We start from the raw sequence: 57,527 nt of genomic DNA, 5'->3' as shown, positions 1-57,527 counted from the left end.
GGCATCGAATTTTTCGGTCTCGGTAGTTGCCTGGTCGAGGGCATTGGTCAAACTGTGGGTTGCGTCGGCGTAGGCTTCGGCCCCAATTTGCGCCAGACCCAGCCAAAAATTAGGCTCAAACAGGTCGGGGGCGCTGGAGGCGGCCCGCCTGAATTCAGGGATTGCCGAGGCATAATCGCCGCCTTCATAATAGGCCTTGCCAATTCGCAGGCGCAACTCAACCGTCGAGCCGAGGCGAATGGCCGAGTCGAAGTCCTGGCGGGCCGCCGCCGCGTCGGCCAGAACGAGTTGAAGCTCGCCCCGGGCGACAAACGCCTCCTGCAATCTCGGGTCAAGCTCAATGGCTTTGCTAAAACTGGTGAGGGCTGTCGGCGTGTTGCCCAGTCCAAGAAAAGCCTTCCCAGACAGCACCCAGCCTTCGGCATCATCGGGCCGGTAGGCCAGATACAGGTTCATCGCTTCCTGCGCCGTCGAAAAGTCGTCAGTTGCCAGAGCCAGCCTGGCTTTCACCCGATGCAAATCCAGCGCCGTCGGGTCAACGTCCAGCCCGGTTTCCAGCGCGGCGCGGGCGTCTTCGGTTTGGCCGGTGATGAAGTATTGCTCGGCCAGCCGCCACAACACCTCAACATTGTCCGGGGCCAGGCCTTGCGCCAGTTCCAGTTCGACGAGCGCATTCTCCCGATTACCCCGGCTGATATAAAAGTCGGCGGCGGCAATGTAAGGCTCGGCCCAGGCCGGTTCGTTGGACTTGGCCTGCTCGTAATCGTTGATCGGATTGCCGCCCAGGGCAAAGTTGGCCCGACCATGCCCCAGGTGCGCCGGGGCAAAATTGGAGTTGATCCGGAGGGCCGAGGTGAAAGAACTAAATGCCCGGTTGTAGTCTTTCTTCTGCAAATAAATCTCGCCGCTGTAGTAATGCGCCACATAGTTATCCTTGTTTTCCTGAAGCGCGTCTTTGAACAACGAGAGCGCCAGGTCAAGGTCGCCTGCATCATAAGCGTTCTTGCCACGAGAGTAGGCTTCCTCGGCAAAGAACACAGGCGTGAACGGCGGGGGTGTGGGCGTGAGAGTCGCCGGCAACCCCAGGAAGAATTCAACCGGGGTGAGGTTTGCGCCAACGATGGGTGTGGCGGTGCGAATGGCCGGGGTGGCGCTGGGGATTTCGGTGGCGGTGGCCGTTAAGGTGAGAGTTGGGGTATTCGTCGGCGGCGGGGTGAGGTTGGCCAGCCGGTTGCGTTCGACAATAAAGTTGAAAGCCAGGAATCCGCCTGCCCCTAAAATGACGGCCAACAAAGTGACGATGAGTAGCGTTTCCAAACGGCGGCTGCGGCGGAAGCCAAGTCCGCCGCGCCGGGCCTGAGGTTGAGTCCTGGTTTCGGGCGTGACGCCGATCACTTCAATGTTCAGGTCAGCCCGCATCTCGGGCGGCAAAGCGCCCAGCAGGGCCAGCCCGCGCTTGGCCGTCTTGTTGTTCGGGTTGAGTTTGAGGACGGCGTTCAGGCAATAGACGCGCTCACGATCCGACTCTACGACCGAGCTCATCCACAGCCAGGCCTGCTCGTTCTTCTGGTCGTAGCGCAGGTAGCGGGTGAACTTGTCTCGCGCTTTAGCGCGTTCGCCGCGCCGGGCGGCGTCAATGCCTTCAACAAGCAATTGGTTGTCAACAACGGGGCTGGACATATCGGTCAAAGTTTAGCATGGATTGATACGAGGGACAATTCGATTGCGGGCTGTATAATCGCGGACAATGCTCAAACGATTCTTCTGGCTCACCCTCTGGCTGGCGGCTTGTGGGGCAACGCCTGCGCCCACGCTGGGCGTGCCAACAGCGATTCTGCGCCCCCTGCCCTCTTCGACCTTCACGCCGGTCTTGCCGACTCTCGCCTCATTACCCACAACCACCGTCGCCCCAACGCTCGCCCCGTGGGCGGAGCCCATGGCGGCCAGCCCGACGCCCGTCGTCTACGTTGTGCAAAGCGGCGACACGTTGATCGGCATTGCCGTTCGCTTCAACATCACCCTCGAAGCGCTGGAAGCCCTCAACCTCGGCCTCGACCCGGCCAACCTGCAACCCGGCCAAACCCTCATCATCCCGCCCGGCGGCGTGGACTCTGCCGCGCCGCTGACGGCGCCGACGCTCGCCCCGCTTTCGGTGACGGCGGACCCGTTCACCTGCCAAACCACGCCAGCGGCCAGCCTGATCTGTTTGAGCGAATTTGTGAACTCGACGAATGACTCCATTGTCAACCTGGCCGTGCAAGCGACGCTGACGAACGACGACGGGGCCGTCGGCTCTGTGGGAGTGGCTTATTCACCCCTCGACCTGATCCCGCCCGGCGCCGCCGTGCCGCTGGCCGTCGTCTTCCCGGCCCCGGCCTCTGGCCGCCAGGCCGTCGCCTCGGTGGCCCAGGCCGACTCGGGCGCAGGCCTGGCCGACCGCTTCACGCTGTTGACGGTGAACGACCTCAACGGCGTCCCGACAGAAGGCGGCTTTACCGTGAACGGGATCATCGCCAACTCTTTTCCCGCCAATGTTCACTCAATCGTCGTGATCGCCACTGTGTATAATTCGTCTGGCTCGGTGGCCGGCTATCGCAAAATCACGCTTGAGGAGCCTTTGGCCGCCAACGCCGACGCCGCTTTTTCAATCGCCTTGCCGGGCGTTGGCGATGTTGCCCGCTGGGCCGCCATCGCACAAGGCCGCACTCGATGAAAGACAATTTGGCCAAGAGACTCATTCGCGGAACTTTTGATCTGGCGTTTTGGACGCTCACGCGCCGCGCGTATTATGGCCTGGAGAACACTCCGCAACACGGGCCGTTCCTGATAGTGGTGAATCACCTGAGCATCATTGATCCGCCGTTTGTTTACACCGCCTTCCGCCTGCCCGACATGGTGGTGTTGGCGGCAGACAAATACAAGACCAACCTCTTCATGAAATGGATAGTCGAAACGATAGGCGGGGTGTGGATCAACCGCGGCTCGGGCGACCGGGGCGCAATGAAGGCGGCGCTCGACGTATTGAAGCAGGGCAAGATTCTGGGCATGGCCCCGGAAGGCACGCGCAGTTCGAGTCACGCCCTCATTGAAGGCAAGACCGGGGCGGCGTTCATCGCCGCCAAAGTGGGCGTGCAACTTTTGCCGGTGGTGATGACGGGAACCGAAAAAGTTTACGCCGGCTTCAAACGGCTCCGGCGCACCGACATCACGCTCAGAGTCGGCCCGGCCTTCACCCTGCCGCCGCTCGACCGCGAGTCGAAGACCGAAGCTCTGGAGGCGCACACCCACGAGATCATGTGCCGCCTGGCCGCGCTCCTGCCCGAAGACTATCACGGTGTTTATCGGGGCGACCCGCGCATCGCCGAGATCAGGGCCGCAACGCCGCCGTTGAAAAAGCACAAGCGCCATCCGAAACCGTAACGCGATATATTCCCAGACCCTAAAGGTCTCGAAGACCTTTAGGGTCTAACCTTTGCATGCGAGTCATCCGCGCTTCTGAGATTGGCGAGTACGTGTTTTGCCGCCGGGCCTGGTGGTTGCGGCACGTTCGCGGCTTGAGATCGGCCAACGTTCGCGAACTGGCTGGCGGCACGGCGGCTCACGCCCGGCACGGCTGGCTGGTTCAAGCCTCAGCCGCCTTGCGCGTGGCGGCCTTGATTCTCTTTCTCGCCGCCCTGCTCTTCTTCGCCGTCTCTTTCTTATTCCCATCCTGATTTAGAACACAAAGGCACAAAGCCCTAAAGCTTTTCTTCGTGTCCTGGTGTCCACGACATGCTCCCCCTCTTTCTGATTCTGCTGGCCCTGCTCTTCTGGTTTCTTTCGCAGAGAGCGCAACGCGCCAGCGGCCTGCCAACCGGGCGTGTGGTGTACACCGACACCGGAGCGTGGGGCCGGCTGGAGAAGCCGCTCTTCTCAGCCCGGTATCAACTCACTGGCAAGCCGGATTATCTGATGCGTGAGAGGTCGGGCTACGTTCCGGTTGAGGTCAAGTCGGGGCGAGCGCCCGCCGAGGGCGCACATGCCTCACACATCTATCAACTGGCCGCGTATTGCCTGCTGGTGGCCGAGGCTTACGGCCAGCGCCCCTCGCGCGGCCTAATCAAGTACGCCGACAAAACGCTGGCCATAGACTTTACGCCTCAGTTGGAATCTGACTTGCTGGAACTACTGGACGAGATTCGGGCCGACGGGGAAGCCGACGATGTGGCTCGCTCGCACAACTCGGCGGCCCGTTGCAGGGCGTGCGGATTCAGAGAAGTGTGTGATCAGGTAGTCGAGTAGTCGGGTAGTCAGGTGGTCGGATGGCTCAACCGCCTCCACTCCTCAATCGTCAACGTCTCGGCCCGGCGCGCCGGATCGATCTCGGCGGCGCGCAGTAGCTTCTCCGCCTCGGCACCATTCAACTTCAGCCCGGCAGACAGCGAGTTTTTGATCTGCTTGCGCTTCTGGCTAAACCCCGCTTTGACCACCTCGAAGAAACGATCGGCCTCCGTCCCGCGCAGAGGCGGCTGATCGAAAAGATTGATGCGGACGATGGCCGAGTCCACATCCGGCTTGGGATAGAACGCGCCCGCCGGAATGTGGCCGACGAGGTGCGGTTGGCCGTAGAACTGCACGCTCACGGCCAGCAGGCTCATGTCGGGCGGCGCGGCGCAAATGCGCCCGGCCACTTCACGCTGGACGGTGAGGACGATGACCGAGGGTTGAAACTCGGCTTCGAGCAGGCGGCGGATAATGGCTGAGGTGAGGTAATACGGGATGTTGGCAACGACTTTATAGTTACTAGTAATTAGTGATTGAAGATTGACGGTGAGGATGTCGCCGTGAAGGAGGGTGACGTTGTGAAAGCCGGCGAGGGTGTGGCGCAAGACCGGGATGAGGCGATCATCCAGTTCGACGGCGACGACGCGAGCCGCCGCTTGGGCGAGTTGCCGAGTGAGGCTCCCGGCCCCCGGCCCAATTTCCAGAACCACGTCGCCCAGCCCAACGTCGGCGGCGGCCACGATCCGGCTCAGCACAGCCTCGTCAAACAAAAAATTCTGGCCGAGACTCTTTTTGGGCTTGACTTTGAAGCGGCGAAGGGTGTCACTCAAATCCATTTCAGGGCAAAATCCATTTGATCTGGTCGGCGGGCGGCACAGGGCCAACAAAGTAGACGGTGACGTAGTCGTGCCACGAGACGTAGTTCCAGTCGTCGTAGCCCAGGTCAATCATTTTGCCTTTGACACCGCCGCCGGTGTCCTCGGCGGCGACAAAGCCGTAGCCCGACACGTAAAGTTGCGTGCCGAGCGGCATCACGTTGAGGTCAATAGCGGCCATGCCGATGGTGAGCGTCTTGCCGGAGCGGGTGCGGCCATACCAGGGCGCGGTTCGCGGCGTGCCGGCGCGCGCGGCTGAATACGAAGTAGCATACATTCGCACCGCCCGCCAGTATTGAACCGGACCGCCTGCCGTGTCGAGCGAGCGCAGGACGATTTGAGTGCCGTAGCCGATGATGCGCGGCTGGGGTTGGGCGGCCACCCATTGATCTTCAACCGTCCGCGAAACTTCGATCCCATTTTCGAAGCGCACGCGCAGGCGCGAGGCCGTCACGCCGTTCGTCCCGGCTTGCACGAGGCGCGTGTTGTCAATTTCCAGATCGGGCAAAGCCTGGAATTGGGTGGTGTAAGCGAGCGGTTGTTGTTCGGTGGCAATTTGCTCGACGACGCGAACCACTCGAATGGGTGAACCGTCGGCGGGCGGCGGGTCGGCTAAAGAGGGGGCGACGATGTCCAGCCCCACGACGGCCACCCCGGCCTCGGCCAGCACTTCGGCCACGGTCGCCCGCCGGGTGCGCGTCGTCATCGTCGCCCCGTCCACCTCAATCGTCACCGGCAGGGCGCGAGTGATGGTGACGGTGAGGCCGGGCGTGAGCGGCGAGTCAAGCGAGGGCGTCACGCCATCGGCCAAATAAGTGGCGATGTCCGCCTCGGCCAGCGCCTCGCCAACCGTGAGGGCCGAGGTGATCAGTGTTTGCTGAATGCTGTTATCGAGAATAGTGATCGGCCTGGCGCGTTGGATGACGACGGTGTGCGGCACAGCGCCTGCCGTGTTGAACGCGTCTGCATCGGGCGCGAGGCGTTTGCCGTCCACGTAAACGGAATCGTCGGGCGCGAGGGTGCGGCCTGCTTCGAGGAGAATGGCCGAGAGTTTTTTCTGGTGAGTGTGGATGGTGGTGGTCTGGCCGCTGTCTACAATTTGCACCGCCTGGGTGCGGATGAGGGTGATAGTTTGGCCTGATCCCAACGGCTCGTCCGCGCCCGGCTGGAGGATGTCTTCAGGCTGGAGGGCGATCCCGGCGGCGCTCACTGCTTCGCCGACGGTTCCGGCCCCGGTGTTGAAGGTCACGGTTGAGCCGCCGTCGTGAAGGGTGACCGTTTTCTGCGTCAGGGCAAAACCGGCCAGGCCGAGGATGACGAGGCTGACCGGGAGGATGAGAATGAGCCAGCGAGGCAGTGGGTAGCCAGACATGAAAAGCAATCAGCGGTCAGTGATCAGCCCTCAGTGGTTGGCGTGGAGAAGACGCTCGCTGATGGCTAATTGCTGACCGCTGACAGCTAACAAATAAGTCCCGCGACGATGAAACTCCAGCTCGGCAGACTGCGGCACCCCAGAATGATTCCGTACCGGTGCTCCCTCTCGGGCCTGGCGGGATTCGGGAAGTTCTGGCCGCGCAGGGCCAAGCCTTCAACGCCCCACCGTCGCGAGAAGCATTATACCAGAGCGGAGAGGGTGGGATTCGAACCCACGATGGTGTTACCCATACTCGCTTTCCAAGCGAGCGCACTAGACCAACTATGCGACCTCTCCAGGTTGGACGCGGGAGATTATATCATGCCTCACCCCCACCCCGGCCTGTCGGCCACCCCTCCCCCTCTCCTGTCGGCGTTGCTCGACAGGAGAGGGGGAGGGGCCGGGGGTGAGGCGCATTACGTTCCTCAATTGTTTCAGGGCCGTTTCAAAAACAGGGCTTGAGCAGGCCAGAACAAGCGACAGCGAGCCGAATCCTTATAAAATGGGAGTCATGAAAGGCAAAACTCACCACAAACGCGGCCAAAGTTTTACGGAACTTGCCATCTTCATGCCAATCCTGATTCTGCTGTTGGCCGGGATGGTCGAGGTTACCTTTTTATTTAACGACTACCTGCAAATGCTGGACGCTGTGCGCAATGGCTCCCGCGAGTCGAGCGACAGCGACCCATTCCCCGGCAATGTTGATTCAGCTCCGCCATCAGCTGTGTCTGGCGCTTACGACGACTACAAAGATTGCTCAACCACCCAGAACTTCTTCCGGCGGACCGGTTGCAATACCAACGACGGCTTAGGCCCGCTCAAAATGAATTTGAGCACGCCGTATAGCGGCGCTGTCGTCAACACCTGCAATGGCACGGGCCAGAGCGCGACTTTTCAGGATGACATTGTAATTTCAATTTTTTCAATTGCCAGAGTTGGCGCCTCTGGCTCAGAAACGTTGGAACTTAAACGCTACGACAACAACCAGGTGTCGGGTGGCGTCGGTCAGCTTGTTGAAGACACCAACCAAAGTGGTTGGTCACTGATGGACGATTTCATGTCTACCAGCTTCGGCGGCGTTGGCAATATGTGTTCAGCCGTGACCATTGCCCAGATTACCACCCGACTCAGCGGCACTAACATCCCGCTGGTGCCCAACACCGCCTTTGTGCTGGTGGAAGTTTTCAAGCGACATTATCAATTGTTCAACGTCCCCGGCTTCGGCGACGTCATCCCAAATCCCATTCCGGTAGTCTCTTATGCCATCTTCCCACTTGTTTCGGCGGAACCCACGCCAACGCCCTAATCGCTCCTCGGCGCAACACACGCTCGCCGAACGCGGCCAGAGCGCCGTCATTTTGGCGCTCATGTTCATCTCCCTGCTGGCCTTTGTGGGCCTGGCGACTGACGCTGGCATCATTTACATGAGCTTCGGCCAACTGCGCCGCGCCGCCGATGCGGCGGCCTTGAGCGCCGCCAGCCAGCTACGTGAAGCGCGCCCAATCAATCAAATTACTGAGGCCGCCACCCAGTACGTCCGCCTGCAAAACATTCAGGTGGGTGCCGGCGACGTGGTCGTTGAAACATGCGCTGACTCGGTGCCCACGTTTGGCGAAATCCCGGACAGCAAAACCCATGGCAAAGTGCTCCTCGACCCGTCCATTTGCACCTTCCCGGTGCGTAAGCTTGTGCGGGTGACGGTGACAACTAACGTGCAACTGGCCTTCATGCAACTCTTCGGCTGGCGCGACCCGATCCCGCTCACCACCTATGCCGTGTCCGAAGCCGCTTCGTTGGAAGTGATTCTGGTGATTGATACTTCGTATTCGATGGTATACGACTCATCGGGTTCCAACGGCGTGGACGACGACCATGACGGTTGTGTGGATGAAACCGCCGGGCAAGGCTGTGACGCCAACAACCTGAACGACAACTGGCTGAGACAAGTAGTTGACCTAGTGCCTTCTGCAGGTGATGGCGATGGCGTTGATCTGAGGCCTAATTGTAATTTGGTGACGGCGCAGGGCAACCCGACGATTGGCGATCCGATGTCGGGCGGATCGGGGCTGTACGGTTTCACTTACGGCAGTCCGGCTCAGTCCTACCTGCCAACCGAGTACATCCCCTCAGATGTAGGCACGATTGCCAGCCCGATCCATGCTTGCAGGCCGTTTGAATGGGTGCGTGACGCCGCCGTAAGGTTTGTGTCCACCTATGTCAAATTCCCCTACGACCGGGTGGGCATCGTCACCTTCGCCCAGCAGTCCACCAACCCGGCTACCAATGGCATGGGATTGATCCAGAGTGTGGGTAGCACCAACTCAACCAGCGTCACAGCCACTGTCAATGCTCTCAAGGCCATTGACGTTTCGGTGCCGCCATATTGCGAAGACCCGGATACCGATGGCAACCCCAACAACGATTGGTACAACACTTTGCCCGGCGCGCTCGGCGCTTGCTACTCAACTGACACTGGTGATGGACTAAAAATCGCCAAAGAAGACCTGGACTTGTACTCGCGGCAGAACGCTTTGCGCTTCGTTATCTTCCTTTCGGATGGCGCGGCCACCGGCTCATTGCCCACTGCCGCCCAAGCCTGGGGAGCGCCCGGCAAGTATGCCTGTCCTAACAACTTAACCAACGATCCCGATTACTTCTTTTATAGACCGTGCTCCGCTGACGGCAACTCAAGCTTGAGTACCCGGCATGCCAACACTGACATTAACTACGATGCCGACGATTATGCCCGTGATCAGGCTGATGTTTTTGTTGACCCAGACAAACCCACTATTCTCTTCACCATTGGCCTGGGGGCAGAAGTGACGCAAAACCCCGGCGTGGGCAGTGACACCAGTTGCCCGGCGGCGCAGTGCAATTCGGACAGTTTGCCGAGCGGCGAGCAACTCTTACGTTACATCGCCGATCAGGGCGACGGTAGCGTTGGTTCGGAGTGTAGCCGCGACGCCAACTGGTTGTATCAGGCCACCATTGGCACTTCCTGTGGTAATTATTTCTACGCTCAGGGCGGGGCCAATCTGGCCGCCATCTTTACTCAGATCGCCGATGAAATCTTTACCCGGATTACGGAGTAACAACCAACATGACTTCTCCTTCACCCAAACATCAACGCCATCGAACCCTTCGAGCGCAAAGCATGGTCGAGTTCGCGCTCTCCCTACCCATCCTGCTTCTTTTGATCATGGGTATCGTGGAATTTGCCCGTATGTTGCACGCCTTTCTGGCGGTGGAGAACGCCGCCCGCTTTGCTGTGCGCTACGCCACCAGCGGCCAATGGGATGATGCTTACTGCGAGGATTTTCAATCACCCCATCCGCAAGCGGATGCTGATACCGAAAAGTGCTCATCATCTGCCGAGCAGGATGCCGCCCGCCTGCCCTCCATTCGTGACGCGGCCCGGGCCGGTGGAGCCGGCATTTCCATGGGGCCAGCACCCTCCAACAAATATTCGCCAGATCGCGAAAAAATCGCTTTCTTCTACACGACTATTTGCTCTACGCGAGATGGCCCTGACGATGACAATAATGATGGAAAACCCTATGGCAAAGGTGAAATCCCTGACTTCACCCCTCTTGGCCCCGGCTTTCCGCCTGACGGCGACCTGGAAGACTGCCAACCCACCGAAGATGCAGGCGGCCCCGGCGATAAAGTCATCGTCATGGTGCGGTTCAACCATCCCCTCATCACACCCATCACCGGTCTGTTGAGTTTCTACGGCAACGCTACCGGCGCGCCGCCCGGCTTCGGCAGTCAGGTCACCCTGCGTGCCCAGCGCGAGGGCATCGTCGAACGCTTCCGCATTTCGGATGTCGCTGAGGTGGGCCAGAACTTCAGCACTAGAACCGAAACTTTTACGCCCACATCTACAGCTTCGCATACGCCCACCTTTACGCCTACCTCTACAGCCACGAAGACGTTTACGCCCACCAACACCTTCACGGCTACCAAGACCTTTACGCCTACCAACACGGCGACCTCCACTAACACCACTGCTCCGACCAACACGGCCAGTGCTACTGCCTCGCCCAGTTGCGGCATTCTCACCACCGATTCAACCGAGCCGCTCTACGGCACTGGCATCACAAGTGATGGCGGCAACAACCGGATCATCTCCCTGCTGACCAACGTCAGCCCGACCTACGACGCCATCCTCACCAGCGTCAGGCTGGACTGGAACGGCGGCTGGCACGATCAGGTGGGCACGCTGGCCGGGCAAACTCTCACCAAGTATCAATTGGGCAATAACGACATTTTGGACCTCTCGCCTGACCTAAGCCTTAGCACAGGCGCAATAAACGTCACCCATACCTTTACGGCCAGCGCCGCCGCCCGCACGATTAGCAAGAGCACCAATGCGAAATTCAAGCTACTCCTGGCACTCAACGAGTCCTACCTGCATGGCCGCGACTTCCGATTGACTATTAACTACACTGTCGGCGGTTTGAACTGTAGCATTCTGGTTCAGGGCCGCTATGGGCCAACCGTCACCGCCAATGTGCCGGCCGGCGTCGTCAACGGGCCGTTCACCATTGGGGCCAACGCCGCCGACACAGGTGAAGCGGGCTCGATCAACGAAGTGGTGTTCGACATCTACAATTCCGCCGGAATCAAAGTGCTGTCGTGGCGCGAGACCGGCGCGCCTTACTGCGTGAATGGCGACACGGGCGGGGTGTGCAAGACTCTCACTCCCGGCCTCAACTGGCCGGCCAGCAACAACAGCGGCCCCGGCGGCGGTCTGATCACCAACGACAACTACACAATTTACATCACCGCCAAAGACAACGACCCGCATAAGCAGGTAACGCGAATCATAGCCACGATCTCGCTCAACGCGCCAACACTCACGCCGTCGCCGACATTCACCCGGACGAACACGCCTCCGCCCACCAACACCCCCGGCCCGACCAACACGCCGACGATCACCCGGACGCCGACCAAGACCTTCACGCCGAGCCAGACCTTCACGCCCGCGCCGCCGACCAGCACCTCCCCGCCGTCGAACACGCCGACGAAGACTCTGGTTCCCTCGGCGACGTTCACCCGCACGAATACGGCCACGCGGACGAACACACCGACGGCGACGTTACTCTTCACGCCGACCTACACCAACTCACCGACGCCGTCGAAGACGCCCACGCCGACGAACACCAGAACACCAATCCCTCCCGGTGGCTAACCATTCTCTTCCAGCTTCAGTTCAAGACCCTTCGGGCAAAACCCGGAGGGTCTTTCTTTTTGCCAAAGCACCTTTGTCCTAACTGCGCCGCGCCCGGTTTTACTTTATAATCTGCCCATGTCTTCCGCGCCCTTCTCACAAACCTGGCAACGCTGGCTGACGGCCCTGAGCGTGGCCGGTTTGCTCTCGCTGTTGGCGCAACAAATAGACTGGCCCTTCGCCCGTCTCCTGCAGTTTGCCCTGGAAGCCATCGTCGTCGCATTGGCCCTCCAGCTTCGGGCCAAGAGCCAACCTGCCCTCCAGCCGGCTTGGGATGCGTTGGCCGTCGGCCTCTTCATCTGGCTGGTCAGCAATCTGCTCACGGCCCTGCTGGAGGCCTTCACCCGCTCCACTTCCCTTGCGCCGTCTATCATTGACTTGATCCGCCTCGTCGGCTACCCGCTCCTGGCCTTCGGTCTGTGGCGCTATCCTATGGGCGCCCGCAACCGCGCCACCCGCCTGCGCGTCCTGCTCGACCTGCTCCTGGCCGTCGGTTGTGCCGCCGCCATCATCTACGACCTCAGCCTGCGGCCCCTGTTGGCAACGGCCCAGGCGACGTTTACAGAACCAGCCATTATCATCTGGCAGGCGGTTTATCCTTTTGCCGCACTCCTGCTCACCCTGGCCGCTGTGGCCGTAATCTTACGCGCCCCGCCTGCCGGCCTGCACGCCTCCCTCATCATCGTCGCCGTCGGCCTCATCACCGCCGTCAACTTTAGCCCGGCGCTAGGGCAAATCATCATCGGCTTGGGCGCGCTCCTAGTCGGCGCGGGCGCGTGGCCCGGCCTCGACCTGCCCCGCCTCGGAAGCCGCCGCACCCGCCTCATCCAAATTGCCCAGCGCTTCCTGCCGGTGCTGGCCGTGCTCACCCTTTTTGTCGAAACCATCTCTCTACAATTCGTCACCAGCCAGGCCGACGCCACCAGCCTCTACCTGGCCATCCTCTTCAGCGCCCTGCTCGTCGTGCGGCAGGGTGTTCTGCTTGGCGAAACCGATCTCCAACAATACGCCCAACTCGTTAACAGCACCACCGACGCCGCCTTCGTTTGCAAAGAAGATGGCCGGCTCCTGCTGGCCAACCCGGTGACTTATAACCTGCTCGGACTGCAACCCGGCGACGAACTGGGCAACCGGACTCTGGCCGACCTCTTTCAACCCCTGCCACCCGCCTCGGTCGGGGAGATTCTCGTCCTGGCCCGAACCGGCAGCTGGCAGGGCGAAGGCTCGGCCAAAACGGGGAGCCGTCCCATCACGCTGGCGCTTTCCCTGAACACCCTGCGCGACGAGGCCGGGATCGTGGCCGGGCTGGTCGGAGTCGGGCGCGACGTCACCGAGCGCAAACACATGGAGTCCAAGCTTCGCAGCCTCAACGCCCAACTGCTCGAAGCCCAGGATCGCCTCATGCGCGCCAACGCCGACCTCGAGCTCAAAGTGACCGAGCGCACCGCCAACCTGGAGTCGGCCAACCGCCAGCTCGAACAACAAAACGCCGAACTGCAAACGCTCGACGAACTCAAATCCGAATTCATCTCCCTGGTCTCGCACGAACTACGCGCCCCGCTCACCAACCTCAACGGCGGCCTGGAGTTGATGCTCACCCGTGACAAAGAGATGTCGCTCAAGTCGCGCGAGGCCCTCACCCTCATGAGCCGCGAAGCGCGCCGCCTGACCAAGATCGTCGAAACCATTCTCGACATCTCAGCCTTTGAGGCCGGGCAGTTGCCCATCAAGATCGCCCCCCTTTCGCTCAACTCGCTCCTGCCTTCAGTGGTCGAGCAATTCCTCTCCAACCCCAACGTTGACCGTCTTAACCTGAACCTGCCGCCCGACCTGCCGCCCGTCCTGGGCGACGAGCGCGGGTTGCGGAGCGTTTTGTTTCAACTTATTGACAATGCCTTCAAATATGCACCCGAAAGTCCTGTTGAAATTTCGGCCCACTGCAACGACACTATGATCCAAATCCGGGTCAGCGATCATGGCCCCGGCATCCCGAGCGACCAGCAGGGCAAAGTGTTCGGCAAGTTCCATCGCGCCCAGCAAAGCGATTCGCAAAAAGTGTATGGCTACGGCCTCGGGCTTCACACCTCCCGCCGCTTCATGGACGCCATGGAAGGGAGCATTGCTTTGGAAAACACTCCCGGCGGCGGGGCTACATTCTGCGTTAGCTTACGGAGAGCAAACCTGTGACCACTGTTCTTGTGATTGATGACGATAGCACCCTGCTGAAATTTTTGGGCGAGTACCTGCGCGACACCAGCCTCACGGTCTTCACCACCGACAAAAGCGAAACGGCGTTGCGGATTCTCTACGACGAGCGGCCCAATATTGTCGTCCTGGACGTGATGATGCCCGGCATGGACGGCTTTGTGCTGGCCTCGCGCATCCGCGAAATCTCGTCGGTGCCGATGATCATGCTCACCGGCAAAACGTCCGAGTCCGACAAACTGCGCGGCTTCCGCATCGGCGTGGACGACTACGTGACCAAGCCTTTCAGTTTCGCCGAACTGGCGGCCCGCATCAACGCCATTCTCAGCCGCGCCCGCGACTCTTCAGCCGCCGAACGGCAACTGCACGTCTTTGGCAGTGTTTCGATTGATCTCGATCGCTGGAACGTGACCAAAGACAACGAGGCCGTCTCACTCTCGCCGACCGAGTTCAGGATGCTCAAGTTTTTGGTGGAGAACAAGGGCCGGGCAATCTCGGAAGAGGAGTTGCTTCAGGCGGTGTGGGGGCTGGAAGAGGGTGTGGAGCGAGGCTACGTGCGCCGCTACATCTGGTTCCTGCGGCAAAAACTGGAGCGCGACCCCTCCAACCCCGAAATCATCCAAACCGTGCGCGGCTTTGGCTACCGGATGAGTGATTAGTCACCCCGGAAACATTGTCGGCAGAAGCTCAGGCGCGTAACGGGCCGCCATCTCCGAACTCAGCGTATTGGTCTGGCAAACCTCGGCGTAGAGTTTGGCCGCCGGGCGTGGCCGGCGTTCCTGCGTCGCCAGGTCAAGCTCGTACAGGCCAAAGCGTTGCGACCAGCCGCGCTCCCACTCAAAATTGTCCACCAGCGTCCAATAATAATAAGCTGTCACCGGCCAGTTGAAGTTGATGGCCGACCACAACTGCCGCAAGTGCAGAATCATCGCCCGGTTGCGCCGGCCTTCGTCTTCATCGCCCCAGCCGTTCTCGGTAATCATAATTGGCTTTTTGAACCTGGCCGCCCACTTGATCGCCCGGTACAGCCCTTCAGGGTAAAGTTCATTGAGACCTAAATGATCCAGCTCTGCTTCCGGTGTGTGAAACGTGCGCCCGAACAAGGCGGCAGGTTGTGAGAGATCAAACGTCGAGCGGCGGCGCGAATAGTAGTTGACGCCCATGTAGTCCATCGTCCCGGCCAACTCTGGCAAGCGTTCGTTGACCCGGCCCAGCGGAAAAAATAATTTCCCGGTGTGAAGCGCCTGCGGGATCGCCTCGTTGAAGAGCCGGTGCTGCAGGCGCGACACCCAGCCATCAGGCGCGGACTCCGGTTTGGCCGGATCGATCAGTTGCAGGTGGTGGGCGATCCCCACCTTTGCCGCCGGCTGAAGTTCGTGGATGACTCGATAAGCCGCCGTGTGCGCCAACAACACGTGGCGAATGACTTTGAAGTAAAGCTGGATGTCTTTCTTTTGTGGCGGCCACAGGCCCACCAGATAGCTTTGATAAGCGAAGATATTGATCTCATTGATCGTGCACCAAACATCAACATAGTCGCTTAATGCTTTTACCACTTTGCGCGCAAACCGCTCAAAGTAGCCAACGACTGCGGAGTTCTCCCATCCGCCCTTCTCAGCCAGCCACAACGGATTCGTGAAGTGATGCAGAGTGACCAATGGCTCCAGGCCGCGCTCGCGCAAGCCTTTGACCATTTCACGATAATGATCGAGCGCCTCTTCGTCCCAAACGGCCAGCCGGGGTTCAATGCGGCTCCAATCCACGCTCAGCCGGTGGGCTGTTTGGCCGTCGGCGGCGGCGCGATCAAAATCCTCGCGCCAGCGTCCGCTCCACCAGTCGCAGGCCACTGCCGCCGTGCCGCCCTCGTTGATGTTACCGGGCTGTTTTTCCCAAACGGCCCAATCGCTGTTAGTCGCTCCGCCTTCCACCTGGTGGGCGGCAGTGGCTGTTCCCCATTTGAAACCGCGCGGAAAAGTATGGGTGGCTATGATCGTCATTCGTCATCCTTTGAGAGAGGCTTGCCCGGTATATTCTCTGGCGCCAGTATCCACGAACCCCACGCTTTCCGCCAGCCGAATGGAGGCCGTGTTCTGCTCGTTGACAAAGTAGAGTGGTAGTCGCCCGTCTTTGATCAGCGCGGCGGTCAGCGCCGAGAGCACGGCTTTGCCCCAGCCACGGCTCCGGGCCGCCGTTTCAGTGTAAACATAGACTTCGGCGAACCGGGGCGAGCGCCAGTTGACGCCGGCGCTGGCAACGGCGACGCCGTTGGCGTTGATCTCGAATCGCGGCCAGCCATCAGGCGTCGGGTTTGAGACTACCATGACGTTGATCTGCGGCTCGAACTTCGCCGGGTCGAGGCGGTAGATCAACAACAATTCGGGATCGGTAATGATGAGATGTTGGTTGACGGCGTTTGCCAGCGAGAGCGGCGCAGTCAGGTAATAGGCCCGGTTGGGCGCGAGTCCGGTTTGGAACAGGGAAAGGGCCGCCTGATCAGAGGCGGCCCGGACTGAGACGACGGGCCGGAACAGATCCATGCCGGTCTGTGCCTGAACTAAAAATCCGTCAATTCGATTCGCTGAGTCGCGATGCGTAAACAGAGAGACGCGGCTAGGGTTGTGATGCAATGCGTAATAGGCGGCAAAAGCGTCGGCAGGTGAAGCCTCATCAATAAATTGGCGCACTGCTGTGCGTTCATCAGAGTTAGTCATCGCGTTTTAGTTCGTATGTTCTAAAAAAATCGGCGGTGTACTGCTTCAAATCAGTACATTTACGTAGAGAATTTTAGAGATGTAATTGTTTCTTATTTGTAGTATTGGGTATATAATCCACGCAGTGCGGGCTTTCGATCATCATTGTAATTTAATTCTACACCCCATCCTTATATGAGAGCACGAAAAATTGCCCTTATCTGGATTTTGTTGATCTTCATGTTAGCCGCCTGCGGTTCTGAGGGAACGCCGACCGCAGGGGTGCTCGGCGAAGGTTATTACCCGGTTTCAGAAACTTTCACCCATTTTTATGAGAGCCGTGATGGCCCACACACGTTGGGCGCGGCTATCTCGCCTGAGTTTGCGGAAGACGGCGTCCTCGTTCAATACTTTGAGAACGGGCGCTTGGAATATCATCCTCAGTTGCCGGCAGAGAGCCAGATCATTTTAGCCAACCTGGGTGAAATAACTTATGGCCCCTCGCCCTGCGTTCCGCCCGAGAGTGTAGTGTCGGGCGCGCTGTATTTTAGCGCCACTTGTCATTCAGTGCGCCCCGAGTTCAGGCCCTTCTTTGAGAAATACGGCGGCGTATCTTTCTTTGGCTATCCCATCTCTGAGGCATACGTCGAAGACGGCCATTTGATGCAAGTGTTTGAGCGGATGGCCATTGTCTGGGATGGCGCCCGGGCTGAAGATCAACAGTTTGGCCTGGCCAGGCTTGGAAGCCGGGCTTGTGCCAACAACAATTGTTTGATTCCTCCCAGCTCTGAAAATATCAGAACTTCGACCCCAACCGCTCCACCCACGCTTGACACGATTGAGGCGTTCTATTTGACACACGGCGGGGAAAGAGTGTTTGGCTTGCCGCTCGGCGGACGACAAACAGGAAGCGACAGCGCGGTTGAGCAGGTTTTTGAAAACGCAGTCCTTTACGAAAATCCCGCCGCCTCTGAAGGTGTAAGTTTTCGGCCGCTGGGCCTGCAAACACTTGGCGGCCCGGCGCCGAGCGCGCCACAACTGGACGATCCCAATTCAGGATATTTCGACAAGTACGGCCACAACGTGGCTTATGGCGTGTATGATTTTTACAGGAAGTATGGCGGCGAAGCGGTCTTCGGTTTCCCGCTCGATGAGCTTCATGTGGCGGGCGATCATCTGGAGCAACACTTTGAAAACATCGCCATTACCTGGCATTTGAACCTGCCGACGGATCAAGCCGTGCAGTTGATGAATCTGGGGCAGAGGACTCTGCCGCCTCAACCCTCTTTTACATTACCGCCGTCAGTGCAACCGCAAATGCTCTTCGTTGTCACCGAGCCGGAATTCTCGGTTCTGGAGGCCGAGAAGAAGCAACAAACTTTGCGGGCCTGGGTGGCCGACGAAAACGGCTTGCCCGTGGTCGGGGCCAGGGTGACGTTTGTGATGAACACGCCGAGCGGCGAGTTAAAGTATGTTATCAACGCCACAGACGCCAACGGTTTCGCCTCAGTGACCTTCAAGCTCAAATCCTACAAGCCGGGCGACTTCATGTTTTACTCGGCCACTGCCGCCTACGGCGGGTTGACCGCCTCAAAGGATGATGCGTTTGTCCCCTGGGACGAGAAGTTGAAGCCGTAGAATCAAAAACTCCCGAAGGATGACACTCTTCGGGAGTTTTTCTTTGGGCCTCATTAATTGGCGTCGCGGGAACGGCGGGCAAGAACTGTTTTGAGCCAGGCAATGATCTCGCGTCGGTTGTCATTCCAGAGGTGAATGGCCGTTGGCAGCACCGATATAACAATGACGGCTACCACGATGATCAGGAAATACTTGTCTAACACTTCCGGCGGGAAGAGTTGAGCCAGGAAGTAGCCGGCCAGAGTCACGCCGATTCCCCACAACACGCCGCCAGTCAAGTTGAAAAAAAAGAATTTGCGGTATTCCATTTCCACCGCCCCGGCCACAATCGGGGCAAAGGTGCGGATGAACGGCATGAACCGGGCCAGGATGATAGTCTTGCCGCCATGTTTGTCGTAGAAGGCTTTGGCGGCCAGCAGGTTCTTGCGTTTGAACAGCAGGGAGTTTTCGCGGTTGAAGATGCGCGGCCCGGTCTTCGCGCCAAACCAGTAACCGACGTTGTCCCCAACCACGGCGGCGATGAACATGAGCGGCGCTAAAAACCAGATGTTCAACAGGCCGCGTGAGGCCAGCAGTCCGGCAGTCAAAAGCAGGCTGTCGCCTGGCAGAAAAAACCCAAAGAACAACCCTGATTCGGCAAAGATGATGATGAACAAGAGGGTGTAGCCGACATTGGCGCCGTAGCGGGTGATGAATTCGACGATTTGCTCTGTATTGAAAGGCATGATACATTCCTGTTTGGTTGAAGTAGTGAGCGCAACTTTACCACAAAACAAGGCTGTTTACGCGGTAGTTTGCTTGACAAGCCTATAGCGATATGCTAAATTACTCGGCGCTGGCTATCAGGAAAGGTCATTTGGGGTAAGGAGACATGCCTTGACTAAATCTCGGAGTGAAACAATGGTGGGTCGCTTGCGCGATCTGCAAGTCAGTTCGCCTGACGTTGAAGCGGCGGCAGTGGTGAGCGTTGATGGTCTTACCATGGCTTCCGCTCTGCCTCGCGAGGTTGAAGAAGACAGGGTCTCAGCGATGTCGGCGGCCATGCTTTCTCTTGGTGAGCGCATTGCCAGTGAGTTGGGGCGCGGCAATCTTGATCAAGTCTATATCAAGGGTGAAAACGGATACGTGTTTCTGATGGCCGTCGGGGCTGAGGCCGTCCTCACCGTTTTGGCCCGCAAAGATGCCAGGTTGGGGTTGTTGTTGCTCGATATGCGTCGGGCCGTGACCGATCTGACAAAGATGATCTAACGCGCAGGATACTCGGAGGCAACTGTGGCAATTCCCAAAAGTAGTTTGTTTTATCCCAATAAGTTTGCCCGCATCACCATCCTGGCAATGGAAGAAGTCATGGGCAAGAATGGCCTTAACGCCATTTTGAACATGGCCAGCCTGAGTCACCTGATTGATAATTACCCGCTTGACAATCTGGAGCGAGAGTTTGATTTTTCCGACTACTCATCTTTGCACGCGGCGCTGGAGGAAATGTACGGCCCGCGCGGAGGCCGGGGGCTGGCCCTGCGCGCCGGGCGCGCCGTCTTCAGTTCGGCCCTGAAAAACTTTGGCGCCCTGGCCGGCGTTGGTGACATGGCCTTCAAAGTTCTCCCTCTGCCCGTCAAAATCAAAGTCGGCCTGCCCTCCGTCGCCAAAGTCTTTACCCAGCTTTCCGATCAGCACTCCACGGTTGAAGAACGTGATAATGAGTACGTCTACGTCATCCATAAATGCCCCTGCTGTTGGGGCCGGAAGACCGACAAGCCGGCCTGCTATACTGCCACCGGTCTGCTCCAGGAGTGCTTCAAGTGGGTGTCAGGCGGCCATGAGTTCCGGGTGAATGAAGAAAAGTGCGTCGCGTTGGGCGATGATGTGTGCGCTTTTGTCATTCAAAAAGAACCCATCAGTTGACCCAACACGGAGGCCGCTGAGTGGCCGAAAAACAGTCCATCCTGATTGTGGAGGATGACCTCGACCTGGCAGAAATGCTCAACGCTTATTTCCGCGTTCAAGGCTACGAGGTGCACACTGCCGCCTGGGGAGAAGACGCCATTCGTATCTCCCAACGTTCCACCCCCGACATTGCCCTGCTGGACATTCGCCTGCCCGACATTGACGGCTACGAAGTCTGCCGCCAGCTCCGGGCGCACCGCCGCACCGAAAACCTGCCCATCATTTTCCTCACCGAACGCCGCGATCGTGTGGACAAGCTTCAGGGTTTGGAGCTTGGCATCGTGGATTACATCACCAAGCCGTTCGACATTCAGGAACTGCGCCTGCGAGTCCGCAACGCCCTGCGCCGGGCCAACCAGGAAACGCTGATCAACCCGGTCACCAATTTGCCTGAAGGCAAGTTGCTCGACGAACAGTTGGAGAAACTGCTCAAGTCGAACGACTGGGTGGCCCTGGCCATGCAGGTGCGGGGGCTGGACGCTTTCCGCGACACCTATGGTTTTGTGGCCGCCGATGACGTGCTCCGGGCGGTCAGCCTTATGATCAGCAACATCGTTCGCGAGGCGGGCGGCGAGAACGACTTTGTGGGTCATGCCTCGCCCAGCCAGTTCATTGTCATCACCTCCGCCGCCCGGGCCCACCAAATCGCCGACCGGGTTCACACCCGCCTCACCCAGAGCATGGATTATTTCTACCCGCTCAAAGATCGGCAGGCGGAAAGCGGCCCTGCTCACGGCGGACGACTGGCCCTGGTCACCAAAACTATCAGCGCCGGCGAGGGCCGCTTCAGCGACATGAGTTCGCTCAAGGCCGCTATTCAGAACGTCAGCAACGCCTGAAGTAAAATTCTGATCATCAGGGCCGCCGCCGACGGCTCTTTTTTTATTTATGCGCTTTTGATCGCTCTCTGTAATGCCTCGCATCCGTTCCGACCTCCTCGCCGCCCTCGGCTTTCTCATCCTGCCCTTCGTTCTCTTCTGGCCGGTCACGCTCGGCAATCGCACCCTCATTCCAGCAGATAACTTATTCTTCTTCGCGCCGTGGTCTTCTGTTCGTGAGCAGTTCAACGCCCTGCCGCCCGAAACGCCGCACAACGACCTGCCGCTCGACTTACTGCTCGAAAACTATCCCTGGAAGCGCTTCATCGTCAAATCCATTCAAGCCGGTGAACTGCCGCTGTGGAATCCACATCAATTTGCCGGAGCGCCGTTCCTGGCAACCGGGCAACACTCGGCTCTCTATCCGTTCAGCGTTCTCTTTTACATTCCCGGCCTCGACCCGCTTCGCATGTTCGGCTGGTTCATCGTCTCGCAGTTTTTCTTAGCCGGGCTGTTTGCCTACATCTTCCTGCGCGCCCTCGGCCAGAGCCGTGTCGCATCCTTCGCCGGTGGGCTGATCTACGAGTTCAGCCTCTTCATGGTCGTCAGCGTCACCTTCCCGATGATCGTCGCTGGCGCGGTCTGGCTGCCGCTCGTCCTGGCTTGCGTCGAATGGATACTGCGCCAGCAACCGGCGCTCGGCGGGCGGCCCGCCTCCCTGCCCTGGGTTGCCCTCGGCGGCCTCGCCCTCGGTTGCCAAATCCTCGCCGGCCACCCTGAAGTCGTCTACTACACGCTCCTGATCTCTGGCGCTTATTCCATATTTGCTCTGCTAGGAAACGCGTTACATGGCAGGCAAAACACTTCACGTTTGTCGTTTGACGTTTCACGCCTCATTCGCCCTTCCCTTTACCTTTTGGTCATGGTCGCCCTCGGCGTGGCTCTCGGCGCAGTGCAACTCATCCCGCTGGTAGATGTTCTTCAATATAACTTCCGTGTCGGCTCGGCCACACTCGAACAGGTGCGCGGCTGGGGCTACCCGGCGCGGCACATCCTGGCCTTCTTCATCCCCAATGTTTTTGGCAACCCGGCTCACCACAGCTACTTCGATCTATTCACCTGGCAGTGGACACCGGCCACCGTCAACGCCCTCGGCCAGCCCATCACCAAAATTGACTGGGGCCCGCCGATCACCAACTACGTCGAAGGCGGCGCGTACGTTGGAATCCTGCCGATGCTGTTGGCCGCGTTGGGCGTCGTCTCCATCTTTGGGCAAACAGAGCATCGCCAGCAAAAAATATTCTTTACCCTCCTTGCGGCCCTGGCGCTCGCCTTCGCGTTTGGCACACCGCTTTATGCTCTGATCTATTACTTGCCCGGCGTCAACCAGCTTCACTCGCCCTTTCGCTGGGTGTGGCCGTTCAGCCTGTGCATCGCCGCCCTCGCCGGTTTTGGCTTCGACTATCTCTGCGGACGCCAATCTCGTTTGTCGCTCACGCGCCTTTCGTGGGCTGTGCCTGTCGTTTCACGTTTGTCGTATGTCGTTTCACTCCTCACCGGCTTCACCCTCCTCGCCGCCCTTGCCCTCATCCGTCTCAACTTCTCCAGCTTCCAATCTCCAATCTCCAATCTCCTCCACGACCTCGCCCTCGCGGACACCGCCTTTGCCGACGCGCGAATGTTCTTCTCGTATGAAGCTGTGTGGCTGGCGCGACTCGGCGGATTACTGCTGGCCTCAGGTGTGATCCTCTACCTGGCTCGCCGGTCTGGCCGACTCTGGCAGACTCTCGCCGTCGCTCTCATCGCCGTTGACCTGCTCACCGCCAGCGCCGGGTTCAACTCCGCCGCCGACCCGGCCATCCTCAACTACACCCCGCCCGTCGTGGAGTTCCTCAAACAGGACACTTCTCTCTGGCGATTCACCACCTTTGACCCCGAAGGCAAAAAACCCTTCAACGCCAACGCCGGCTGGTTCTACGATTTCTACGATGTGCGCGGCTACGAGTCTGTTATCCCCAAGCAATACGCCGAATACACGGCCCTCATCGAGCCGCAGGGTGAACTGCAATTCAACCGCATCGCCCCAATCTCCAATCTCCAATCGCTAGACTCGCCCCTGCTCGACCTGCTCAACGTCAAATACGTCATTTCGCTGGTTGACATCCCGCTCCCCAAATACAAACTCGTCTATGATGCCGAAGTGAAAGTGTATGAAAATCTTGGCGTCTCGTCGCGCGCCTTCACCCTGCCCGAAGGTTGCGCCCTCGCCGACAACTTTGCCACCGCCGTTCAACAATACGACCCGCGCCACTTCGTCATCTTCGACCCACAACCCAACCACCTAACCACCCAACCCTCTCTCCCCATCTCCTCCTGCAATCCTGTTCCCGCCGACATCATCGCTTACGGCATCAACGAAGTCACCGTCAACATCGGCCCGGTCGAGCCGTCTTATCTCATCCTGGCCGACTCTTACACGAAAGACTGGCGGGCCTTCCTCCGCCCGGTTGACGCGGATGAAAAACAGGAGCAGGAAGTCCAGCTCTACAAAGTCAACGGCAACTTTCGCGCCGTGAAGCTGGATGCAACTCAAAGCGGCTGGACGATTCGCTTCAAATACAGCCCCAACTCAGTGAAGTTCGGCGGCTTCACCTCGGCCATTGCCGGGCTGGCCCTGGCTCTGGCCGTTGGCATGTGGCTGTGGCGCTATTTCTACCGCGAGAGCGCCGAAGACTCCACCGCCCGCCGCGTCGCCAAGAACAGCATTGCGCCGATGGCGCTCACGCTGATGAACCGGGCCATTGACCTGGTCTTCGCCGCTTTCATGTTGCGCCTGCTGGGGCCGGGCGATGCCGGCAAATACTACTTCGCCGGCGTGCTCATCACCTGGTTCGAAATCTGGACGAACTTCGGCCTCAACACTTACCTCACCCGTGAGGTGGCCCGCGACCGCGCTCACGCCAACCGTTACCTCTCAAACACCACCATCTTGCGCTTCAGCCTCGGCGCGCTTTCATTTCCGGTGCTGGCTCTGGTCATGCTTTTGCTGTCGCGCTTCTCCACGCTCGACGGCGACACATCGCTGGCAATCATCTTGCTGGCCATTGGCCTTGCGCCCTCGTCCATTTCCACCGGCCTCACCGCCCTCTTCTACTCTTACGAGAAAGCGGAATATCCGGCGGCCATTACCACGCTCACCACCCTGCTCAAGGTGACGTTCGGCGCGCTGGCGTTACTGCTCGGCTACAGTTTCGTCGGTCTGGCCGCTGTGAGTATTCTGGTCAACACCGTCACCATGATCATCCTCGGCGTGCTGGTTGCCCGGCTGTTCTTCAGGCCGCGCTTCGAGTTTGAGTCGCCGCTTCAGCGCACCATGCTCCGCGAGTCGTGGCCGCTGATGATCAACCACTTGCTGGCGACACTGTTCTTCAAAGTGGACGTGACCCTGCTCAAGCCCATTCGCGGCGACGTGGAAGTGGGCTGGTACAGCACCGCCTACAAATTCATCGAAGCCTACAACATCATCCCCTCGTTCTTCACCTTTGCCCTCTTTCCGGTGATGAGCCGCCAAGCTAACGAAGACCGCCCCGCCCTCGTCCGGTCGTATCAGTTGGCGGTCAAACTTTTAGTGACGGTCGCCCTGCCAGTGGCCGTCGTCACCACCTTCCTGTCGTCGATCCTAATCGGCGTTCTGGCCGGGAATGATTATCTGCCGTACGGCGGGATCGCCCTCACCCTCATGGTCTGGTCAATTCCGGTCGGCTGGATCAACAGCGTGACCAACTACGTGCTGATCGCCATCGGCCAGCAACGCGCCCTCACTCGCGCCTTCATCATCGGCCTGACCTTCAACGTCGTCGCCAACCTGATCTTCCTGCCGATCTATGGGTATCCTGCCGCCGCCATCATCACCATTCTCTCGGAGATCGTCGAAGGCCTGCCGTTCTACATCACCCTCCACCGGACTCTGGCGCCCATTCCCTGGTTTAACATTTTGTGGCGGCCAGCCCTGAGCGCAACGGTCATGTTTGGTGTGACCTGGGCCGGGTGGCAAATTCACCCTCTGCTTGGACTCGCGTTGGGCGGCATCCTCTACGTTGGGCTGATTTTGGGGCTGAGGGCGTTCAATGGTGACGAACAGGCGCAATTGATCAGCGTTCTGCCGTCAGGAATGCGGGCGCGGTTGGGAGCAGTGATAAAATAAGCACTCAGGAGAAATTGCCATGTCTACTTCTACAGCCATCACGATTGAAAAACTGGGAAGCGATCTGAAAGGTTTGCTTAGCCGTCTTCGTCTCGGCGAAACCATCACACTTGTTACGCCCGACGGCGCGCCAGCAGCTATCTTGATCTCCCTTAAGCCAGCGCCTGTTCAACCACCTGCTCCTGACTGGCTCCTGAAATGGGAAACGCTAGCCGAAGAAATCAGCCAGGCCTGGAAAAGTGACAAAAGCGCGATCGAAACCTTGACGGAAATGCGGCGATGAACTACGTAATAGATGCCAGTGTTTTTGTCGCCGCGGCTCGAACTGCCGAAACACACTACGCTGTCAGCGTAGAATTCCTGCGGCAAGCACAGGAACCGAATACAGTCATTGTCTGCCCAACTCTGGTCCTGGCAGAATGTTCAGCCGCCATTGCCAGGCCGACCGGAAATCCAGCACTAGCGGAAGCGCTTGTCGCCTTGATTGAAAATTTTCAGGGGCTGAACCTGGCGACTCTCACTACGCCCCTTGCCCGTCAGGCAGCAACCATTGCCGCAACTCACCTTCTGAGAGGCGCGGATTCCGTCTATGTTGCCGTTGCCCAAGAATTTGACGCCATACTGATTACGTGGGACGACGAAATGTTGAATCGCGGCGCGGCAGTTGTTTCGACAATGACTCCATCAACGTGGCTCGATACCTACAAAGCCAAAGCTTCATAAATTACCTGGAGAACCTCTTTGACTACCATCATTCGCATCCAAGACATCGCCGCCCACGCGGGCGAGACCGTGACTCTGCAAGGCTGGCTCTACGCCCGCACCGACAAGGGCAAGTTGCAATTCCTGCAAGTGCGCGACGGAACCGGCGTCGTGCAGTGCGTCGTGTTCAAGAAAGATGTATCGGAGGACGTGTTCAACGCGGCCGCCAAACTAACTCAAGAGTCGTCGGTGGAAGTGACGGGCACGGTGCGAGCCGAGCCGCGCGCCCCCGGCACACCCGGCGGCTTCGAACTCGGTGTGGCCGACGCGCGCGTGGGACAGGTCGCCCACGAGTACCCCATCTCGCCCAAAGATCACGGCGTCGAATTTTTGATGGACTGGCGGCACTTATGGATTCGCTCGTCGCGCCAGTGGGCCATCCTGCGAATCCGGGCCACCATCATGCGCGCCATCCGCGAGTGGCTGGACACGAATGGCTTTCTGGAAATGTCCACCCCGATCATCACCCCGTCGGCGGCGGAGGGCACCAGCACCCTGTTTGAGATTGATTACTTCGGGGAGAGCGCCTACCTGGCCCAGACCGGCCAACTTTATAACGAAGCCAACATCGGCGCGTTCGGCAAAGTCTATTGCTTCGGCCCCACCTTCCGCGCCGAAAAGTCCAAGACCCGCCGCCACCTCACTGAATTCTGGATGGTCGAACCTGAGATTGCCTATTGCGATTTAGATCAGTTATTAGTGATTGAAGAAAATTTTGTGTCGCACATCGTGCAGACTTGCCTGCGCGAGCGAGCCGCCGAACTCAAGGCGCTGGGCCGCGACACCAGCGTTCTCGAAAAGATGGTTCCGCCCTTCCCGCGCATCACTTACGACGAAGCCGTCGAACGGTTGAAGAAACTCGCCGCCGAAGAGACCGACCCGGAAAAGAAAGAGTTGTTGAAAATTGAATGGGGCGACGACTTTGGCTCGCCGCACGAGACCGAGCTAACCAGGCAATTCGAGAAGCCGGTGTTCGTCGTCGGCTACCCAACGGCAATAAAGGCCTTTTACATGGAACCGTGGCCGGGCCGCCCCGAAGTGTGCAAGTCGGCTGATTTGCTCGCGCCCGAAGGCTACGGCGAAATCATCGGCGGCTCGGAGCGCATCTCCGATCACGACACCCTGCTCCAGCGCATCCACGATCACAAACTGCCGGTTGAGAACTATAAATGGTATCTCGACCTGCGGAAGTATGGAACCGTGCCCCACTCCGGCTTCGGCCTGGGCGTGGAGCGCACCGTGGCCTGGATTTGCGGCACGGAGCATATCCGGGAGACGAACCCGTTTCCGAGGATGCTACAGAGGAATTACCCGTAAATTACAGAGACGACCCTTGAGGTCGTCTCTGTTTTCAATCTCGTTCTATAATCCCCATAAGACTTTGATGTGCCCGGTAACCCTATGGGCTGGCGTTAGCCTCTTTCCAGCAACCCTCATGCCAGGTGAAATATGCTACAACTGCTAACAGATATTGCAAGGCTTTTACAGCCGATCCAACCGATCATTCAGGCAGTTCAGTCGATTGTTGAAATGTCGTTATTGATCTTTGCATTTATATTTGCAAGAGAACTTCGCGAGTCGATCAATGCTCGATATTTAGATGGCATGAAATTTGTCAGAGACTTAATAGCGACTGAGCAAGCAGCCAACAATCGCAAATGGGTGTACCAAGAGTTAGAGAAAGCTGTCAGACCTCTTTCACCAGAAAATACCGAAAAGCTACATGCCATCTGTAGAGATTTTGACAACATCGGGCTGTTGTGCCGTCATAAACTACTCCCCGCGAATATCGTTGCAGAAACGTACAATCGGAACATCTTAGACATGTGGAAGCGGCTCAAACCATTCATTCTCGGATGGAGACAGATGTTAGGTGATGAGGATTACTACGCTGAGTTTGAGTGGCTTGCTAGTAAGGCAAGCAAGGCAGAAAAACGACTCGCTAATAAACGGCGCATAAAACGTCTGTTTTCTAATCCGCTGAAGAATTCTCTTCGATAGCGCATGCCTAAGAAGAAGCCAGCCCCGCCTAAGCCAAAAGCCAAGCGTCGCCCACCAAAGCCTCCCGGTTATTGGAACGACTTCGCCAATCTTGAGCGAGAACTGCGCTCCTTCATTGCCGAACATGACACGGGTAGTGTCATGCCGACTGTAGAGAAGTTGATCTCTTCAGGGCGTGTAGATCTGATTAGTGCAATTGGCAAGCACGGCAGCTTTCCGGCTGTAGCCAAGAAGCTTGGTCTTGAGCGACCCAATGCCCATAGATCTAAAGGTCACTGGAGCGATTTCAAAAACGTTGAAGAAGAACTGCGGATATTCATCGCTGAACAGGGTGTCAGTGATGTCATGCCAACCAACCGCAAACTCCGCGATGCAGGGCATGGCAGTTTGGCTGCAGCGATTCGCCAGCATGGTGGCTTTGCGGCTGTAGCCAAGCAACTGGGTCTGGAACGCCCACACGCCAATAAACCAGCAGGCTATTGGGATGAATTTGCGAATCTTGAGCAAGAGTTACGCGCTTTTATCACTGAACATGGCACGGACGGCAACATGCCAACCCAGGCCGAGCTAGCTACTGAGAAGCGTTTTGATTTGAATGCGGCGATTGGTAGGCATGGTGACTTTCAAACGGTAGCTGAGCGACTTGGCTTGAAGCGCCCAAGCGCCCACAAACCTATGGGCTACTGGGACGATTTCGCGAATGTCGAACGAGGGTTGCGAGCTTTTATCGCTGAGTACGGTACAAATGGCATCATGCCAACCTATATCCAGTTGACTGACACCGATCATAGACACTTGGCTGATGCAATTTATAGGCATGGTGGCTTTTCGGCTGTAGCGAAGCGGCTTCGACTGGAACGGCCAGACACTCGCAAGCACAAAGGTTATTGGGATGAATTTGAGAATGTCGAAAGGGAACTCAGAGCCTTTATTGCCAAGCATGGCACGGCAGGCATCATGCCAACTGAACCCGAAATGATCGCTTCAGGATATAGCAGGTTGGTTGGTGGAATTAGCAAGCAAGGCGGCTTTCCGGCTGTGGCAAAGCGGCTTGGGTTACAGCGTACTCACGTATCACCAGGTTACTGGGAGAATTTTACGAATGTTGAGATGGAACTACGCGCCTTTATCGCTGAGCACAGCATAGATGGTGTTATGCCAACTGCCCGAGAATTGACCATTTCGGGCCGTGATGATCTAGCAAATGCGATCCGCAAGCACGGCGGCATACCAGTTGTAGCTGAAAGGCTTGGTCTGGAACAGACCAATAAGCCAACAGGCTATTGGAGCGATTTCGCGAACGTCGAACGGGAACTGCTCACCTTCATTACAAAACAGGGTAAAAATGGCATCATGCCATTGGTACGTGAATTAATTGCTGAACAGAGACACGACTTAATAAGTGCAATTGGCAGATATGGTGGTTTCTCAGCTATCGCTCACCGCCTCGGTCTTGCTTACATTGGCTACGAAATCATCACCCCTCGCACCGCCTCCTCCGTCGAAAAAACTGCCCGCGCCCTTCAACCCCTCGCCGAGTCCAACCTCCTCAGCCCCGCCCAAGTCATGGTCATCCTGCGGCGGGCGGGGCTGTTGGAGTTTCGCAATCAGCGCGTTGTCAAGTTGGGCGCGAGTCTGGCGCGTGGCGATCACGCCGAGATCGAGTCGGCCCTTGCCAATTTGGTGAGCGGGGGCGAAGAGATTGCGACTGAGACCGTCGCCCTTGAAGAGCGCGACGACCTCACGGCGGCGGAGGCCGAGGCGTTGTTGGGCGAGGGGCTGGGGATGGGCGAGAGTTCAACTCTCGCCCCAACCCTGCTGACCCCTACCGCGCCCGACACGGAAGGCGAGCAGGCCATCATTCGCGGCCTCTCGGCGCTGGGCGAACTGCGCTTGCCGTTGGACGAAGTGTTGAGTCTGCTCACCTCGAAAATCCTGTGGCAAGAATTTTACAAGCGGCTGTATGCCTGGTACGGCTCGCTCGACGCCACCCAAACCGTCACCGCCGACGATGTCGAGGCCGCCATCCTCGCCGCCTATCCCGAACACACGGCCAACGAATTTGTGGCCGAGGCCTCGGCGCTGTTCACGCTTGAAGTAGAACAGGCGGTGAACTTTGCGGCGGCCTTGCCGGATTACGGCTGGCGCGGCCCGCGCTTGCGACTGCATCAGGCCGATGCGGCTCGGAGGATGGCGGATGTTTTGGGTGCCGGGCGACTGGAAGTCGCCGCAACAGAAGCGCGAAGCCTGCCTTCGCAGGCTAAACCCGAGTCGGCGGAGGCCGACTTTGTGCCTCTCGTTGGTGGGCGCGAAGCGTCTAACCGCCACTTCCTCCTCAACGCCGACGACCCCGGCATGGGCAAATCGGCCTCGTTCCTCGCGGCGGTGGCGGCGTCCGGGATTCGCAATATCGTGATCGTCGCGCCCAAAACAGTGGCCGACGATACTTGGTGCGGCCCACGCGGCGAAATCAAGACTCGCTTGCCGCAGGCTCGTATCACACGAGGCCTCGAACGAACCCTCGCCGACCTGCCTGCTTCACGCCTGACGTTTTACGTTCTGCACTACGAAGAACTGCTAAACGAAGATGCTGTCGCCGCCCTGGCCGAAAGGCCGTTCGATTGCCTGTGCCTCGACGAGATTCACTTCATCAAGCAACGGGCCGGGCAAGACCTCACCCGCCGCCGGGAGGCGCTGGAAAAACTGCGCGCCTCAGCCCGGGCCGCCATTGGCCTGACCGGCACGCCGCTGGTCAACGAACTGGCCGAGCCGATGTCGCTCCTGCAAACCCTCAGCCAGCACGCGCCGCAGTTCGATCATTCGCGCCTGAGCAGTCGCCGCCTGCGCGACATCGCCGATGTCTTCGAGGCCTTGCTTCCACACGTCGTGCGCCGCCGCAAGCGCGAAGTGCTTTTGCACCTGCCCGGCTGTGAAGTGCGAACGGTGGATATTCCCCTGCCGCTCGACCTCGACGCACAAATGCTGGAGATTTACGGCTGGCCCAGATCGCAAGCCTCGCACGCATTGGTCGAACTCCGCAAACTCGCCGCCGAGGCCAAACTGCCCTACCTGCTTCAGCGGGCGCAGGCGGCGCGGAAACTACTCATTCTCACCTACCTCACCGACGATGTCTCCGAGAAAATCGCCGCCTACCTCGAGGAGTTCCTCCCCGGTCAAATTGCCCACATCAACGGTTTGATCCACAAGAACGAGCGCCAAACACTGCTCGACTCGTTTCGTTCGCCAGACGGAGCGCGGGTTTTGGTAGGGACAATCGGGACGATTGGCGTAGGGCTGACTCTGTTCGATCCCAAGCAGGCCGACACGGCCAACGAAATCATCTTCGCCGACTTGCCCTACACCTGGGCCGAGTTTGAGCAGGGGCTGGCCCGCTTGCACCGCGAGGGCCAAAAGAAAATCGTGCGGGTGGACGTTCTGCACACCACGACGATGGCGACCCTGCGCGATGGCTCGGCTCATCACACCCTTGACGAGCGCATCTGGGCGCTGATCGAGGGCAAACGCGAACTGTCAGATGTGGCGATTGACGGCAAGTACGACACGACCGATGCCGCCGACAAAGTGCAGAAGGCCCTGCGCCGCTGGCTCAAGCAAGCCCGCGAGATCGGGGTCGAGCCGCTGGCAGTGGAGCGCCGCCCCGAAACGCAGAGCGAGGCGCAGAAATGGCGCGGCGAGATCGGGCGGTTGCGCGGCCTCAGCGCCGCCCGCGCCGACGAAGTTTTTGCCGACCCGGACTACACCCGCCAATTCCTGGCCCACCTCGAAACGTCCACTGCCGCCAAACTGTCGCATCAATGGCTGCGCGGTCGGCTCACGCCCCTCATGCGGCCCGACCTGGCCGTGGTAGACATGGGTTGTGGCCTCAACCGCTTTGCCGACTTGCCTTGCCACGTTACCGGGCTGGATCGGCACGACCGCCCCGGCCAACTGCGCGGCAAAATGGAAAACCCGCCGCTACCCGACAAGTCGGCGGATGTGCTGATTTACAGCCTCTCGCTTTACGGCCCGGCGGCTGATCTCAAAAGCTATTTCACCCATGCCGCGCGTATCCTGCAGGGCGGCGGGCACCTGTTCATCGTCGAACCGGACTCGGCTTTCACGCCCGAAGGCCTGGCCCGCTTTGTGGACGGTTTGCGTCAATTCGGTTTTGAGTTGGTGGGAACAGTGAAAGAGTTGCGCGGCGAGGATGGCACACTGCTCAAGGCGTTGCACTTGACTCTCACTGGCGACATGGGCGATCCGCCGGTGTCTTTGTTTGAGCGAAAGTAGCCTATGGCTTCATCAAAAACCGGTATACTTGCCCAGCGTATCAATAAGCTCAAATGATGAGGGACAAAATTAATGAAGTTCTCAAGAATTCAGATTACAGGCGTGATAGCGGCGATTCTCATCGTCGCTACTCTAGCAATTTACGCCGGCCCACGAGCCGCAAGCCGGCTACAGGCCCAGTTTACACCGGGCAAAGTGTGCGATATAGATTCGACTTCAACCGTTGGCGGCTCGTGGTCGCCGGGCCGTGACTTGCCGCTGGCGCGCGGCGAAACGGAAGTGGCTGTGTTGAACGGCCTCATCTACGTGCCGGGCGGCTTATTGGCCGACTGGCAGGTCTCACCTCAGTTCGACGTTTACAACCCGGCGACGGATTCCTGGCAGACGCTGGCCCCCCTGCCCAAAGGTCTGCATCACGTAGGCGTGGATGTGATTGACGGCCTCATCTACGTCAGCGGCGGCTACTCCGTCGAATTCTTTCCCAACGTCAACGGCCTCTGGGTCTACAATCCCAAAACGAACGAGTGGAAACAATTGGCCGACATGCCCGGCCATCGCGCCGCGCAGGCTATGGTTGCCATCAACGGCAAGCTCTACGTAGCCGGCGGCGACGCGCCCGACTGGGAAAACCCGATCGAAGTCTGGGCCTACGACCCGGCCACGAACACCTGGGACGCCTCGCTGGCCCCGCTCTCCGGCCCGCGCGATCACGTGAAGGGCGTGGCCGTGGACGGCAAGCTCTATCTCTTTGGCGGGCGCTGGAAGCACAGCGCCAACTACGCCTCCGTTGACGTTTACGACCCGGCCACAAATACCTGGACGCATAAACAAGACATGCCCACGCCCCGCAGTGGATTTGCCGTGACGGTACTCGACGGCAAAGTCCACATCCTCGGCGGCGAGAACTACCCTCAGCTTTGCGTTTACGCCCAGCACGAAGTCTACGACCCGGCCACCGATAGCTGGTCGTCCTGGCCGGCCCTGCCCACTCCGCGTCATGGCGTCGCCGCCGCTGTGGCGAATGACAAACTGTACGTGATCTCCGGCGCGACCGGCTCCGGCCCACAAACGCGATTCACCCTGAGCGGCGCTGTCGAAATTTTCACTCCAGATAAATGAGAAGCCCGATCCCAACTCGATGGTGGCCCCGCCTCGGGGTGGCCGGCATTGGGTTGATTGTTCTGGCTCTGGCCGGGGTGGGCGCGGTCACAGTTGCCCGTTGGATGATCCGGCAACTCTCCAGCCCGGCCCCGGCGACCAACACCATCCGGGTTCCGCCGGGTTTTGCCATAGCGTCCTTCGCCGAGCCGCGCGACATTCACCTGCCTACGGCCATTCTCTTTGGGCCGGATGAGAATCTCTACCTTCTCACGCTGGAAGGCGACATCTTTCAATTTGAAGATAAAGACGGCAATACTGACGCTGAAGCCATGCGGCAGGTATTTGACGGCAGTGAGCACAAAGTCACTCACGCTGTTGGCCTGGCCTTTCACGACGGCAAGCTCTATCTTTCCGACAGTGGCCGCATTAGCGTGTTGAGCGACGACGATGGCGATGGCGACTACGATACACTCACGCCCGTCGTCACCGGGCTGGTCTCTTTGCGCTATCCCGATCACTCCAACAACGGCATCGCCTTTGGGCCGGACGGCAAGTTGTATGTGGGCGTCGGCTCCACCACCGATCACGGCCCGATCACCGATCCGATGGAAGCTTCGGTGCTGCGCCTGAACGCCGACGGCAGTGATCTGCAAGTCTTCGCCGCCGGCTTTCGCAACCCTTACGATCTCACCTTCTCGCCCGAAGGCGATCTCTTCACCGCCGACAACAACCCCAGCAAATTTGATCGGACGCTACGCTCGCTGGTTCCCGAAGAACTGAACCTGGTGCAACAGGGCCGCCACTACGGTTTCCCCGACGTGTACGGGAAACCGCCACTCGGGGCAACGTCCGCCGCCCCCATCACCGAGTTCTATCCCTCGGTCGGCTCGGCCGGGCTGATTTACTATGCAGGCAGGCAGTTTCCAGAAGCTTATCAAAACGCCGTCTACGTGGCGCTGTGGGGCACGGGCGCGCAGGTCGCGCTGGATCGGCAAATCACCAACGGCCAAATGGTTGTCGTCGTGCCGCTGAGGCGCGGCGACGATGGCGCGCTTCACGGCGAGTGGGAGCCGTTTGCCCGCTTCAACACCGGGACGAACTTTCGCCCCATTGATGTGACGGTTGGCCCGGATGAGGCTCTCTACATCCTGGAATGGCAAACAGGCGCTGTCTATCGGGTTGCCTACGTGGGTGAAACTGTGACCGCCGAATCGGCGACGGCCACTGCCGAGCCGCTACCTGCGTTTTCGCCGGAACAAGTGGCGGCGGGCGAGGCGTTGTATCGCAACGGGGCCGCCGGAGCGCCGCCCTGTCTCACCTGCCACCTGCTGGACGACCGGGCCGGGCTGGGGCCGTCGCTGGTCGGGCTGAGGGACGTTGCCCATCAGCGCGTTCAAGGATTGAGCGCCGTCGAATATGTCCGCCAATCCATTCTGCGCCCGAACGATTACATTGTGCCCAACTACAACTCCGACTACATGTACCAAAACTATGGCGATGTTTTGACGGAGGCCGAGATTGAATCGCTGATCGCCTTCGTTTTCTCGCTTTCCAAATAAAAAGAGACGACCCGGCGGGCCGTCTCTACTACTCGTGCTTGGTGCCGTCAGGCATCGTGGCCCCAGTCATTGTTGTCCCGGTCATCTTGGTGCGCGATAAATTGGCATGCGTCAGATTCGCGCCTTTCAGGTTGGCTCCGGTCAGGTCGGCTTCTTGCAAGTCGGCGTAGGTCAGGTTTGCGCCGGCCAGGTCGGCGTTCCGCAGGTCGGCCTCAGCCAGGTTAGCCGCCGTCAAATTTGCTCCAGTCAGAATGGCATATTCCAAATGCGCCCCGCTCAGTCTGAGGCCGGTCAAATTTAGCCCGCTGAGATCCACGCCCGCCAGGCGTGGACGCTCCCCAGCGCCGATCAACGCCAGTATCAATTCCACGCGTGTTATCTCTGCCATAGCCGATTCTCCTTAGCCCATTTGCCTGTTCGCCTAACTCTCCGAGATTGTCACACTCTGGATCACGTCGCCTGAAAAATCGGGGGCGGTGTTGGGATCGCGGCGGGTGATGCCGTTGACCACTTCCATCCCTTCAGTCACCTGGCCAAATATTGTGTAGCCGCCATCAAGCGACGGCGTCTCCTGGAAAGTGATGAAGAACTGGCTGCCGTTGGTGTCGCGCCCGGCGTTGGCCATCGCCACCACACCCGCCTTGTCGAACTTCAGATCGCTGTCTTCGTTGACGAACTCATACCCCGGCCCGCCGCCGCCTGTGCCGGTCGGGTCGCCGCCCTGAGCCATGAAGCCTTCGAGCACCCGGTGGAAGGTCACACAATTGAAGTAACCGTCGCGCGCCAGAAAGACAAAACTGTTGACGGTGATGGGCGCTTTATCAGGATAGAGTTGAACGACGAACTCGCCGCCCTTAGCCATTTTGAAGGTGGCGGTGTAGTTCTTCGCCGGGTCAACCGTCATTTCCGGGGCCGAGGCATATTGCTTGGATGTTGGGCCGTTGGAGCAATCCGTAGCGCCGGCGCTGGCGCTAACGCTGGTGGCGGCGCTGGTGGTGGGCGCCGGTTTCTGTTGTTGCGAGATCGAATAATAGATCAGCCCGGCGATGATCACCACTGCCCCGCCGATCACCCACCAATTAACTTTGATCGGCTCCCCGGCCTGGCCGCCCCCGCCCGAACCTTTGTGTTGTTTGGTTGTCTTGTTCTTGTTTTTCTTCTTGGACATTCTCTTCTCCACGTCAGAATTTGCTGAGGCGGATTATACTCCACTCATTTCTTCTTTCGTATCCGCTCAATTCGATAAATCCGTTGACCCTATTTCAACACCCGCTCGTCGCCCCTGCGAACCGTAATTCCAACCGCATCCAAATGCTCCAAAAAGGCCAGGGCGTATTTGCGGCTGGTGCTGAACATGTCGCGGAACTGGGCGACGGTGAGGGACGGGTTGGCGGCCAAATGTCGGCGCACGGCGGCCACGAGCGCGTCGTAAGTGCTTCTCAGGAACAACACCTCGGGCGAGACCTGGGCGAGATCGCCGCGCTCAATCAACACGGCCAGCACATCGTCGCCCACCATCGCCGCCGAGTCTTTCACCGAAGGTGTGTTGTACGGGTCACGACGAAAAGCGGCCAGGAGCGAGTCGGCGCTGGCTTGCTGGGCAGGCGTTAGTTTGATCTCGTGGGTCGCCAGCCGGACGAAGGCCCCGGCCTCGGCCACACGGCCTTCAGCAACTGCGCGGGCGATGAAGGCGTTGAAGACTTTGGGCGCGAGCTTGAGGCGGCTCTTGAGTTCTTCGCGCGAGAGGCCGATCTTGAGCGGGTGCGAGGCGTGATAAGCCGTAAGTAGGTCGGTGGCTTCGCGAGTCAGGCGGGCCAGGGTTGCGCGTGAGAGAACAAGAGCATTGCTAGCCGGCAACGTGCCTTCGAGAGTGAGCAAATCGCCGGTCATCGCCAGTTCCCCCAACGCTTCGGCAGTAGCGGAGGCATCCAGCCCGGCTTTGGCAATCGCCGCCGAGAACGGGCCGGGGCCGAGCGCATCCACCGCTTGCAAAAGAATCTCGCCCGGCGTACCGCGCAAGAGCGTTTGCAGGCGGTTGAGGACGGTTGCGTCCTGTCGTTTGTGTTTGCGGGCCGGGTGCGGCTCGACGATAACGCCGCCGCCGATGGTGGCCCCGGGCGAGGGTCGGCGCAGAATGAAACGGTCGCCTTTGGTGACAACGACGGGCGCTGACAAGACAATCTGCAACCAGCCGGTCTCGCCGGGCGGCAGGGCCTCGCCGCTCAACACGCGAGCGCGGGCCACTGTCTCCGACGCGCCGACGAAGAGTTTGACTTCGGCGTTGTGTTTGAGGGACGCCTCGGCTTCGGCTAAATGGCGAAATTGAACGTCAAGCAGATCGGTCAAGCGGAGAGTGTCAGGGTGGCACACCACTTCGCCGCGTTGAATGTCGGCGACCTGGACGCCGGTCAGGTTGACGGCCACACGGCTTCCGGGCACGGCCCGGTCGAGTTTGGTCTTGTGCGTTTGCAGGCCGCGAACGCGGGCCGGGCGATTGGAGGGCAGGACGAGGACTTCGTCGCCGACGGACAGTGAGCCGTCCATCAACGTTCCAGTGACGACGGTGCCAAAACCGGCGATGGTGAACACGCGATCGATGGGCAGGCGCGGACGGGCCAGGTCGGGGCGGGCCGGGACGGCGGCCAAACATTTGACGAGGGCGGCGCGCAGGTCGTCGAGTCCCCGGCCACTGCGGGCCGACACGGGAATGACGGCGGCCCCGTCCAGAGCCGTTCCTTTGATCAGTCCCCTCACCTCTTCGGAAATCAGATCGAGCCACTCATCCGACTCGGCTAAGTCGGCTTTGGTGAGGGCGACCACGCCGTTGTTGATTTGCAGTAGATCGAGGATGGCCAGGTGTTCGCGAGTTTGCGGCATCACGCCCTCGTCGGCGGCCACCACGAAGAGGGCGGCGTCAATGCCGCCCACCCCGGCCAGCATGTTCTCGATGAAGTCGCGATGTCCGGGAACGTCAATCACGCCCACCGGCTCGCCGTTTGGCAGGTTGAACCAGGCGAAGCCGAGATCAATCGTCATCTCGCGTTCGCGTTCTTCTTTGAGGCGGTCGGGGTGAGTGCCGGTGAGGGCCTGAACGAGCGCCGACTTGCCGTGGTCTACGTGGCCGGCGGTGCCAATGACGCGCATAAAGTGCTAACGAACTTTCGTCAGCGTTTGATCATACTCGGCCACCAGTTCACGGGCCAGGTTGAAGACGGCCTGCAAGCGCGCCTGATCGATGGCCTGCATGCCGCGAACGGTTTCGCGAAGGTCGGGCAGTTGTTCTTCGATGGTCGCCAGGCGATCGGCGATTTTGCCCGACTGGCGGTCGTGGTCGCGCCATTGCTCGTCACGCAACAGCATGTGGGTCGTCCAGCGTTTCTGCTCGTCGGCCAAAAAGGCGTTCCACTCCTGCCGGAAGCGCTCTTCGCTCAAGCGTTGAATTTCGGCGGCTTCGGCAATGCGGCGGTCGGTGCGCTCGGTGTGGAGGTAATAATCTTCAATGGCCTTCTTCATCTGACGGTGAGTCTCGCCATACACTTCCATCCGCCGCGAAAAGTCTTCGGTGTCGCGGACGACGGTTTCGGCGCGTTGTTTGAGGTCGTTCCAGGCGCGCTCGCGTTCGGCGCCGGCCACGGCCTGTGTCTCCATCCAGGCCATTTGCGAGAGTTTGCGGTCGTTTTCAAGGGCCAGCATTTCACCCACTCGCATGTCGTTGCGCCGCACCAGGTCTTCCAGGATTTCCAGCTTGGTTCTGTTCTCGTCGCCGCGCTTGCGCAGTTCGGGCAATTCGGCCTGAACGTCCACCACGCGCTTGGCATCCTGGCGGCGGCCTTCTTCCAGCGCGGCCATCGAACGGCCGCGTTCTTCGTCGCGGCGGGCGACTTCTGTGACCTTCGTTTGCAGTTCGGTCATCAGCTTGTTCATCCGCCGCTCTTCTTCCTTGCGGGCGGCGATGTCCTGCTCCAGGCGCGGCAAGGCGTCCAGCGCCTTCCGCACCTCGGCCAAAACCCGGTTCGTCCCCTCGCGCTCGATCTTCCGCAAACGCTCCTGCTCGCGTTCGCTGTCGGCCCGGCGCGATTCAAGGGTCTCGATCTGCTTGGTCACGTCGGCCCGCACCTGGCCCAGCAGGGTATCAATCACGTTTGTCCGGTTGGCAGTGGTCACGGCTTTGGTGATGTCGCCGTCCATGCTCTTCAGGCGTTGCTCGAGCGTTGTCTTGTCCTTCTCCAGCGCCGCAATTCGCTCGGTGAGCGTCGTAATCTTCTGTTGATCCTTCTGGCGTTCTTTATCCAGCCAATCGAGTCGCTGTATCAACTGATGAATTTCTTCCATAAATATCCACCTCCAACAGATGACGAAGATTATAGCCCAGACGCTCCCCAGCGCAAAAACTGGTATCATCCGGCTGATGAAAATCGGCCTCGATGCCCGTCTCACCTACTACACGCGCGGCGGAATCGCTTTCTACATTCGGCAACTGGCGGCAACCCTGCCCGGCCTCGACCCGGCCAACGACTACCTCATCTTCCACTCGCGCAAAGCCAGCGAGACTCTAACCCTCCCCGCTGGCGCGAACGCCCGCCGCGCCGACTGCTGGACGCCTGCCCATCATCGCCTCGAACGGCTTGCGCTGGGCGTTGAGCTTCTGCCACAGGGCCTCAGCCTCCTGCACTCCCCCGACTTCATCCCGCCGCTCGGCCTCTTTCGCTCCGTCATCACCATTCACGACCTCACCTTCCTGCGCTATCCGCAATTTCTCACCGCCCAGAGCAGGCGCTACTACAACGATCAGATTCACGAGGCAGTGAAAAGGGCCGATGCGATCCTGACGGACTCAAATGCCACCCGCGCCGACGTGCTCGAACTCCTCGGTGTGGCCGCCGACAAAGTCGTCACCGTTCATCTTGCCCCCGACCCGATCTTTCAACCCCGGCCTGGTGAGGCTGTTGAACCTGCTCCGGCGCGCCTGAATCTTCCCCAACGTTATTTATTGTTCGTCGGCACCTTCGAGCCGCGCAAAAACGTGCCTGGCCTCTTAACTGCCTACGCCCAGTTGCCGCTCGACGCGCCGCCTCTCGTCCTCGCCGGCAACAAAGGCTGGCTCTTCGACGATGTTGTTGCCCTCATTGACAAGCTTCAACTCAAAGACCGCGTCTATTTCCGGCCAGACTTCGCCGCCGCCGACCTGCCCGCCCTTTATCACGGCGCAATCGCCCTCGTCCTGCCCTCACACTACGAAGGCTTCGGCCTGCCCGTCCTTGAAGCCTTTGCCTGTGGCACGCCGGTCGTCATCGCCAACCGCGCCTCCCTGCCCGAAATCGCCGGCGGCGCCGCCGCCCTTTGCAACCCCGACGACCCGGCCAGCATCGTCGGCGCAATTGAAAGCATACTGTCAGATTCCGCTTATCGTTTATCGCTTATCGCGAAAGGCCATGCTCGCGTGAAAGACTTCTCGTGGGAAAAGTGCGCCAGAGAAACGTTGGCCGTCTATCGAAAAGTCATCAACCAATAGAACGCTGATGAACGCAGATAAAACGCTGATCTTCGCTGATTTTTTTTCAAAATATCTGCGTGAATCTGCGTAATCTGCGTTCTAATTTCTTGCCTCGTGAGTAGTTACAAGCCTGCTCACTGTTTACCCTCCACTGTCCACTGTGAATCTTCTCTTCCTCACCCCGCAACTCCCGCACCCGCCCCGGCAGGGAACCGCCATCCGAAACTGGGGACTCATCAAGAGCCTCGCCGCCCGGCACGCAATCACTCTGCTGGCCTTTGCCGAAAAAGACGAGCCAATCACGCCCGAGCTTCGCGCCGCCTGCCAACGCATTGAAATCGTGGCCCCGCCCCGGCGAACTCGCTTGCACCGCCTCCGCGATCTCTTTCTTTCAGCCCGGCCCGATCTTGCCCACCGTCTGGCCTCGCCCGCCTTCAGCGCCCGCCTTGAAACCCTCCTGCAAGCCGGATCGTTCGACGTCCTTTTCGTCGAAGGCCTTGAACTTGCTCCTTTCCTGCTCGAAACTCAATCCTCATCGCTCATCACCGTCTTCGACGCTCACAACTGCGAAACCGTCCTCCAGCGCCGCGCCTTCGAGACCGACTTGCGTCAACCCCGTCGCTGGCCTGCCGCTCTATACTCGCTCATTCAGGCGAACAGGCTGGCGCGCTTCGAGGCGCAGGTTTGCCAGCGGGCCGCCCACGTCACCTGCGTCTCCGCCGAAGACGCCGCCGCCCTGCGCGGCCTCGCTCCGACCCTCAACCCGGCCCCGGGCAGGGCCAGCCCGCGCGTCATCCCCAACGGCATCTTCCTTTCAGACTACGCCCAACCACCCGACTACTCGACTACCCGCCCTCATTTGATTGGCATTCTCAAGGTCAGACAAATATTCATTCGTTGTTTCAATTGTATTTGCTGATGATCGAACAGATACCGCTGATGCTGATGATCGAACAGATACCACGAGGCCGAGGGGTTCGCCCGCGCCGTCCTGACGTTGATCAACGACCCAGCCAGGCGGGCGGCGCTGGGCGAGGCCGGTTACAAATTCGTCGGCGGCTACGACTGGGGAACAATTGTGCCAGAGGTGGAGAGGTTAATTGTCGCCAAACCATAGACGGGTTGCGTCAAAGCATAGGCGTTTGTACTGAATCTCGGTACTGGGTATTGTATTTGGCGATCAATCTTGCTATGCTGTTGACAAGGAAGTGAGATCGCTATGACTACAAAAACCCGAGTGGCAATCCTGGACGATCATCAGAGCATTGTAGACGGCTACCTGGCGCGGCTGAAAGAGACTTCGCAGATTGAAGTCGTCGGCACGGCCTATTTTGGCTCGGATCTGGAGCCGCTGTTGGCCGAGCACGAAGTGGACGTGCTGATGTTGGACGTTAACGTGCATACCTCGCCTGAGAACACCAACCCTTACCCGATCCTGCACGTCATCCCGCAAATTCTTCAGACTTATCCAAACATCAATATCCTGGTGGTTTCGATGATCGGCGAACGCGCTCTGATCCGGGCGGTGATGGACGCCGGGGCCAGCGGCTACATTCTCAAGGAAGACCGCACAGCTATTCAGCAATTGGGGCCAGTTGTGCTTTCGGTGGCCGGCGGCGGCATTTACCTCAGCCAGCAGGCGCACCAACTCCTCTTCCGACGCCAGCTTCAAGAGCTTGATCCGGGTCTGACTCCCCGCCAGTTGGAGGCGCTCTCGTTGTGCGCCGCTTACCCTGAAAGCACGCTGGTGGAACTGGCCACCAAAATGGGGGTGATGAACTCTACCGCCCGCAATTTGCTCTCCGGCGCGTACATGCGGCTGGGGGTGCGCAACCGCAATGCCGCCATTGCCAAGGCCCAGCAACTTGGGCTGATCACGCCGCCCCAGGAAAAAATCCTGCAGGCATGACCTATAACACATTAAAGCTTATCGGGAATAACATTAGGACGCTCCCCAACCGCATCCTTCGCGAAGCATTCCGGTGGGACGCGGTTGCCCGAAGGGGCCTGCGAGGACGCGGGCTATGAGCTTATTTTCAATAAAATCTATTGCAATTGGATAGACGAGACCGACGCGGTTTTCGCGCAGCGTACCGCGTCGGTCTGCTGTTTGTCATTTAAAAGCTCACCACATCTCTGAAACTTCAGTCTATAATTCGCCTCGCTCCGGCAGCCATCCTCTATCGCCGGCTCTTATGATGAGACTCTCGCCGCGCCTGCAACAAATTTTGGAACAAAGCCTCGCCGGGCTGGTGCTGGGCGTCATCGTTTTTTACACCTACGCCTTTTTTGTCATTGCCCCTTACAGCGGCTTCCACTGGAATTCCGACGGGCAGGTGGAAGAAATCTTTGTCCCCTCGCCGCTGCAGATTGGCGATGTTATGCTGCAAATCGGCCCTCTCACGATGCCAGAGATTTATTTAGATATACGCCAGTCCATTTTCCTGGGCCTTCAGCCCGGCGACCTGATCTCAATCCGCTTCCAACGCGATGGCCTAACCCAAACCATTCAATATAAGTTTCCCGGATACAACCTGGCTGAATTCCTGCGCCGCCTCAGTGGCCAGTGGTGGCTGGCTTTTGTCTTTTGGTTCTTCGGCCTCATCACCCTTTTGGCGCTTCGGCCCAAAGACACCCGTTGGCGATTGTTTCTGGCCTTCAATTTTCTAATGGCCTTCTGCTTTGCCACCAGCACGGCCTCTGAGCATCACTTGCTGGAAAGCGCCGTCCTGTTGAGAATGGGGATCTGGTTAAGCCTACCTGTTTATCTGCACCTGCACTGGGTACTGCCCAGGCCGGTTGCCTCTCTGCCCAAAATTGTCTGGCCTGTTCTGCACTTAGGCGGCGTTGCCTTTGCCCTGGCCGAGCTATTGCAGTTGCCCCACCCCGGCCTTTACTCGATAGGCTTTACATTCGCCGTGTTCGGGAGCGTGTTGATCTTATTGGGTCGTGTCATTTTCAAAAAAGGCCAACGAAAGCAGTCCAGTCTGCTCCTGCTGGCCGCCATGCTGGCCCTCCTGCCTTCGGCTCTCACCTCAATGAAGCTACTCGCCGAAACTGGTGTTTATCCTTTGTTCTTTCTCCCAATCCTGCCGGCGGCCTATCTCTACTCAGCCTATCACCGGCAACTGAGCGGCCTGGAAATTCGGGGCAACCGCCTCGTTTCTTTGTACCTTTTTCTCCTGGTGTCTGGCCTGGGCATGATGTTGCTCATCCCGTTGGCCGACGACTTTCTCAATATCCCGACCGGCATTCTTTTCGTCGGCGTCTTCTTTAATTTGCTCATTGTCGTCGTCGTCATCTTCACCTACAAACCCTTTCAGCATTTTGTCGAGAAGCGGCTACTCCACATCCCCATGTCGCGCACCGAAATGCTGGAAAACTTCCCCGGGCAAATTGCCGCCAGCCCCGACACCGCCACCCTCATCCGCCTGGTTCAGCGCGAGATTCTGCCATCCCTTCTCATCCACCAATCTCTTCTCCTGGATTGCCGCGATGAGCTTTTAGTAGTCATTGACGCCGTCGGCGTCCCGCCCGAGTCCATCCCGTATTATCCCGACTTGCCTACCCTCCTTTCGCTGAAGCAGGAGCGCCTCTCTGCCAACGATCACAACTCTCACCCATTCTACGGTTGGATCCGGCTGGTGCTCCCGCTGGCCGTCGGCCAGAAAGTGGTCGGGGTGTGGGTGCTCGGTCGCCGCGACCCCGACGATGACTACAGCCCGAACGATGTGGCCGCCCTGCAGGCGCTCGCCAGTCAAATGGCCATCGCCCTGAATCACATCACCCAAACCGATCATCTGCACGCCCTCTATCAGGCCAATATTGATCGGCGCGAAAACGAGCGCGCCGACCTGGCCCGCGAACTGCACGACAACGTTCTCAACCAGATGGCGGTGCTAAAAATGGAGTTTGACAAGATATCCCTTTCAACGGACTTCCTGCAACACTGGGACGACACCATCCTCAATTTGCGCGAGGTGGTCAGCGGCCTGCGCCCGGCCATTTTGAACTACGGCCTTTACGTCGCCCTCAAGGCTCTGGTGGACGACTTGAACGACCGCACAAACGAAAACCCGCTGCTGGTGCTCGACATTCCCGAAAGCGACATCCGCTATGATTTGCAGATGGAGCAACATCTGTATCGCATCGTTCAGCAAGCGTGCGAGAACGCCTTGCAACATGCGCGGGCCAACACCATCCGCCTTCACGGCCAGTTGGAGCCGGGGCGCGTTTCGCTGATGATTGAAGATGACGGGGTGGGGTTTGAACCCGGCCAGCAGTTGGACCTGAACGGCTGGCTGGCCAACAAACACTACGGGGTGGCCGGGATGTTTGAACGCGCGGCGCTGGTGAGCGCCAACCTGCAAATTTATTCAACACCCCAGCGCGGAGCGCGAGTGCAAATTTTGTGGGCGCACAACAACCACAGGTAAGTTGTGTCCTTCGCTGCTCAACTTTGTGAAAATGAGGAGACCGGCGTCCCTGGAGCAATTAGACCGACGCGGTACGCTGCGCGAAAACCGCGTCGGTCTCGTCAATCCAACTGCAATTTGCTATAGATGCCGATGCGGAACCTGCATCCGGGGATGCCGTCTCCTCAAGCGGCGGGCTTCTTTACCTGCTTTGCACCCAGTTGCCGTCACTCCAAAACTGCAAACGCTGGCCGGAGTCTCCGCCGTTCAAATTCACCCGGTACATGCCGCGCCAATCGGCGCACACCCAGCCGGCGGGCGCCCCGTCCGGCCCGGCCAGCACTGCCGTGCGGCAGGCCACGTCCGCCGGAGAATCCACCCACTCCAAATACTCGGTTGAAGCCAGAAGGCCTTTGGTCGTCAACTGGCTTTGCAGCCACGCTAGCGATGCCGTCTGACCGGGCTGGCAAGGGTTGTCGCCAACGGTGTACAACGCCAATCCCTGTTGCGTCGGCTCACACAGGTTGATCCATTCGAGGCGGACGAACGTCGGTTGCGAGGTCACTTTCACCGTGACCGGGGCCGGGTTAGCCGTTGTTGCTGTCGTCGAAAATCCGCCGAAGGCAACTTGCGCTATTCGCCAGACCAGCCCGGCCAGCAAGACGAGCATGGCAAGTTTGGCGAAACTGCGGCGGGTGTCGGCAAGCGTGGTTTCCATCTGGCAATCCTCCCTGTTTTGTTGAGGCGAACGCTTCGCCCCGACTTGCAAGCAGGATATGACAGTCGGCGTGCCGAGTCGAGATGGACGTTGGTGAAACGAGCTGGATGCGACGGGGAGGCCGTCGGTGACGGTGGGCGGCACGTTCGTGCCGACATTCGAGACCCTAAGGGTTTTTGGAAACCCTTAGGGTCTGAAGCGCCAACTACTGCAACTCTTCCTTATGCTCAAACCACCAGCGCACAGCCTCCGCCCGGCTGGCAACGCCGGTGCGGCGAAAGATGCGCTGGACGCCCTTCTTCACCGCATCTTCCTTGATGCCCAAACGATAGGCAATTTGCTGGTTGGTCAGCCCTTCTTCGGAGACCAGTTTGAAGATGGCGAAGTCGCGCTCGGAGAAAAGCTCGGACGAGGCGGCGGGCGCGCTGGCGGCGACAGCGGGCAAATCGCCGGCGGGCAGGCGCGATAGCAAAAAATATCCCTTCAGCGCCAAACGCAAAGCATATTCCACTTCAGCGCCCGAGGGCCGGTCATCCTTGTGGATCATCGAAACGCGCCAGCCGAGCAGTTTGCGCAGAAGCCCGGCATCGGTGTCTTTGGAAGTGAGCACGATCATCGGCAGGACGCGCTCCTGGTCGGCGGCAATTTTTTCGACCAGACCCAGCCCTTCTTTCAGCGAGTGGGTGGGCGGCAGAGCCAGATCAACCAGCATGGCGTCGTACTGCTTGCGGGCCAGCATCTGCAAAGCCGTTGCCACGTCCGGCGCGTTCTCAAGCAGAACCTGCGGCTGTAGCTCAAACCGCAGGCCTTCGTAGTATTGCGGGTAATCTTCAACCATCAAGACGTTGAGGACAGGGCGGTGGTGGTCGGTCATTGGCAACCCCTAAATTGATTCCCGCTTTTGCAGGCTTTCCGGCGGCACAAAGCGAATGACAATTTCCCCGTCATCGTCCCCTTGAATTTTGATGCGCTTTGCGGTTAGAGCAATCACAACCGCCGCTACCGGATAAACATAGTCGCCACCCGGGATACGCTTCCACCAAATTACTTTGTCGCCTGGTTTGAAGTTCACGCCAATTTGACTCATAGGCTTCTGATTAATCTCTCGTAGAGCTTATCTCTATCGACGAGTTCGAGCCGATAAGGAAGGAACTGCCGAATCAGAGCATCTTCGGCCAACCGAGGGGCAAAAGACGATGTGGTTGTGAAAATCGCTTTTGTTGCATTTAGATCGGCACTCAGAACCCCAAGAAGTGCTCTCACTTCGTCGGCCTTCACAACATGACCAGGATTGTAAGCTTTGACCTGTTCAATGAAACGCACTGCCCCGAATCCGCGCTTTATAGCAATAACATCTCGACCAAGATCGCTGGAACGGGGCGTGAGTATTACCTCATCAAAACCGGCTTTATCATAAACGGCCGCCACAATTTCTTCCCATTGTCTTGGGGAGATGTTGACTGCAAATTGTGGATCACTATGAAGTCGGCGTATAACCTCACGATAGACTGGCTCTACTAGAGTGATTACTTGGCCCTCAAGCACACTTCGCTCATAAGTAACAATTGCACCGAAAGACAAAGGCACTGCGTTGGCTGGTATGACTTCGAGGCGTGCAGTAGCCCATGAGGATCCGTAAGCAGTTGCAACCAGTTCTACGATTCGGCCGGTAGCCCCGCATTTGGGACATGGCATCCGTTCATTTGGGTCTTCTTCGAATTCAGTTTTACAAGAAGCGCATTTAGCCATGATTTTCACAGGGAACTGCTATGTTTGCATTTAAGCAGTGCAGGGCGACCTCGACCTATGCTTTTAGAGACTCTACGCTGGCTTGGCATGTACCCGTGTTTTCACGCGGCGACGGTTTCAAAGGCCACCTGCAAATGCCTGGGCCTGGCAATCGAAAAATTCAATTTCTCGAAGCCGATGACTTTCCCGTCTTTGTCTTTCATCAGGATAACCTCGTCGCCGGTTTCTTCGGCGACATATTCGTCCTGGGGATTACCAAACCAAACTGTAAGCGTATTGCCAACTTCATCGTAAAATACTTTTACTTGGGCCATATCAATTCTCCTTCTTTGATGGCGTCGGTTGGGTAAGCAGTAATCAAAAAACCTTCATCATCAAGCCGTTTGGCAACAGCACAGACCCAGCGCCCGATGCGTTCAGGTTTGTAGAACAAGTACACATCCAAATCGCTTTTGCTTCGCCGTATTTCGCTCGGATTTTGAAGCGCTTCCTTTACATCAGCTTCGCGCCCGGCCATGACGGGATGCTTGATGGTGATAATCAATTCCCAATAGGAGCGCGTCACGCGCACGCGAAACCCAAGCGGGGTTAGAACTTCAAACAACATTTCATCCGGCGGCGTGGCGTCAGTCATAGCCTCTATTGTAATCCTAATCCTTCAGTAACCTCTTCCACACTCGTCACATCCGCCAAGCACGGAAACGTCACTTCCAAACGCGTCCCGGCTCCCGGCTGGCTTTCGATAGAACCTTGCGCGGCAAACTGGGCCTGCACCAGTTCCAGCCCTTCAAAGATTCCGTTCGGGCCGTGGCGGGCGGTGGCGGTGTCGAAGCCCGTGCCGTTGTCGGACACTTCCAGGCGAATCTGGGTCGGCTCCAATTCTACAGCAATGTCAATCCGGCGGGCATGGCCGTGAAAGGCGGCGTTGGCAATCGCCTCCATCGCCAAACAGTAAACGGCATCCAGCACTTCAATCGGCAGGTCGTCGGCTTCGGGCGGGATGTCGGTGAAGACGCGGCACGCGCCGCGCGGTTCGACGAACTGGACGATCTTGGTGGCGGCGCGTCTTAGTTCGTCGCTGATTCTGGTCGTGTCCAGTTCGTCGCGCTGGGCCAGGCGGGTGAGCATGGCGGCCATTTCGAGTTTGCGGGCCACCTCCTGCGCCCGCTCAAGTGCGGCCTGGGCCGTGGCCGGGTCGGTCTGCATCACCTCGCGGGCCGAGCCGATCAGGCGGCGCAGGGAGTCGGCGCTGAGGGTCAGCGGGCCGTGCACGCCAAACATCACCCCGCCAAAGGCTTCGTACTTGCGCCAGTGGTCGCGCTCGCGGTTGATCGGTTCGGCGGCCAGGCTGGCAAAGGCTTCGAGCGAGAGCTTGTCGAGCGGCGAAAATTCGCGCGGCGAGCGATAGAGCAGAAACAACACGCCAACCCTTTCACTGCGGCTTCCCAATGGCAGGAAGGCCACCGAGCGCACAGCTTCACCGGAGAGAAAGGCGATGTCCGCCGAGCCGGTTCCACCCAGAGTCGAGTCGGCGGTTGCGTCAGTGCTGTAGTAAGGTTCCCAGCGTTCGAGCAAATCAAACAGCACCGAGTCTTCCGTCACCGACAACTGGCGCAGATCATCGGGATGATGAAAGTCGCCGGTGAACAGCGGCGGCATGAGCGGGTAGCCGGTGCCGGGCGCAAGTTGATACAGCGCCACCAGGTCAGCGCCAAAATGCGAGCGCGCCTCGCGGGCGATGGTGTCGAACATCTCTTGAATAGAGGCGCAGTCGCTCAACTGGCTCACGGCCAGCCAGAGGGTGTCGCGCAACCGCTCGGCCTCGTGGCGCGCGTGCTGGCTTCGGGCCAGGGCAATGCCAATCGAGTCGGCCATCAGGTTGAGTTGCTCTTCGTCAATCTCCCAGAACTCAGCCACGTTCTGGCTGATCACGTCGAGCACGCCGACGGCCTGCCCGGCGACGACGACGGGCACGGCCAGAGTCGAGTGCACCCATTCAAACGGCGGTTGACTTTCGTAATGAGGACATTGGTTGACGTTATCCCAACGCTCCGAACGGCGATTCGTCAAAACCGATCCGGAGATGCCGCCGTTCGCGGGGAGGCTTTGATTCTCCCATTTGGCTTTGGGCGTGCCGCGCGCGGCGTATAAAACGAGACGGTTGCTGGCGTGGTCGAGCAGCCACAGCCGCACATGATCGTAGCGCAACCGATAGCCGATCGTTTCGGCAATCGTCTCAAACGACGTTTCGATGTCGGGCGTGTTGGAAAGCTCGTTGGCGATCTGGCGCAGAAGTTCGGTGCGAATTTGCAGAAGGGCGTGGCGGCGAGCCAAATAGAAGTTGGACATGGCCAGCGTGGCCAGCCACAGCGGCGGGGTGAGCACCCCGGCCAGAGTGTTGCTGACCGAGAAGCGCAGAAGCGTGAGCACCAGGCAAGTGAGGAACAGAACCAGAAAGTACGGAACCGTCCGCACCCGTTCGGAGAGGAAGAACAAGGGGAAGATGAAGAGCGGCCAGAGGTGGTTGGCGGCCACGCTGTTGGGGCCGGTGATTCGAATGAAGGCGATGAGGCCAAGGGCGATCAACACCACCGCCAGGCCCGACCACAAGAAGCCCAGGTCAGGCCGGGCCAGCCGCACCAGCCAGTTCTCGGCCCCGCGCAACCACATGCGCTCGGCCCGCCAGAAGATGACGAGGGTGCACACCCCGCCGATGAGGACAAGATCGGCCAGGCGGCGAAGATTGTCGTTGAACAGCAAAGCGTCGCGCACGACGATGCCAATGATGAGCATGACGGCGACGGCGGCGATGGGATAATAAAAGCGCGAGCCGAGGCGCAACATCCAGCGGCGCGGGGCGAGGAAGGGATCGTAGGCAAGGTGCTGGCGGTAGGGTAACATGGCGTAACTCCTGTTGCCCTTTATACTACTGCAAAACCGAACAGACGGGCGGCGCTAAATCGTGCCGGGCGGAGGCACGGTCGTGCTATTTCGACCTGTCAACTTCTTGTCAGCGCTTTATCAGGTCTTCCTGGATAAGTTCTGTTATCGTCACCGTATCAATCGAAACTCGCAACCACTAAAACTTGGCGCTGAGCTTGCATGAACACCATTATTTATCCACAGATTTTCACAGATTAACGCAGATGACCAAAACATAAATCTGCGGAAATCTGCGTAATCTGCGGATCAAAAATCTGGCTTGAACAGCCGCCGATTTTCAGCAGAAGAAAGAAGGTTCCATGAACGGCTGGCTACTCCGCTTCACCAACACTATCATTCTCGCTCTCATCACCCTGCTCACCCTCACCGGCCTGTACGGCCTGATGTGGCCCCTGCCGTCATTGCTGTTTGAAATTCATCGCGGCGCGGGTTGGGCGCTCATTGCCCTCATTCCGTGGAAGAGCCTCATCGCTGTACGCTCGCTCCGGCGCGGCCTGGATCGCCGCTTCGACCGCAGTCTCGTCATCGTCGTTTCTCTCGTTCTGGCAACGCTCGTCGTAACTGTCCTCACCTTCGGGTTAATGTGGGCCTGGCGCGTCGGCCCCGACATATTGTGGCTTGGCGCTTACGGCGACGCGGTGATCTCCTGGCACTGGATGCTGGCGCTGGGACTCTTGATACCACTTGCCATTCACGTTTGGCGACGCTGGCCCCGCCCGAAGCCGGTTGACTTTGCCTCACGCCGTAGCGCGCTCCGGTTTTTGGTTCTGGGGGGAGCCGCCGTGGCCGCCTGGGGCGTGGCTGGAGCAATTTCCCGCGCGCGGCAGAACGCGGAGTCGCCGCGAAGTTCCACCGGCTCGCGTGAAGAAGGGTCGTTCACCGGGCTGGGGTATCCAGTAACAAACACTGTTGGTCAGGGCCAGATCGTCCTCAACCCCGACACGTGGCGGTTGACCGTCGGCGGCGCGGTCAACGCTCCTCTGTCTTTGACTTACGCAGACATGCTTGCCTGGCCACCTTCCGAACTGACTGCGACGCTCGACTGCACCAGCGGCTGGTACACCACTCAAGTCTGGCAGGGCGTGCCGCTCGCCGATTTGCTGGCCCAGGCCGGTCTGCACCCGGAGGCAGTCGGTATTCTGTTGAAAGACGTTTCGGGATACCCGGCCCTCCTGACAATGGCCGAGGCTGGAGAGGTGTTGCTAGCCACCCACGTCGGCGGCCAAACCTTTGATCACTGGCACGGCTTCCCTCTGCGGGCCGTCGTGCCCTCACGGCGAGGCTGGCAGTGGGTCAAGTGGTTGACTGAGATTGAGGTGCTGGCTTCTCTTTGATCCGAAGCTTCAACGCCTGTTCGCTCATCCACCAGAAGAACAACATGCCGCTCAGGTCGCTGAACAGGTCGGCAAAGTCGGCGGTGCGAACGGGCGAGAAGAATTGTGCGCCTTCTTCCAGCACAGCGATGAGGAAGGGGATAAGCACAGCCAGTGGCACAAACTTGATTTTGGCCGAACGGCCCAGCCACAGGTTGAGCCAAAAGGTGACAGCGCCAAACAGGACGAAGTGCAGAATCTTGTCCATCGGCGCTTTGAGCAGGCTGGCGTCCGGCAAAATGGAAAGATAGGCCATCTCACTGATCACGATAACAACCGCCACTTGTATCCAGAGCAACCAGCGCCAGTCGGGCCGGTTCAAGGCAAAGAGGCCGTAGCAGGCCGCCCCGGCCCCCAACCCCACCACCGCCCCGCCCAAAATATCCGAAAAGTAGTGAACGCCAAGATAGACCCGGCTAAAGGCGATCAGGCCCGCCCCGATCAGAGTCGGCAACCACACCCGCCAGCGGCGATAGCTCAACATCAGCACGGCGGCAACGGCAAACGCGGCGGCGGCGTGGCCGCTTGGGAATGAGGGAAAGTTCGGCGTGGGGATGACGGCCCGAACGTCAACCGGGCGCGGGCGCAGAGCCAGAAATTGAAAGGCAAGTGTGAACACTTCGCCAACCAGCAACGCCGCCAAAACAGCAAGCCCAGCCCGACGTTGCTTGGCAACAATCAACAGCACGCCAATCGCCGGAAGCAAGGCCAGCCCGGCGTAGGTGATGATCACCATGATTGCGTCGAGAATCGGATTGGCAAGTGTTTGGTTGAAGAAGATCAGCAGCGTGTCATCCATCCGGGCTGTTTCGTAATTGAGGTTGTTCTTAACTGGAACACAGATAAACCAAATTGGATCAGCGAAAATCTGCGTATTATCCGCGTTCATCCGCGTTCCCGGCTTAGCCCATGCAGTTATGCTATTCCAGCAGACTGCATCCGGTCGAGCTTGCCTCCCCAAATCTGCCAGCTCAAATCTGCAACGGGCGCGGCCATGAGCAAGAGGGCGACGATGAACAGGGGCCAATTAAACCACGTCGGCAACACATTCCGAACGGCTTCCTCGCCAGCGCCCGCAACTCGAATCGTGTCGGCCATAAAAATATAGAGCGCCAAAATTACGCCAACCAGATTCAACCAGCGCGTCAGCCGCCCCGGCCAAAGCGGACGCTCGGGCCGATCAAATTGGGCGATGAGAGTGCCGCCGACGATGAGCAGAACCGAAACTAGCACCGGGGCCAACACCGGCCCCCACCAGGGCAAAGGCAACAAGAAGAGAACGTCCCAATCCAGCAAAGACTTCGGCCAGCCACTCATTGGAACGAGAAAGATGTAATAGAAAATGTCCCAGGCGCCGAAGGCGATCATGGAATAGGCCAAACGACTGCGCCACGTTCCCCCGGCCAGCCAGCCTACAGTGAGCAACATGACCAGGGTGGCCGCTTCGCGCACCAGTTCGACTTGCCCCAGGCCAACCGACACCGGCAGAGGGTTAGGTTGATAAGGGATGATTCGATTCAGCATGACCCGCAGATACAACACCGCCGCCGCTTCGACCCAGGCCATGGCCGCCGCAAAGAAGACGACGGCAAGCCAGCGATTAAATTCGTTCCTGTTCGCCATGCTACTCCTTGACAATTTGAGTGTGAAGATAGGATGTTCCCCATCTCAGCGCGGCCCCAACGTAAGCGCCGACGAAGGCCGGGATGAGGGCAATGAGGGCCTGAAGCGAATTGCCGAAGCTGGGCGGCGGACAATCGAGGCCGGGATGGCACGGCGGCACGTAACCAATTGTCACGCCGATCAAGCTGGCGAAGAACACGCTTCCGCCGATGATGAGCGCCCACTGCCAGGCCTGCCGGGGCAGGAGAAAGCCAAAGATAAACACCGACGGCAACATCAGGATCAGCGCCGCCCAGACTTCGTCGTTGTGCTGATCAACATAGCCAATTAGCGCCGCTATCACAATCGCCGAAATGTAGGGCGCGATGGCGGCGATGAGTTTGTGACGGGCCTTGACCGAAAAGAACAGGCCCAGCGCGGCGACGAGGACTGTGATCAGGAAGAGAGTGAGGAAGGGCAAGCTTTCTTTGGAATTGGCGTTCATGAAGGTCAGTTTCTGTCAACGAATATTGAACCGCTTCGCGTAAACGAATGGATCGCGCTCATCCAGCAAGGCGAGCGCGCTGACGAAAACAAGATAGCGAGAAGGTTGAGCTTGCATAGATCATTCTCCTTCGAGTGAGTTGAGAGGCATCAACATGTAGGCGATAATGATATCAGTTTTCATGGTGGCTCCTTTGTAGGGCAAATTGACGATTTGCCCTACGTTGAAGCCCATCTTACAGAAACCGCCTTGCTCATTCTACCCTTTAGCGTCACAAGCCTGAGCACCTGAGTGCTTGACACATCCCGGCCTTGAAGTACCCTTGAACCCATGCTCAACCTCCTCCTCGTCGAAGACAACGAAAAACTCCGCGCCGCCCTGAAAGCCGGGCTGGAAGGTGAGGCCGTGCACATCGCCCACGACTGCGACTCAGGCGAAGAGGCGCTGGCCCACTGCCTCGCCGAGCCACCCGACGTGATTTTGATGGACGTTCAACTGGCCGGGGAGAAGAACGGCATCCAGGCCGCCGTCGCCATCCGCCGCGAGTTCCCGCGTCTGCCCGTCGTCTTCTACTCCATCCAGGACGACGACAGCTACTACCGCGACTTCCAACGCTCCGGCATCCTCAGCCATTATGCCTACGTTCGCAAATCCAACTACCTCTTGCCGCAAATGATCGTGCCGCTTTTGAAAGATGCCGCCGCCGGGCGCAGTTTCATTGACCCGGAGATCGAGTCGCGGGTGCAGGAGGTTCGTCACAAAGACGAGCAATCGCCGATGGCCTTGTTGGAGCCGAACGAGCAGGCGGTGGCTCGCATGTTGGCCCAGGGCATGACCAACGAGCAGATCGCGGCCCGGCTTGGCTTCCGCGACAAGCGCACCATCAGCCGCACCAACGGCCAAATTTACGCAACCTGGGGTTTGGCCGACAGCGCCACCGACGAAAAGGTGGCCCGCACCCGCGCCGCCGTCATCGCCCGCGAGGGGCGGTTGATTGTTTGGGATGCTGAGGGTGTGGCGAGGGTGATGAATGAGAAGAAGGAGTGGGTGGTGTGGGAATGACCAACAACTTCCTCCTCGACTGGGCCTTGATGGCCGTCTCGCTCTTCAACACCATCCTCCCGCTCTGGCTGGGCCTCACGGTTCTGCTCAACGCCGAACGCCGCAATTGGAGCATCTGGCTGGCCGGTTGCGGCATGATTTTAGCCAGCGCCTTCTTCATCAGCCACTCGGCTATTCTCAGCAACGGCCTCAACAACATCAGCCGCGGCGCAGACTTCTGGTGGCATGTCGGTGGGGTTCCCGTCATCACCCTGCCCTTTATCTGGTATCTGGTTGTGCTCGACTACACCGGCGTGTGGAAGACCAAACAGCAACAGGCTTCGTTCATCGTCACCGTTGCTGTCGCCATTCTCCTCATCGGCCTCGACTTGTTCGCCAACCCCCTGCCCTCCTTCGATCAAGTCGCCCGCTCCGATCTCTCGGCCACCCCCGAAGTTGGCGGCCTCCCCCTCCTCATCCTCATCTACCCGCTCTACATCATGCTCTGCACCGGCCTCTCACTCGCCGCTCTGCGCCGCCCGAGTCCCTCCGAACGCATGATGGGCGACCTCGCTCGCCGCCGCGCCCGCCCCTGGCTCATCACAACATCCATTGTTCTTTTGCTAGTCACTCTGCTCGTCGCCTGGGTGATGGTCTGGGCCATTCAAACCATCCGCTTCAGTTTCGAGCCTGTCATTCTCACCATCGGCGGCTTCGACCTTGTGATCGAAACGCTCATTGGCTTCGCCATCATCTGCATCGGCCAGGCCGTCGTCGCCTACGAAGTCTTCACCGGCAAGACCCTGCCTCGCGGCGGCCTGCTTCGCCAGTGGCGCAACGGCATCATCCTGGCTGCCGGTTACGGCGCCGTCATCAGTTGGAGCTTCACCCTCGAACTGCGCCCCATCTACAGCCTGCTCCTCACCGCCGTGCTCATGACCGTCTTTTATGGCCTATTCAGTTGGCGCTCCTTCGCCGAACGCGAGCGTTACATCAATCACCTGCGCCCGTTCGTCGCCAGCCAGCGCCTCTACGACAACTTGCTCGAACGATCCGACTCGCAAATGGACACGGCGACTCCGTTTTACGCGCTGTGCAGTGACGTGCTTGGGACTCGTCAGGCCCATTTGATTCCGATTGGGACTCTGGCCCCGCTGGTGAAGCCGATGAGTTTTCCATCGGGGCAACCGCCGCCCGCGACAACGGCCTTGTTCTCCAAATTCACCTCTCCGCAACTCGTGGGCCTGCCGCTGAACGCGGCTGAACACGACGGCCTGCTGTGGGCCGTGCCGCTGTGGAGCGAGCGCGGACTGGTTGGCGTTTTACTATTGGGCGAAAAAGTGGACGGCGATTTATACACGCAAGAGGAAATCGAAATCGCCCGCGCCAGCGGCGAGCGGCTGATTGACACCCAGGCCAGCGCCGAACTGGCGCGGCGGCTCATGGGCTTGCAACGCCAGCGCCTGGCCGAGAGCCAATTGCTTGACCGCCGCGCCCGGCGCATCATTCACGACGACGTTCTGCCCTCGCTTCACGCCGCAACGTTGAAGCTTAATGACTCAAATGAAAACCCGCTCGTAGCCCGCGTCCTCGCGGGCGATTCGGCCAACCGCGAGGACGCGGTTGGAGAGCGTTTTCCGGCAGGCGTTAAGACTTCCGAAGTCTTGACGTTGCTCACCGACGCCCATCACCAACTGTCCGACCTTCTGCGCGAGATGCCCGCCGCCGCCGCGCCCGAAGTTGCCCGGCTTGGCCTGATCGGCGCGCTGAGACAGACGGTGAACGAAGAACTGAAAGACGCCTTCGATGAGGTCATCTGGAACATCGAACCTGAAGCCGAAGGCAAAGCCCGCGATCTCCCGCCCCTCACTGCCGAAGTGATCTTCTACGCCGCTCGTGAGGCAATTCGCAACGCGGCCCGCTATGGCCGCGCCGACTCGACTCGGCCTTTGCACCTTCGCCTCACGCTGAACGATTCAACGCTGGTGATTGAAGACGACGGCATTGGCCTCGAAGCTTCGCAAGGAGTCAATCGTGGCAGTGGGCAGGGGCTGGCCCTGCATAGCACGATGATGGCCGTGGTCGGCGGTTCGCTGGCGGTGGAGAGCGCGGCGGGCGAATTCACTCGTGTGTCGTTGGCGTTGCCGAAGAGCGGCCTCCCCGTGCTGTCAACGGATTAATCGGTAGATCGCTAAGCGTCCTGAGCGGAGCGCGGTGTTGTTTCCGCGCGCAGTCGAAGGACGCGGCCCCTTAGGCTATGCTCAGGGTAAGTCTCGCGCCAGCACCGCACCCTTCGACTACAGCCCGCGAACAGCACGCGGGCCTCCGCTCAGGGTGCTACCTTTTCGTGAAATGCTGAGGGTGAACGGATTCGATCCGCCTATTCCGAAGATTCGTGATCTCCCTCCGCCTCCTCTCCCCGCCACTCCGCCAGCTTCTTCCTCACCTTCTTCGCATATTGGTCTTCAATCTCCTCAAGGATTTTAAGCGCAGCTTCAGCATGAGCTTTAGCCTTCTCTTGTTCGCCCAAATTATATAGTGCGAGACTCATATCTCCCGTTTCGAGTAAAATTTTAGGGTTAAAGTTGAATTAGGTGAGTTATGCTGGGGTATATGATACCCCAGCTCCCCATAACCTCGACCCGAATAGATGACATTCCGTTATTGATCGGCATGCTGATTCAAATGGG

The 57,527-nt window shown here is 59.0% G+C and carries 52 protein-coding genes, 1 tRNA gene and 1 other RNA gene (1 of these 54 running past the window's edge); 29 read left to right on the top strand and 25 right to left on the bottom strand.

The genetic code is table 11. The annotated features are described in order from the left end of the window. Positions 1-1,680: the 5' portion of a tetratricopeptide repeat protein gene (locus HYZ49_17730; protein MBI3244125.1), read on the bottom strand. The gene continues 195 nt to the left of window position 1, outside the view; 1,680 of the gene's 1,875 nt are visible here — the first part of the coding sequence; it begins with the start codon at positions 1,678-1,680; its stop codon lies beyond the left edge, outside the window. A gap of 67 nt (positions 1,681-1,747) precedes the next feature. Here HYZ49_17730 and HYZ49_17725 point away from each other — a divergent pair, with 67 nt between their 5' ends. The 4 genes from HYZ49_17725 to cas4 are packed head-to-tail and all read left to right on the top strand — an operon-like array spanning position 1,748 to position 4,281. Beyond that, complete coding sequence (locus HYZ49_17725; protein MBI3244124.1) at positions 1,748-2,713, top strand: LysM peptidoglycan-binding domain-containing protein; 966 nt, start codon at positions 1,748-1,750, stop codon at positions 2,711-2,713. 8 nt (positions 2,714-2,721) lie between these two features. Next, on the top strand, positions 2,722-3,420 hold the full coding sequence (locus HYZ49_17720; GenBank protein ID MBI3244123.1) for a 1-acyl-sn-glycerol-3-phosphate acyltransferase: 699 nt from the start codon (positions 2,722-2,724) through the stop codon (positions 3,418-3,420). Positions 3,421-3,476: 56 nt separating this feature from the next. Continuing rightward, complete coding sequence (locus HYZ49_17715; GenBank protein MBI3244122.1) at positions 3,477-3,713, top strand: hypothetical protein; 237 nt, start codon at positions 3,477-3,479, stop codon at positions 3,711-3,713. Between the two features lie 58 nt (positions 3,714-3,771). After that, positions 3,772-4,281: a CRISPR-associated protein Cas4 gene (gene cas4 / locus HYZ49_17710; GenBank protein MBI3244121.1), complete on the top strand. Its 510-nt coding sequence runs from the start codon at positions 3,772-3,774 to the stop codon at positions 4,279-4,281. 8 nt (positions 4,282-4,289) lie between these two features. Here the strand turns inward: cas4 and rsmA are convergent, their stop codons facing one another. The 4 genes from rsmA to HYZ49_17690 all read right to left on the bottom strand — a co-directional run bounded on the left by rsmA (position 4,290) and on the right by HYZ49_17690 (position 6,849). Further along, positions 4,290-5,099, bottom strand: coding sequence for a ribosomal RNA small subunit methyltransferase A (rsmA, locus tag HYZ49_17705; GenBank protein ID MBI3244120.1), 810 nt, complete (start codon positions 5,097-5,099; stop codon positions 4,290-4,292). A gap of 1 nt (position 5,100) precedes the next feature. Next, complete coding sequence (locus HYZ49_17700; GenBank protein ID MBI3244119.1) at positions 5,101-6,510, bottom strand: DUF348 domain-containing protein; 1,410 nt, start codon at positions 6,508-6,510, stop codon at positions 5,101-5,103. Between the two features lie 115 nt (positions 6,511-6,625). Beyond that, positions 6,626-6,725, bottom strand: an RNA gene (gene ffs, locus HYZ49_17695) — signal recognition particle sRNA small type. Between the two features lie 38 nt (positions 6,726-6,763). Then, positions 6,764-6,849 (bottom strand) — tRNA-Ser (locus HYZ49_17690). A gap of 24 nt (positions 6,850-6,873) precedes the next feature. Between HYZ49_17690 and HYZ49_17685 the strand changes: the two genes are divergently transcribed. The 6 genes from HYZ49_17685 (at position 6,874) to HYZ49_17660 (ending at position 14,649) form a co-directional block, all read left to right on the top strand. Beyond that, on the top strand, positions 6,874-7,014 hold the full coding sequence (locus HYZ49_17685) for a hypothetical protein (GenBank protein ID MBI3244118.1): 141 nt from the start codon (positions 6,874-6,876) through the stop codon (positions 7,012-7,014). 49 nt (positions 7,015-7,063) lie between these two features. Continuing rightward, a complete protein-coding gene (locus tag HYZ49_17680; GenBank protein MBI3244117.1) occupies positions 7,064-7,858 on the top strand; it encodes a pilus assembly protein in 795 nt (264 codons plus the stop codon). Next, on the top strand, positions 7,812-9,644 hold the full coding sequence (locus HYZ49_17675) for a VWA domain-containing protein (GenBank protein MBI3244116.1): 1,833 nt from the start codon (positions 7,812-7,814) through the stop codon (positions 9,642-9,644). The genes HYZ49_17680 and HYZ49_17675 overlap by 47 nt, the downstream gene beginning before the upstream one ends. An 8-nt stretch (positions 9,645-9,652) precedes the next feature. Next, positions 9,653-11,746, top strand: a complete 2,094-nt coding sequence (locus HYZ49_17670) for a pilus assembly protein (GenBank protein ID MBI3244115.1) — start codon at positions 9,653-9,655, stop codon at positions 11,744-11,746. Between the two features lie 117 nt (positions 11,747-11,863). Beyond that, a complete protein-coding gene (locus HYZ49_17665; protein ID MBI3244114.1) occupies positions 11,864-13,972 on the top strand; it encodes a PAS domain-containing protein in 2,109 nt (702 codons plus the stop codon). Beyond that, positions 13,969-14,649, top strand: a complete 681-nt coding sequence (locus tag HYZ49_17660; protein ID MBI3244113.1) for a response regulator transcription factor — start codon at positions 13,969-13,971, stop codon at positions 14,647-14,649. The genes HYZ49_17665 and HYZ49_17660 overlap by 4 nt, the downstream gene beginning before the upstream one ends. On the opposite strand, the gene HYZ49_17655 is transcribed toward HYZ49_17660, so the two are convergent. Both HYZ49_17655 and HYZ49_17650 read right to left on the bottom strand, forming a co-directional pair. Beyond that, positions 14,650-15,987, bottom strand: a complete 1,338-nt coding sequence (locus HYZ49_17655; GenBank protein ID MBI3244112.1) for a glycoside hydrolase family 1 protein — start codon at positions 15,985-15,987, stop codon at positions 14,650-14,652. Between the two features lie 3 nt (positions 15,988-15,990). Continuing rightward, positions 15,991-16,701, bottom strand: a complete 711-nt coding sequence (locus tag HYZ49_17650; protein MBI3244111.1) for a GNAT family N-acetyltransferase — start codon at positions 16,699-16,701, stop codon at positions 15,991-15,993. Positions 16,702-16,875: 174 nt separating this feature from the next. Here HYZ49_17650 and HYZ49_17645 point away from each other — a divergent pair, with 174 nt between their 5' ends. Further along, positions 16,876-18,318, top strand: coding sequence for a hypothetical protein (locus HYZ49_17645; GenBank protein ID MBI3244110.1), 1,443 nt, complete (start codon positions 16,876-16,878; stop codon positions 18,316-18,318). Between the two features lie 53 nt (positions 18,319-18,371). Here HYZ49_17645 and HYZ49_17640 read toward each other — a convergent pair whose 3' ends face one another. Beyond that, positions 18,372-19,043, bottom strand: a complete 672-nt coding sequence (locus HYZ49_17640; GenBank protein MBI3244109.1) for a VTT domain-containing protein — start codon at positions 19,041-19,043, stop codon at positions 18,372-18,374. Positions 19,044-19,218: 175 nt separating this feature from the next. On the opposite strand from HYZ49_17640, the gene HYZ49_17635 reads away from it, so the two are divergent. The 8 genes from HYZ49_17635 to HYZ49_17600 all read left to right on the top strand — a co-directional run bounded on the left by HYZ49_17635 (position 19,219) and on the right by HYZ49_17600 (position 28,047). After that, complete coding sequence (locus HYZ49_17635; GenBank protein ID MBI3244108.1) at positions 19,219-19,566, top strand: roadblock/LC7 domain-containing protein; 348 nt, start codon at positions 19,219-19,221, stop codon at positions 19,564-19,566. Positions 19,567-19,653: 87 nt separating this feature from the next. After that, the gene (locus tag HYZ49_17630; protein ID MBI3244107.1) at positions 19,654-20,220 is read left to right on the top strand and encodes a 4-vinyl reductase; all 567 of its coding nucleotides are present in this window, start codon (positions 19,654-19,656) and stop codon (positions 20,218-20,220) included. Between the two features lie 20 nt (positions 20,221-20,240). After that, on the top strand, positions 20,241-21,101 hold the full coding sequence (locus HYZ49_17625; protein ID MBI3244106.1) for a response regulator: 861 nt from the start codon (positions 20,241-20,243) through the stop codon (positions 21,099-21,101). A 73-nt stretch (positions 21,102-21,174) separates the two neighbouring features. Further along, on the top strand, positions 21,175-25,284 hold the full coding sequence (locus HYZ49_17620) for an oligosaccharide flippase family protein (GenBank protein ID MBI3244105.1): 4,110 nt from the start codon (positions 21,175-21,177) through the stop codon (positions 25,282-25,284). Positions 25,285-25,303: 19 nt separating this feature from the next. After that, a complete protein-coding gene (locus HYZ49_17615) occupies positions 25,304-25,567 on the top strand; it encodes a hypothetical protein (GenBank protein ID MBI3244104.1) in 264 nt (87 codons plus the stop codon). Further along, the gene (locus HYZ49_17610; protein ID MBI3244103.1) at positions 25,564-26,007 is read left to right on the top strand and encodes a PIN domain-containing protein; all 444 of its coding nucleotides are present in this window, start codon (positions 25,564-25,566) and stop codon (positions 26,005-26,007) included. Before HYZ49_17615 ends, HYZ49_17610 begins: the two co-directional genes overlap by 4 nt. A gap of 18 nt (positions 26,008-26,025) precedes the next feature. After that, on the top strand, positions 26,026-27,363 hold the full coding sequence (gene asnS / locus HYZ49_17605) for an asparagine--tRNA ligase (GenBank protein ID MBI3244102.1): 1,338 nt from the start codon (positions 26,026-26,028) through the stop codon (positions 27,361-27,363). A 132-nt stretch (positions 27,364-27,495) separates the two neighbouring features. After that, complete coding sequence (locus HYZ49_17600) at positions 27,496-28,047, top strand: DUF4760 domain-containing protein (GenBank protein ID MBI3244101.1); 552 nt, start codon at positions 27,496-27,498, stop codon at positions 28,045-28,047. A gap of 168 nt (positions 28,048-28,215) precedes the next feature. Here the strand turns inward: HYZ49_17600 and HYZ49_17595 are convergent, their stop codons facing one another. Continuing rightward, a complete protein-coding gene (locus HYZ49_17595; protein MBI3244100.1) occupies positions 28,216-28,554 on the bottom strand; it encodes a hypothetical protein in 339 nt (112 codons plus the stop codon). Positions 28,555-28,614: 60 nt separating this feature from the next. Next, on the bottom strand, positions 28,615-28,989 hold the full coding sequence (locus HYZ49_17590) for a hypothetical protein (GenBank protein ID MBI3244099.1): 375 nt from the start codon (positions 28,987-28,989) through the stop codon (positions 28,615-28,617). A gap of 213 nt (positions 28,990-29,202) precedes the next feature. Between HYZ49_17590 and HYZ49_17585 the strand changes: the two genes are divergently transcribed. From HYZ49_17585 to HYZ49_17575, 3 genes are all read left to right on the top strand, one after another. Beyond that, positions 29,203-32,337 carry a hypothetical protein gene (locus HYZ49_17585; GenBank protein MBI3244098.1) on the top strand — a complete coding sequence of 1,045 codons (3,135 nt, stop codon included), beginning with the start codon at positions 29,203-29,205 and terminating at the stop codon, positions 32,335-32,337. Between the two features lie 72 nt (positions 32,338-32,409). Then, positions 32,410-33,456, top strand: coding sequence for a galactose oxidase (locus tag HYZ49_17580; GenBank protein ID MBI3244097.1), 1,047 nt, complete (start codon positions 32,410-32,412; stop codon positions 33,454-33,456). Further along, positions 33,453-34,997, top strand: a complete 1,545-nt coding sequence (locus HYZ49_17575; GenBank protein ID MBI3244096.1) for a PQQ-dependent sugar dehydrogenase — start codon at positions 33,453-33,455, stop codon at positions 34,995-34,997. Before HYZ49_17580 ends, HYZ49_17575 begins: the two co-directional genes overlap by 4 nt. A 28-nt stretch (positions 34,998-35,025) precedes the next feature. On the opposite strand, the gene HYZ49_17570 is transcribed toward HYZ49_17575, so the two are convergent. The 4 genes from HYZ49_17570 to HYZ49_17555 form a co-directional block, all read right to left on the bottom strand. Further along, on the bottom strand, positions 35,026-35,385 hold the full coding sequence (locus tag HYZ49_17570; protein ID MBI3244095.1) for a pentapeptide repeat-containing protein: 360 nt from the start codon (positions 35,383-35,385) through the stop codon (positions 35,026-35,028). Positions 35,386-35,418: 33 nt separating this feature from the next. Continuing rightward, a complete protein-coding gene (locus HYZ49_17565; protein MBI3244094.1) occupies positions 35,419-35,901 on the bottom strand; it encodes a peptidylprolyl isomerase in 483 nt (160 codons plus the stop codon). Between the two features lie 353 nt (positions 35,902-36,254). Further along, the gene (gene selB, locus HYZ49_17560; GenBank protein MBI3244093.1) at positions 36,255-38,141 is read right to left on the bottom strand and encodes a selenocysteine-specific translation elongation factor; all 1,887 of its coding nucleotides are present in this window, start codon (positions 38,139-38,141) and stop codon (positions 36,255-36,257) included. Positions 38,142-38,147: 6 nt separating this feature from the next. Then, positions 38,148-39,329: a hypothetical protein gene (locus HYZ49_17555; GenBank protein ID MBI3244092.1), complete on the bottom strand. Its 1,182-nt coding sequence runs from the start codon at positions 39,327-39,329 to the stop codon at positions 38,148-38,150. A gap of 76 nt (positions 39,330-39,405) precedes the next feature. Between HYZ49_17555 and HYZ49_17550 the strand changes: the two genes are divergently transcribed. From HYZ49_17550 to HYZ49_17535, 4 genes are all read left to right on the top strand, one after another. After that, the gene (locus tag HYZ49_17550) at positions 39,406-40,509 is read left to right on the top strand and encodes a glycosyltransferase family 4 protein (protein MBI3244091.1); all 1,104 of its coding nucleotides are present in this window, start codon (positions 39,406-39,408) and stop codon (positions 40,507-40,509) included. 142 nt (positions 40,510-40,651) lie between these two features. Beyond that, positions 40,652-41,410, top strand: a complete 759-nt coding sequence (locus tag HYZ49_17545) for a glycosyltransferase (protein ID MBI3244090.1) — start codon at positions 40,652-40,654, stop codon at positions 41,408-41,410. 300 nt (positions 41,411-41,710) lie between these two features. Further along, positions 41,711-42,400, top strand: a complete 690-nt coding sequence (locus HYZ49_17540) for a response regulator transcription factor (GenBank protein ID MBI3244089.1) — start codon at positions 41,711-41,713, stop codon at positions 42,398-42,400. Between the two features lie 286 nt (positions 42,401-42,686). After that, a complete protein-coding gene (locus tag HYZ49_17535; protein ID MBI3244088.1) occupies positions 42,687-44,927 on the top strand; it encodes a GAF domain-containing protein in 2,241 nt (746 codons plus the stop codon). Positions 44,928-45,108: 181 nt separating this feature from the next. On the opposite strand, the gene HYZ49_17530 is transcribed toward HYZ49_17535, so the two are convergent. The 7 genes from HYZ49_17530 to HYZ49_17500 all read right to left on the bottom strand — a co-directional run bounded on the left by HYZ49_17530 (position 45,109) and on the right by HYZ49_17500 (position 50,274). After that, positions 45,109-45,624, bottom strand: coding sequence for a hypothetical protein (locus HYZ49_17530; protein ID MBI3244087.1), 516 nt, complete (start codon positions 45,622-45,624; stop codon positions 45,109-45,111). 205 nt (positions 45,625-45,829) lie between these two features. Further along, the gene (locus tag HYZ49_17525) at positions 45,830-46,498 is read right to left on the bottom strand and encodes a response regulator transcription factor (protein ID MBI3244086.1); all 669 of its coding nucleotides are present in this window, start codon (positions 46,496-46,498) and stop codon (positions 45,830-45,832) included. A gap of 9 nt (positions 46,499-46,507) precedes the next feature. Next, positions 46,508-46,711 carry a hypothetical protein gene (locus HYZ49_17520; protein MBI3244085.1) on the bottom strand — a complete coding sequence of 68 codons (204 nt, stop codon included), beginning with the start codon at positions 46,709-46,711 and terminating at the stop codon, positions 46,508-46,510. Then, a complete protein-coding gene (locus tag HYZ49_17515; GenBank protein MBI3244084.1) occupies positions 46,708-47,382 on the bottom strand; it encodes a restriction endonuclease in 675 nt (224 codons plus the stop codon). Before HYZ49_17515 ends, HYZ49_17520 begins: the two co-directional genes overlap by 4 nt. A 92-nt stretch (positions 47,383-47,474) precedes the next feature. Next, the gene (locus HYZ49_17510; GenBank protein ID MBI3244083.1) at positions 47,475-47,687 is read right to left on the bottom strand and encodes a DUF2283 domain-containing protein; all 213 of its coding nucleotides are present in this window, start codon (positions 47,685-47,687) and stop codon (positions 47,475-47,477) included. Then, on the bottom strand, positions 47,675-47,980 hold the full coding sequence (locus HYZ49_17505) for a DUF4258 domain-containing protein (GenBank protein MBI3244082.1): 306 nt from the start codon (positions 47,978-47,980) through the stop codon (positions 47,675-47,677). The genes HYZ49_17510 and HYZ49_17505 overlap by 13 nt, the downstream gene beginning before the upstream one ends. A 32-nt stretch (positions 47,981-48,012) precedes the next feature. After that, a complete protein-coding gene (locus HYZ49_17500) occupies positions 48,013-50,274 on the bottom strand; it encodes a GAF domain-containing protein (GenBank protein ID MBI3244081.1) in 2,262 nt (753 codons plus the stop codon). A gap of 341 nt (positions 50,275-50,615) precedes the next feature. On the opposite strand from HYZ49_17500, the gene HYZ49_17495 reads away from it, so the two are divergent. Then, positions 50,616-51,650: a molybdopterin-dependent oxidoreductase gene (locus HYZ49_17495; protein MBI3244080.1), complete on the top strand. Its 1,035-nt coding sequence runs from the start codon at positions 50,616-50,618 to the stop codon at positions 51,648-51,650. Here the strand turns inward: HYZ49_17495 and vanZ are convergent. From vanZ to HYZ49_17480, 3 genes are all read right to left on the bottom strand, one after another. Continuing rightward, positions 51,610-52,488 (bottom strand): VanZ family protein, encoded by an 879-nt coding sequence (gene vanZ / locus HYZ49_17490; GenBank protein ID MBI3244079.1) that lies wholly within the window; start codon positions 52,486-52,488, stop codon positions 51,610-51,612. The genes HYZ49_17495 and vanZ overlap by 41 nt on opposite strands. 116 nt (positions 52,489-52,604) lie before the next feature. Beyond that, positions 52,605-53,312: a hypothetical protein gene (locus HYZ49_17485; protein ID MBI3244078.1), complete on the bottom strand. Its 708-nt coding sequence runs from the start codon at positions 53,310-53,312 to the stop codon at positions 52,605-52,607. A gap of 1 nt (position 53,313) precedes the next feature. Next, positions 53,314-53,796 (bottom strand): hypothetical protein, encoded by a 483-nt coding sequence (locus HYZ49_17480; GenBank protein MBI3244077.1) that lies wholly within the window; start codon positions 53,794-53,796, stop codon positions 53,314-53,316. 330 nt (positions 53,797-54,126) lie between these two features. Here HYZ49_17480 and HYZ49_17475 point away from each other — a divergent pair, with 330 nt between their 5' ends. Next, complete coding sequence (locus HYZ49_17475) at positions 54,127-54,858, top strand: response regulator transcription factor (GenBank protein ID MBI3244076.1); 732 nt, start codon at positions 54,127-54,129, stop codon at positions 54,856-54,858. After that, a complete protein-coding gene (locus HYZ49_17470; protein ID MBI3244075.1) occupies positions 54,855-57,017 on the top strand; it encodes a hypothetical protein in 2,163 nt (720 codons plus the stop codon). The genes HYZ49_17475 and HYZ49_17470 overlap by 4 nt, the downstream gene beginning before the upstream one ends. Before the next feature lie 200 nt (positions 57,018-57,217). On the opposite strand, the gene HYZ49_17465 is transcribed toward HYZ49_17470, so the two are convergent. Beyond that, positions 57,218-57,388 (bottom strand): hypothetical protein, encoded by a 171-nt coding sequence (locus tag HYZ49_17465; GenBank protein ID MBI3244074.1) that lies wholly within the window; start codon positions 57,386-57,388, stop codon positions 57,218-57,220. Positions 57,389-57,527 lie beyond the last annotated feature (139 nt).

The sequence above is a fragment of the Chloroflexota bacterium genome, assembly GCA_016197225.1.
GTDB lineage: Bacteria > Chloroflexota > Anaerolineae > Anaerolineales > VGOW01 > VGOW01.
This window is presented reverse-complemented; position numbering and strand designations above follow the sequence as displayed.

What these genes read in the sequence shown, in the direction of transcription:
- HYZ49_17725 (MBI3244124.1), top strand. Translation starts at nt 1,748, where the DNA reads ATGCTCAAACGATTCTTCTGGCTCACCCTCTGGCTGGCGGCTTGTGGG.
- HYZ49_17715 (MBI3244122.1), top strand. Translation starts at nt 3,477, where the DNA reads ATGCGAGTCATCCGCGCTTCTGAGATTGGCGAGTACGTGTTTTGCCGC.
- cas4 (MBI3244121.1), top strand. Translation starts at nt 3,772, where the DNA reads ATGCTCCCCCTCTTTCTGATTCTGCTGGCCCTGCTCTTCTGGTTTCTT.
- rsmA (MBI3244120.1), bottom strand. Translation starts at nt 5,099, where the DNA reads ATGGATTTGAGTGACACCCTTCGCCGCTTCAAAGTCAAGCCCAAAAAG.
- HYZ49_17700 (MBI3244119.1), bottom strand. Translation starts at nt 6,510, where the DNA reads ATGTCTGGCTACCCACTGCCTCGCTGGCTCATTCTCATCCTCCCGGTC.
- HYZ49_17685 (MBI3244118.1), top strand. Translation starts at nt 6,874, where the DNA reads ATGCCTCACCCCCACCCCGGCCTGTCGGCCACCCCTCCCCCTCTCCTG.
- HYZ49_17680 (MBI3244117.1), top strand. Translation starts at nt 7,064, where the DNA reads ATGAAAGGCAAAACTCACCACAAACGCGGCCAAAGTTTTACGGAACTT.
- HYZ49_17675 (MBI3244116.1), top strand. Translation starts at nt 7,812, where the DNA reads ATGCCATCTTCCCACTTGTTTCGGCGGAACCCACGCCAACGCCCTAAT.
- HYZ49_17670 (MBI3244115.1), top strand. Translation starts at nt 9,653, where the DNA reads ATGACTTCTCCTTCACCCAAACATCAACGCCATCGAACCCTTCGAGCG.
- HYZ49_17665 (MBI3244114.1), top strand. Translation starts at nt 11,864, where the DNA reads ATGTCTTCCGCGCCCTTCTCACAAACCTGGCAACGCTGGCTGACGGCC.
- HYZ49_17655 (MBI3244112.1), bottom strand. Translation starts at nt 15,987, where the DNA reads ATGACGATCATAGCCACCCATACTTTTCCGCGCGGTTTCAAATGGGGA.
- HYZ49_17650 (MBI3244111.1), bottom strand. Translation starts at nt 16,701, where the DNA reads ATGACTAACTCTGATGAACGCACAGCAGTGCGCCAATTTATTGATGAG.
- HYZ49_17645 (MBI3244110.1), top strand. Translation starts at nt 16,876, where the DNA reads ATGAGAGCACGAAAAATTGCCCTTATCTGGATTTTGTTGATCTTCATG.
- HYZ49_17640 (MBI3244109.1), bottom strand. Translation starts at nt 19,043, where the DNA reads ATGCCTTTCAATACAGAGCAAATCGTCGAATTCATCACCCGCTACGGC.
- HYZ49_17635 (MBI3244108.1), top strand. Translation starts at nt 19,219, where the DNA reads ATGGTGGGTCGCTTGCGCGATCTGCAAGTCAGTTCGCCTGACGTTGAA.
- HYZ49_17630 (MBI3244107.1), top strand. Translation starts at nt 19,654, where the DNA reads ATGGAAGAAGTCATGGGCAAGAATGGCCTTAACGCCATTTTGAACATG.
- HYZ49_17620 (MBI3244105.1), top strand. Translation starts at nt 21,175, where the DNA reads ATGCCTCGCATCCGTTCCGACCTCCTCGCCGCCCTCGGCTTTCTCATC.
- HYZ49_17615 (MBI3244104.1), top strand. Translation starts at nt 25,304, where the DNA reads ATGTCTACTTCTACAGCCATCACGATTGAAAAACTGGGAAGCGATCTG.
- HYZ49_17610 (MBI3244103.1), top strand. Translation starts at nt 25,564, where the DNA reads ATGAACTACGTAATAGATGCCAGTGTTTTTGTCGCCGCGGCTCGAACT.
- HYZ49_17600 (MBI3244101.1), top strand. Translation starts at nt 27,496, where the DNA reads ATGCTACAACTGCTAACAGATATTGCAAGGCTTTTACAGCCGATCCAA.
- HYZ49_17590 (MBI3244099.1), bottom strand. Translation starts at nt 28,989, where the DNA reads ATGCTTGGCAATAAAGGCTCTGAGTTCCCTTTCGACATTCTCAAATTC.
- HYZ49_17585 (MBI3244098.1), top strand. Translation starts at nt 29,203, where the DNA reads ATGCCAACTGCCCGAGAATTGACCATTTCGGGCCGTGATGATCTAGCA.
- HYZ49_17580 (MBI3244097.1), top strand. Translation starts at nt 32,410, where the DNA reads ATGAAGTTCTCAAGAATTCAGATTACAGGCGTGATAGCGGCGATTCTC.
- HYZ49_17575 (MBI3244096.1), top strand. Translation starts at nt 33,453, where the DNA reads ATGAGAAGCCCGATCCCAACTCGATGGTGGCCCCGCCTCGGGGTGGCC.
- HYZ49_17570 (MBI3244095.1), bottom strand. Translation starts at nt 35,385, where the DNA reads ATGGCAGAGATAACACGCGTGGAATTGATACTGGCGTTGATCGGCGCT.
- HYZ49_17565 (MBI3244094.1), bottom strand. Translation starts at nt 35,901, where the DNA reads ATGACGGTTGACCCGGCGAAGAACTACACCGCCACCTTCAAAATGGCT.
- selB (MBI3244093.1), bottom strand. Translation starts at nt 38,141, where the DNA reads ATGCGCGTCATTGGCACCGCCGGCCACGTAGACCACGGCAAGTCGGCG.
- HYZ49_17555 (MBI3244092.1), bottom strand. Translation starts at nt 39,329, where the DNA reads ATGGAAGAAATTCATCAGTTGATACAGCGACTCGATTGGCTGGATAAA.
- HYZ49_17550 (MBI3244091.1), top strand. Translation starts at nt 39,406, where the DNA reads ATGAAAATCGGCCTCGATGCCCGTCTCACCTACTACACGCGCGGCGGA.
- HYZ49_17540 (MBI3244089.1), top strand. Translation starts at nt 41,711, where the DNA reads ATGACTACAAAAACCCGAGTGGCAATCCTGGACGATCATCAGAGCATT.
- HYZ49_17535 (MBI3244088.1), top strand. Translation starts at nt 42,687, where the DNA reads ATGATGAGACTCTCGCCGCGCCTGCAACAAATTTTGGAACAAAGCCTC.
- HYZ49_17530 (MBI3244087.1), bottom strand. Translation starts at nt 45,624, where the DNA reads ATGGAAACCACGCTTGCCGACACCCGCCGCAGTTTCGCCAAACTTGCC.
- HYZ49_17525 (MBI3244086.1), bottom strand. Translation starts at nt 46,498, where the DNA reads ATGACCGACCACCACCGCCCTGTCCTCAACGTCTTGATGGTTGAAGAT.
- HYZ49_17520 (MBI3244085.1), bottom strand. Translation starts at nt 46,711, where the DNA reads ATGAGTCAAATTGGCGTGAACTTCAAACCAGGCGACAAAGTAATTTGG.
- HYZ49_17510 (MBI3244083.1), bottom strand. Translation starts at nt 47,687, where the DNA reads ATGGCCCAAGTAAAAGTATTTTACGATGAAGTTGGCAATACGCTTACA.
- HYZ49_17505 (MBI3244082.1), bottom strand. Translation starts at nt 47,980, where the DNA reads ATGTTGTTTGAAGTTCTAACCCCGCTTGGGTTTCGCGTGCGCGTGACG.
- HYZ49_17500 (MBI3244081.1), bottom strand. Translation starts at nt 50,274, where the DNA reads ATGTTACCCTACCGCCAGCACCTTGCCTACGATCCCTTCCTCGCCCCG.
- HYZ49_17495 (MBI3244080.1), top strand. Translation starts at nt 50,616, where the DNA reads ATGAACGGCTGGCTACTCCGCTTCACCAACACTATCATTCTCGCTCTC.
- vanZ (MBI3244079.1), bottom strand. Translation starts at nt 52,488, where the DNA reads ATGGATGACACGCTGCTGATCTTCTTCAACCAAACACTTGCCAATCCG.
- HYZ49_17485 (MBI3244078.1), bottom strand. Translation starts at nt 53,312, where the DNA reads ATGGCGAACAGGAACGAATTTAATCGCTGGCTTGCCGTCGTCTTCTTT.
- HYZ49_17480 (MBI3244077.1), bottom strand. Translation starts at nt 53,796, where the DNA reads ATGAACGCCAATTCCAAAGAAAGCTTGCCCTTCCTCACTCTCTTCCTG.
- HYZ49_17475 (MBI3244076.1), top strand. Translation starts at nt 54,127, where the DNA reads ATGCTCAACCTCCTCCTCGTCGAAGACAACGAAAAACTCCGCGCCGCC.
- HYZ49_17470 (MBI3244075.1), top strand. Translation starts at nt 54,855, where the DNA reads ATGACCAACAACTTCCTCCTCGACTGGGCCTTGATGGCCGTCTCGCTC.
- HYZ49_17465 (MBI3244074.1), bottom strand. Translation starts at nt 57,388, where the DNA reads ATGAGTCTCGCACTATATAATTTGGGCGAACAAGAGAAGGCTAAAGCT.